52 protein-coding genes (2 of these 52 running past the window's edge) are annotated in these 56791 nt (G+C 65.9%); 10 read left to right on the top strand and 42 right to left on the bottom strand.

The features are described from left to right. Positions 1-27, bottom strand: partial view of a thermonuclease family protein gene (locus tag AB4118_RS07810; protein ID WP_441489194.1) — the 5' portion only. The gene continues 525 nt to the left of window position 1, outside the view; 27 of the gene's 552 nt are visible here — the first part of the coding sequence; it begins with the start codon at positions 25-27; the stop codon falls past the left edge of the window. An 85-nt stretch (positions 28-112) separates the two neighbouring features. Between AB4118_RS07810 and AB4118_RS07805 the strand changes: the two genes are divergently transcribed. Together AB4118_RS07805 and AB4118_RS07800 are read left to right on the top strand one after the other, a co-directional pair. Next, the gene (locus tag AB4118_RS07805) at positions 113-1630 is read left to right on the top strand and encodes a sensor histidine kinase (protein WP_441489193.1); all 1518 of its coding nucleotides are present in this window, start codon (positions 113-115) and stop codon (positions 1628-1630) included. Positions 1631-2159: 529 nt separating this feature from the next. Then, the gene (locus tag AB4118_RS07800; protein ID WP_441489192.1) at positions 2160-3488 is read left to right on the top strand and encodes an MFS transporter; all 1329 of its coding nucleotides are present in this window, start codon (positions 2160-2162) and stop codon (positions 3486-3488) included. A 105-nt stretch (positions 3489-3593) separates the two neighbouring features. Here AB4118_RS07800 and cobT read toward each other — a convergent pair whose 3' ends face one another. Then, positions 3594-4613, bottom strand: a complete 1020-nt coding sequence (gene cobT, locus AB4118_RS07795; RefSeq protein ID WP_441489191.1) for a nicotinate-nucleotide--dimethylbenzimidazole phosphoribosyltransferase — start codon at positions 4611-4613, stop codon at positions 3594-3596. A gap of 111 nt (positions 4614-4724) precedes the next feature. Between cobT and AB4118_RS07790 the strand changes: the two genes are divergently transcribed. Both AB4118_RS07790 and AB4118_RS07785 read left to right on the top strand, forming a co-directional pair. Next, positions 4725-5579, top strand: a complete 855-nt coding sequence (locus tag AB4118_RS07790; RefSeq protein WP_441489190.1) for an adenosylcobinamide-GDP ribazoletransferase — start codon at positions 4725-4727, stop codon at positions 5577-5579. Then, the gene (locus tag AB4118_RS07785; protein WP_441489189.1) at positions 5576-5770 is read left to right on the top strand and encodes a DUF1289 domain-containing protein; all 195 of its coding nucleotides are present in this window, start codon (positions 5576-5578) and stop codon (positions 5768-5770) included. The genes AB4118_RS07790 and AB4118_RS07785 overlap by 4 nt, the downstream gene beginning before the upstream one ends. On the opposite strand, the gene AB4118_RS07780 is transcribed toward AB4118_RS07785, so the two are convergent. Next, on the bottom strand, positions 5767-6243 hold the full coding sequence (locus tag AB4118_RS07780; RefSeq protein WP_441489188.1) for a GNAT family N-acetyltransferase: 477 nt from the start codon (positions 6241-6243) through the stop codon (positions 5767-5769). The genes AB4118_RS07785 and AB4118_RS07780 overlap by 4 nt on opposite strands. Positions 6244-6279: 36 nt before the next feature. Next, positions 6280-7113, bottom strand: a complete 834-nt coding sequence (locus AB4118_RS07775; RefSeq protein WP_441489187.1) for a sulfite exporter TauE/SafE family protein — start codon at positions 7111-7113, stop codon at positions 6280-6282. 313 nt (positions 7114-7426) lie between these two features. Between AB4118_RS07775 and AB4118_RS07770 the strand changes: the two genes are divergently transcribed. After that, positions 7427-8653: an SMP-30/gluconolactonase/LRE family protein gene (locus AB4118_RS07770; protein WP_441489186.1), complete on the top strand. Its 1227-nt coding sequence runs from the start codon at positions 7427-7429 to the stop codon at positions 8651-8653. Between the two features lie 140 nt (positions 8654-8793). Here AB4118_RS07770 and AB4118_RS07765 read toward each other — a convergent pair whose 3' ends face one another. From AB4118_RS07765 to AB4118_RS07710, 12 genes are all read right to left on the bottom strand, one after another. After that, on the bottom strand, positions 8794-10359 hold the full coding sequence (locus AB4118_RS07765; RefSeq protein WP_441489185.1) for an MFS transporter: 1566 nt from the start codon (positions 10357-10359) through the stop codon (positions 8794-8796). A gap of 62 nt (positions 10360-10421) precedes the next feature. Next, positions 10422-10862: an SRPBCC family protein gene (locus AB4118_RS07760; protein WP_441489184.1), complete on the bottom strand. Its 441-nt coding sequence runs from the start codon at positions 10860-10862 to the stop codon at positions 10422-10424. Positions 10863-10883: 21 nt separating this feature from the next. Continuing rightward, the gene (locus tag AB4118_RS07755; protein WP_441489183.1) at positions 10884-11306 is read right to left on the bottom strand and encodes an ArsR/SmtB family transcription factor; all 423 of its coding nucleotides are present in this window, start codon (positions 11304-11306) and stop codon (positions 10884-10886) included. A gap of 70 nt (positions 11307-11376) precedes the next feature. Continuing rightward, a complete protein-coding gene (locus AB4118_RS07750; RefSeq protein ID WP_441489182.1) occupies positions 11377-11760 on the bottom strand; it encodes a cupin domain-containing protein in 384 nt (127 codons plus the stop codon). A 33-nt stretch (positions 11761-11793) separates the two neighbouring features. After that, positions 11794-12255 (bottom strand): PaaI family thioesterase, encoded by a 462-nt coding sequence (locus AB4118_RS07745; protein ID WP_441489181.1) that lies wholly within the window; start codon positions 12253-12255, stop codon positions 11794-11796. A gap of 9 nt (positions 12256-12264) precedes the next feature. Beyond that, positions 12265-13263: a tRNA dihydrouridine(20/20a) synthase DusA gene (dusA, locus tag AB4118_RS07740; RefSeq protein WP_441489180.1), complete on the bottom strand. Its 999-nt coding sequence runs from the start codon at positions 13261-13263 to the stop codon at positions 12265-12267. A 110-nt stretch (positions 13264-13373) separates the two neighbouring features. Next, entirely contained in the window at positions 13374-14264 is an 891-nt protein-coding gene (locus tag AB4118_RS07735) for a class I SAM-dependent methyltransferase (protein WP_441489179.1), read from the bottom strand. Positions 14265-14339: 75 nt separating this feature from the next. Continuing rightward, complete coding sequence (locus AB4118_RS07730) at positions 14340-15062, bottom strand: GntR family transcriptional regulator (protein ID WP_441489178.1); 723 nt, start codon at positions 15060-15062, stop codon at positions 14340-14342. Between the two features lie 125 nt (positions 15063-15187). Continuing rightward, the gene (locus AB4118_RS07725) at positions 15188-16018 is read right to left on the bottom strand and encodes an ABC transporter permease (RefSeq protein WP_069882107.1); all 831 of its coding nucleotides are present in this window, start codon (positions 16016-16018) and stop codon (positions 15188-15190) included. Positions 16019-16022: 4 nt separating this feature from the next. Continuing rightward, positions 16023-16910, bottom strand: coding sequence for an ABC transporter permease (locus tag AB4118_RS07720; RefSeq protein WP_069877233.1), 888 nt, complete (start codon positions 16908-16910; stop codon positions 16023-16025). Continuing rightward, entirely contained in the window at positions 16907-17980 is a 1074-nt protein-coding gene (locus AB4118_RS07715; protein ID WP_441489177.1) for an ABC transporter ATP-binding protein, read from the bottom strand. Before AB4118_RS07715 ends, AB4118_RS07720 begins: the two co-directional genes overlap by 4 nt. Positions 17981-18080: 100 nt before the next feature. After that, positions 18081-19274 carry an ABC transporter substrate-binding protein gene (locus tag AB4118_RS07710; RefSeq protein WP_441489176.1) on the bottom strand — a complete coding sequence of 398 codons (1194 nt, stop codon included), beginning with the start codon at positions 19272-19274 and terminating at the stop codon, positions 18081-18083. A gap of 77 nt (positions 19275-19351) precedes the next feature. On the opposite strand from AB4118_RS07710, the gene AB4118_RS07705 reads away from it, so the two are divergent. Then, complete coding sequence (locus AB4118_RS07705) at positions 19352-20101, top strand: GntR family transcriptional regulator (RefSeq protein WP_441489175.1); 750 nt, start codon at positions 19352-19354, stop codon at positions 20099-20101. Between the two features lie 53 nt (positions 20102-20154). After that, a complete protein-coding gene (uxuA, locus tag AB4118_RS07700; protein ID WP_441489174.1) occupies positions 20155-21351 on the top strand; it encodes a mannonate dehydratase in 1197 nt (398 codons plus the stop codon). An 18-nt stretch (positions 21352-21369) separates the two neighbouring features. Here the strand turns inward: uxuA and AB4118_RS07695 are convergent, their stop codons facing one another. The 24 genes from AB4118_RS07695 to AB4118_RS07580 all read right to left on the bottom strand — a co-directional run bounded on the left by AB4118_RS07695 (position 21370) and on the right by AB4118_RS07580 (position 46430). Continuing rightward, complete coding sequence (locus tag AB4118_RS07695; protein WP_441489173.1) at positions 21370-22512, bottom strand: alpha-D-ribose 1-methylphosphonate 5-triphosphate diphosphatase; 1143 nt, start codon at positions 22510-22512, stop codon at positions 21370-21372. Positions 22513-22598: 86 nt separating this feature from the next. Beyond that, a complete protein-coding gene (locus AB4118_RS07690; protein WP_441489172.1) occupies positions 22599-24191 on the bottom strand; it encodes a sulfite reductase subunit alpha in 1593 nt (530 codons plus the stop codon). Beyond that, entirely contained in the window at positions 24188-25984 is a 1797-nt protein-coding gene (locus tag AB4118_RS07685; RefSeq protein WP_441489171.1) for a NirA family protein, read from the bottom strand. Before AB4118_RS07685 ends, AB4118_RS07690 begins: the two co-directional genes overlap by 4 nt. A gap of 13 nt (positions 25985-25997) precedes the next feature. Continuing rightward, positions 25998-26795 (bottom strand): ABC transporter ATP-binding protein, encoded by a 798-nt coding sequence (locus AB4118_RS07680; protein ID WP_441489170.1) that lies wholly within the window; start codon positions 26793-26795, stop codon positions 25998-26000. A 13-nt stretch (positions 26796-26808) separates the two neighbouring features. Next, on the bottom strand, positions 26809-27756 hold the full coding sequence (gene ntrB / locus AB4118_RS07675; RefSeq protein ID WP_441489169.1) for a nitrate ABC transporter permease: 948 nt from the start codon (positions 27754-27756) through the stop codon (positions 26809-26811). After that, positions 27753-30449 carry a molybdopterin-dependent oxidoreductase gene (locus AB4118_RS07670; RefSeq protein ID WP_441489168.1) on the bottom strand — a complete coding sequence of 899 codons (2697 nt, stop codon included), beginning with the start codon at positions 30447-30449 and terminating at the stop codon, positions 27753-27755. The genes ntrB and AB4118_RS07670 overlap by 4 nt, the downstream gene beginning before the upstream one ends. A 2-nt stretch (positions 30450-30451) precedes the next feature. After that, positions 30452-31666 carry an NAD(P)/FAD-dependent oxidoreductase gene (locus AB4118_RS07665; RefSeq protein ID WP_441489167.1) on the bottom strand — a complete coding sequence of 405 codons (1215 nt, stop codon included), beginning with the start codon at positions 31664-31666 and terminating at the stop codon, positions 30452-30454. 4 nt (positions 31667-31670) lie between these two features. Continuing rightward, the gene (locus tag AB4118_RS07660; protein ID WP_441489166.1) at positions 31671-32990 is read right to left on the bottom strand and encodes a CmpA/NrtA family ABC transporter substrate-binding protein; all 1320 of its coding nucleotides are present in this window, start codon (positions 32988-32990) and stop codon (positions 31671-31673) included. A gap of 306 nt (positions 32991-33296) precedes the next feature. Next, positions 33297-34343: a CmpA/NrtA family ABC transporter substrate-binding protein gene (locus AB4118_RS07655; protein WP_441489165.1), complete on the bottom strand. Its 1047-nt coding sequence runs from the start codon at positions 34341-34343 to the stop codon at positions 33297-33299. Further along, positions 34340-34924: an ANTAR domain-containing response regulator gene (locus AB4118_RS07650; protein ID WP_441489164.1), complete on the bottom strand. Its 585-nt coding sequence runs from the start codon at positions 34922-34924 to the stop codon at positions 34340-34342. Before AB4118_RS07650 ends, AB4118_RS07655 begins: the two co-directional genes overlap by 4 nt. A 39-nt stretch (positions 34925-34963) precedes the next feature. After that, entirely contained in the window at positions 34964-35542 is a 579-nt protein-coding gene (locus tag AB4118_RS07645) for a HupE/UreJ family protein (protein WP_441489163.1), read from the bottom strand. A 12-nt stretch (positions 35543-35554) separates the two neighbouring features. After that, on the bottom strand, positions 35555-36187 hold the full coding sequence (gene ureG, locus AB4118_RS07640) for an urease accessory protein UreG (protein ID WP_441489162.1): 633 nt from the start codon (positions 36185-36187) through the stop codon (positions 35555-35557). Continuing rightward, positions 36184-36861, bottom strand: a complete 678-nt coding sequence (locus AB4118_RS07635) for an urease accessory protein UreF (RefSeq protein ID WP_441489161.1) — start codon at positions 36859-36861, stop codon at positions 36184-36186. The genes ureG and AB4118_RS07635 overlap by 4 nt, the downstream gene beginning before the upstream one ends. A 6-nt stretch (positions 36862-36867) precedes the next feature. Further along, positions 36868-37647, bottom strand: a complete 780-nt coding sequence (gene ureE, locus AB4118_RS07630; protein WP_441489160.1) for an urease accessory protein UreE — start codon at positions 37645-37647, stop codon at positions 36868-36870. Between the two features lie 26 nt (positions 37648-37673). Next, positions 37674-37982: a putative quinol monooxygenase gene (locus tag AB4118_RS07625; RefSeq protein ID WP_113514657.1), complete on the bottom strand. Its 309-nt coding sequence runs from the start codon at positions 37980-37982 to the stop codon at positions 37674-37676. 164 nt (positions 37983-38146) lie between these two features. After that, entirely contained in the window at positions 38147-39187 is a 1041-nt protein-coding gene (locus tag AB4118_RS07620; protein WP_441489159.1) for an ABC transporter substrate-binding protein, read from the bottom strand. 133 nt (positions 39188-39320) lie between these two features. After that, positions 39321-41057 (bottom strand): urease subunit alpha, encoded by a 1737-nt coding sequence (gene ureC, locus AB4118_RS07615; RefSeq protein WP_441489158.1) that lies wholly within the window; start codon positions 41055-41057, stop codon positions 39321-39323. 41 nt (positions 41058-41098) lie between these two features. After that, positions 41099-41926: a DUF1003 domain-containing protein gene (locus tag AB4118_RS07610; RefSeq protein ID WP_441489157.1), complete on the bottom strand. Its 828-nt coding sequence runs from the start codon at positions 41924-41926 to the stop codon at positions 41099-41101. 33 nt (positions 41927-41959) lie between these two features. Beyond that, a complete protein-coding gene (locus tag AB4118_RS07605; RefSeq protein ID WP_113514651.1) occupies positions 41960-42580 on the bottom strand; it encodes an urease subunit gamma in 621 nt (206 codons plus the stop codon). Beyond that, positions 42577-42900 carry a hypothetical protein gene (locus AB4118_RS07600; protein ID WP_441489156.1) on the bottom strand — a complete coding sequence of 108 codons (324 nt, stop codon included), beginning with the start codon at positions 42898-42900 and terminating at the stop codon, positions 42577-42579. Before AB4118_RS07600 ends, AB4118_RS07605 begins: the two co-directional genes overlap by 4 nt. 10 nt (positions 42901-42910) lie before the next feature. Continuing rightward, positions 42911-43768 carry an urease accessory protein UreD gene (locus AB4118_RS07595; protein ID WP_441489155.1) on the bottom strand — a complete coding sequence of 286 codons (858 nt, stop codon included), beginning with the start codon at positions 43766-43768 and terminating at the stop codon, positions 42911-42913. Between the two features lie 122 nt (positions 43769-43890). Continuing rightward, positions 43891-44790: a PfkB family carbohydrate kinase gene (locus tag AB4118_RS07590; RefSeq protein ID WP_441489154.1), complete on the bottom strand. Its 900-nt coding sequence runs from the start codon at positions 44788-44790 to the stop codon at positions 43891-43893. A 5-nt stretch (positions 44791-44795) separates the two neighbouring features. Beyond that, entirely contained in the window at positions 44796-45845 is a 1050-nt protein-coding gene (locus AB4118_RS07585; protein WP_441489153.1) for an aldose epimerase family protein, read from the bottom strand. A gap of 132 nt (positions 45846-45977) precedes the next feature. Further along, entirely contained in the window at positions 45978-46430 is a 453-nt protein-coding gene (locus AB4118_RS07580) for a VOC family protein (protein ID WP_441489152.1), read from the bottom strand. A 91-nt stretch (positions 46431-46521) separates the two neighbouring features. On the opposite strand from AB4118_RS07580, the gene AB4118_RS07575 reads away from it, so the two are divergent. The 3 genes from AB4118_RS07575 (at position 46522) to AB4118_RS07565 (ending at position 53195) form a co-directional block, all read left to right on the top strand. Further along, positions 46522-47958: a cation-efflux pump gene (locus tag AB4118_RS07575; RefSeq protein ID WP_069877258.1), complete on the top strand. Its 1437-nt coding sequence runs from the start codon at positions 46522-46524 to the stop codon at positions 47956-47958. Positions 47959-48036: 78 nt separating this feature from the next. Next, on the top strand, positions 48037-50682 hold the full coding sequence (gene pepN / locus AB4118_RS07570) for an aminopeptidase N (protein WP_441489151.1): 2646 nt from the start codon (positions 48037-48039) through the stop codon (positions 50680-50682). A gap of 218 nt (positions 50683-50900) precedes the next feature. Continuing rightward, a complete protein-coding gene (locus AB4118_RS07565; RefSeq protein WP_441489150.1) occupies positions 50901-53195 on the top strand; it encodes a PAS domain-containing sensor histidine kinase in 2295 nt (764 codons plus the stop codon). Between the two features lie 7 nt (positions 53196-53202). On the opposite strand, the gene AB4118_RS07560 is transcribed toward AB4118_RS07565, so the two are convergent. Together AB4118_RS07560 and AB4118_RS07555 are read right to left on the bottom strand one after the other, a co-directional pair. Beyond that, positions 53203-56160 carry a bifunctional [glutamine synthetase] adenylyltransferase/[glutamine synthetase]-adenylyl-L-tyrosine phosphorylase gene (locus AB4118_RS07560; RefSeq protein WP_441489149.1) on the bottom strand — a complete coding sequence of 986 codons (2958 nt, stop codon included), beginning with the start codon at positions 56158-56160 and terminating at the stop codon, positions 53203-53205. 16 nt (positions 56161-56176) lie between these two features. Then, positions 56177-56791: the 3' portion of a HAMP domain-containing sensor histidine kinase gene (locus AB4118_RS07555; RefSeq protein ID WP_441489235.1), read on the bottom strand. The gene runs 843 nt beyond the window's last position; only the last 615 of its 1458 coding nucleotides appear in the window; the start codon falls outside the window, past its right edge; it ends in the stop codon at positions 56177-56179.

Here is a 56791-nt window from a genome sequence, read left to right as displayed (position 1 = left end):
AGATCGTCCGAATCCGAAGCGCGCCATCAGTAAGAGCTTAACGATTTCGAGACCATAATGGCGAGCCGGGCGTGCAGGGTCTGCCGCCGGAAGAGGTAGATGCGTTCCGATTATGGCGGAAGTGACGGCCGAACAGATCCAGCGAGGGCGCGGTCCCGACCCTACGGCGTTGGCGCGGCGCAAGCTCGTCACGCGCGAGGTCAAGTCCGTGCGCGAGCGGCTGACCTCGACGACCGGCCTCGAACGCGCCTTCGACTACGAATTGCTGCGGGTCTTCGCCCAGTATCGGATGCACGGCTCGGTCGGCGCGCTGGTCCTGGCGTTGTGCATCGCGACCGCCGCTTGCCTCTGGGTCCCGGCTTACCAGGTCACCACCTGGCTCGGCATCGTCATCCTGGCCTCGGCCGTCATGGTCCTGCTTTGCCGCCGCTTCCTGGCACAGCCGGCCGGCGAGGTGAATATTCGGCGCTGGCGCCGCCTGCTGCCGGCGGCGGAAGCCTTTCACGGCCTGTCCTGGACGTTGATCCTCGTCCTGTTCGCGCAGGTCGACGGGCCGGGCGCCAAGGTCTTCGTGATGACGACGCTGCTGGTCGTCAGCGCGCTGACCGTAATGCTGGCGGCGACGATCCCGCTTGCGGTCTATTCCGGACTGGGGCCGGTCACCATCGGCATCACGCTGTTCTTCTGGGGCCGCTCCGACATCGACAGCGTCACCATGGCGCTGATGGCGGCATCGGCCCAACTCTTCTTCATCTTCCTCGCCCACCGGCTCTATTCGAGTTCGGTCGCAACCATCGAGTTCCGCGCCGAGAAGGACGCGCTGATCGCCGAGCTCGAGACCGCGACCGCGAATTCCGACGAGGCGCGCCGCAAGGCCGAAGAGGCCAACCTCGCCAAATCCCGCTTCCTCGCCACGATGAGCCATGAGCTGCGGACGCCGCTCAATGCCATTCTCGGCTTCTCCGAGGTGATGAAGAACGAAATCTTCGGCGTTCACGCCAACCCGGCCTACAAGGAATATTCGGGCGACATCCACGGCTCCGGCCAGCATCTGCTCAACCTGATCAACGAGATTCTCGATCTCTCGCGGATCGAGGCCGGCAAATACGCGCTGAACGAGGAGGCCCTCAGCCTGGCAGGCGTGGTCGACGAATGCCGGCACATGCTGAAGCTGCGCGCCAAGGCCAAGGGGCAAACGATCCGCGAGGCGGCCGAGCCCGATCTGCCGAAGGTCTGGGCGGACGAGCGCGCGATCCGGCAGGCGGTACTCAACATCCTGTCCAACGCGATCAAATTCACGCCGCAGGGCGGCGACATCACCATCAAGGTCGGCTGGACGGCGAATGGCGGACAATACGTCTCGGTAACGGACACCGGGCCGGGCATTCCCGAGGATGAAATCCCGATCGTGCTGCAGACCTTCGGGCGCGGTTCACTCGCCATCAAGACCGCCGAACAGGGCTCCGGCCTGGGGCTGCCGATCGTGAAGGGGCTGCTTGATCTCCATAATGGCGGCTTCCATCTGAAGTCCAGGCCGCGCGCCGGCACGGAAGTGACGATTACCCTGCCGCCCGAGCGCGTGATGGACACGCTGGCGGCGCTGCCCGAGCCGGCACGGTCGGCGGCTTAGGCGCGCTGTACGCACGGGATGCGCTCGCCAGAGCGGAGTTCCGATCGGATGGAACGAGGCCGCCGAGACTGCCCGGTTCCATCACGCAGATCGCCTGAACGGCCGCCCCGCTCGCGAAGGGAGAGAGAATGAGCGCTGCCATGGCGCGCGATCCGGCACGCTGCTGGGGCAGGTGGTGGGGCATATCTGAGGGGCTGCCGCGCCAACCGTGACAGCATCCGAAGCGATCACTTTGACGCTCCCGGCAAGTCCGGCAGTCACCACTCACCCAGCTGGCTTCAAATAGAAAATCGATACCGCAACCGCCCATTAAGGATTAAAATGCCGGCTACGCCCTTGTTTCACGGCGGGTAGGAGGGAATGACGGCTCGCAGCGCCCATGGCCGTTGGAGCTCCCCTCGAGCGATACAGAGCTTCATACGGCAAGCGCAGCGGACGGCACCCCACAGCTGTCACGCGTGGATTTCGCGGTGCGAGCCATCAAGCGTGAAACACCGGAGAAAGTGCCTTGAAGTAAAGGGAGGGCGTCATGCCCATCCAGATCCCGAGTGATTTCCGCCGCGTGATCGTCGCTGCATCGGTGGGGAACGTTATCGAATGGTATGACTTCTACATATTCGGCAGCTTGGCCGCCATTCTGTCGGTCAAGTTCTTCGAGCAGAGTCATCCGGTCGCGGCATTACTGAGCACGATCGCGCTGTTTACCGCCGGTTTCCTGATCCGTCCGCTGGGAGCATTCCTCTTCGGATGGATGGGCGATCGGGTCGGCCGCAAATACACCTTCCTCGTTACGCTCAGCGGAATGGGACTGGGCACCGGGGCGATCGGGTTGATCCCGACCTACGACTCCATCGGTCTGACTGCCGCATTCATTCTCTTCGGTTTGCGGATCATCCAGGGCCTGTGCCTGGGTGGCGAATATGGCGGCGCCATCACCTATGTCGCCGAGCATGTTCCGGACGAGCGCCGCGGCTACTACACGGGCTGGCTGCAAACCTCCCCGACGCTCGGGATCGTGGTATCGCTCATCGTGATCATCGCGACCCGCACCTATTTCGGCGAGGCGACGTTCAACGCATGGGCTTGGCGCGTTCCATTCTTGATATCCTTCCTTCTGGTCGCCGTCGCAATCTACATCCGGCTCCAGCTCCAGGAGACGCCGATCTTCGAGGCGATCAAGGCCAGGGGACAGATGACCAGGAACCCCTGGAAGGAAGCCTTTCTCAGCTCCAACATCAAATATGTCGGGATCGCCACCCTCGTGCTGATCGGACAGGGAGTGGTCTGGTACAGCGGCCAGTTCTGGGCGTTGTATTTCCTGCAGCAGGTTTCAAAGCTGGACCCGCTGACCTCGTCCTATATCGTGGGAGCAGCGCTGCTCCTCGCAACCCCGAGCTTGATCTTCTTCGGCTGGCTATCCGACATCATCGGCCGCAAGCCAGTGATCCTGGGCGGCATGCTGCTCGCCGCGATCACGTACTATCCGCTGTATCTGTGGCTGGGAACGGTCACGCGACCCGGCAATGTCCACTTTCCGACCGCGATCTTCATCATCTTCATCCTCGTTTGCTATGTCGGGATGGTGTATGGGCCGGTCGGGGCCTTCCTCGCCGAATACTTCCCCGCCAGGATCCGGTACACGTCGGTATCGGTTCCCTATCACATCGGAAATGGCTGGGGTGGTGGATTGGTGCCATTCATCACGTCGGCGGCCTTCGCGGCGACCGGGAGCGTCGGCTACGCGTTGATCTACCCGATCGCCGTCCCGGCCGTGTGCTTCGTGCTCTGCCTCTTCCTGATGCCGGAAACGCGCCAGATCAGTATCTGGGAACCCTTCGAGACGAAGGCCGCAACCTGACGAGGTCGCGCATTTGCGGGGCTGCCCGGGCCCCGTCACGGCGCGCTCAGGGCCTGAGTTCGAGACGAGCCTTGGGAGCAACGCTGCCGTCAGGCTCCCGCAGTTTCAGTCCTTCTTCGAGACCTGCGCCTGATCGAAGGTCGCCATGCCGGAATGGATGGCGGCGGCGGCCTTGACGAGGCTTGCCGCAAGCGCCGCCCCCGTGCCCTCGCCGAGCCGCATCTCGAGCGCCAGCAGCGGCTGCTTGCCGAGCCGGAGCAGCGCTTCGCGATGGGCGCCCTCGGCAGAGAGATGGCCGGCAAGGCAATGGTCGATCGAGGACGGTTCGATGGCATGCAGGACGGCAGCGGCGGCAGTGACGACATAGCCGTCGAGGATCACCGGGATGCGCTGCAGCCGGGCGGCGATGATCGCGCCGCAAATGGCCGCGATCTCGCGACCGCCGAGGCGGCGCAGCACTTCCAGCGGGTCGCCCAGATGCGCGGCGTGGAAAGCGAGGCCCGCTTCTACAGCGGCAATCTTGCGATTCAGACCGTCATCGTCGACGCCGGTGCCGCGCCCGCACCACATCGCAGCGCCGCCGCCATAGAGCGCCGCGTAGATCGCAGCCGCTGACGTGGTGTTGCCGATGCCCATCTCGCCGAGGCAGAGCAGATCGGCCCCTCCGGCGAGAGCCTCCATGCCGAAGGCCATGGTCGCGACGCAGGCCTTCTCGTCGAGCGCATCACCTTGCGTGAAATCGCCGGTCGGCAGGTCGAGGGCCAGGTCAAAGACCTTGAAGCCGAGATCGAAGGCCGCGCAGATCTGGTTGATCGCAGCGCCGCCGGCGGCAAAATTCTCCAGCATCTGGCGCGTTACCGCCTGCGGATAGGCCGAGACGCCCTGCGCCACGACACCGTGATTCCCGGCGAAGACGCAAACCAGCGGTCGGTCGACGCGCGGGGGCGCCTTGCCTTGCCAGGCTGCGAGCCATTCGGCGATCTCCTCCATGCGGCCGAGGCTGCCGGCGGGCTTGGTAAGATCCTTGTCCCGGGCCCGCACAGCATTGGCGGCACCCATATCGGGGCCCGGCATGTTGGCGATGAGATTGCGGATGTCGTCGAAGGGAAGGCCGGAAGCGGGCATCGCTGGATGTCTCGCGAAAGATGGAATCGGGCGGGATGCGGCGTGGCCGCCGGGTTGCCGCTGCTGCTATAGGCTTGGACGGCGGAAGACAATCGAGGATACCGAGACCGCATGGCCGACGCCCCTCCCGACATCTCGGAGTTCCCGGCCGGCCGGCCGCATTGGCCGGGCTGGCTGATCGCGACTGCGATCTGCATCCGTTTCTATTCGCGTCTCCCGGTGCCGCGCCTGCCCGGCGAGGATTCGGCCCATGGCCTGCCGGATTTCAGGCTGGTGCCGCGCGCCGTACCGCTGGCTGCGCTCGTCATCGCTTTGCCCGCAACGCTTGTCCTCCTGGCTGCTGGCGCGGCCGGCATCAGCCCGCCGCTGGCAGCAGCGCTTGCCGTCACGGTCGCGGCACTGACGACGGGTGCTTTCCACGAGGACGGCCTTGCCGACACCGCCGACGGGTTGTTCGGAGGGCATACGCCGGAACGGCGGCTGGAGATCATGAAAGACAGCCGCGTCGGCACCTTCGGGGCGATGGCGCTGGGGCTCTCCCTGCTGCTGCGGGTGACGGCACTTGCGGCCATTCTCCAGGCGCTCGGATCTCTGGCTGCAGCCGCCGCGTTGCTGATCGCGGCGCCATGGTCGCGCGCCACTGCGCTCTATCTGCTCGCCACCGAGCCCCCTGCCCGGAGCTCCGGCGCCTCGGCTGCGGTTGGCCAGCCCACCGCAGCAACGGCCTGGACAGCGCTGGCGCTTTCGGTCGCGTTCGCCGTCGCAGGGACACTGGCCGCCGGGCTGCCGGGTTCGGGCCTTGCGCTTGGCCTGGCGCTATCCGTGCTCGTCCTGGCGGGGCTCGCCCGGCTCGGCCGCCGCCTGATCGGCGGCCAGACCGGCGATATTCTGGGTGCAGCACAGCAACTCGCCGAGATCGCGCTCACCTGCGGCCTCGCCTTCGCGCTGGGCTCTGCCTGGCAATGAGCGGCGCCTCCAGCCCCTGCGTGCAGATCTGCGTGATCGACCCCGTATCGCGGCTCTGTGAAGGCTGCCTGCGAACGCTTCAGGAGATCGCCGACTGGTCCCGGCTGAGCGAAGCCGAGCGCCTTGCCATCATGACCGAGCTGCCTCTCCGCAAGATCGCCCCGAATGAGCCGAGCCAGGCGGCGGGCTAAACCCCGGTTTCGCGCCCCAGGCGCTGCAAGGCGTCGCCGGTCAGTCGATAGAAGATCTTCTCGGGATGCGGCGCCGCCCCGAGCGCCTCATAGAAACGTCTGAGACCAAGATCGTCGCGCGCTGCCGTCCAATCGATGCGCTTGAAGCCGCGTTCGAGCGCCAGCCGCGCCAGCCCCCGCATCAGCGCCTTCCCCGAACCGCTGCCGCGCGCGGACGCCGCGACATAAAGCTCCTTGAGGAAGAAGCCAGGCTGGAGGCCTGGCCCGGGATAGATCGCAGCGACGGCGGCAAAGCCGGTGATCGTGGCGTGCTCCACCGCCAGCAGGATCTCGGTGCCGGCGGGGCGATCGCGAAGCCCTGCCAGAATCGCCTCGGGCGTCGGACAAGGCACCGCGTAGTGGCCCTGCATCTCCACGAGCACGGCCATCAGCCCGGGATGGTCAGCCGGTGTCGCCAGTCGGGTTGTGACCATGCGCGTCCTCGCCCCGCATGCAGCTCGCCGGATCGATCAGAACAGCAGCGACCAGATGAAGCGGCTCGCGACGAAGAGCAGGAAGATGCCGAAGACGACCTCCAGCTTGCGCTTGGAGAGCCGATGCGCCAGCCGCGCGCCGATCGGGGCCGTCCAGATGCTGGTCGGAATGAAGAGCAGGAAGCCGATGAAGGAGACGTAGCCGAGTGAGAGCGGCGGCAAAACGTCCATCTTCGGCCAGCCGGCATAGATATAGCCCAACGCGCCCGGGATCGAGATCAGCACGCCGAGGCCCGAGGAGGTGGCCACGGCCTGATGGATCGGCCGGCCATAGAAGGTCATGAACAGGCTGGAGAGCTGACCGCCGCCAATGCCCATCAGCGCCGAGAGCACGCCGATGATGCCACCATAGACCGTCATCAGCCCCTTGCCCGGCATGTCATCGCCGAGCTTCCAGCGGTCCGAGGCGAAGAGCAGGCGGATTGCGCTCACCACGGCGACCGCGACGAAGATGATCTTGAACAGGTCGGGCGGCGCGTAGCGCGCGATATAGCTGCCGCCCATGACGCCGAGCACGACCGGGACCGCCCAGACCTTGAGAATGTCGAGATCGACGAGGCCCTTGGCCCGGTGGGCATTGAAGGAGCGGATCGAGGTCGGGATGATGATCGCGAGCGAGGTGCCGACGCAAAGCGGCATGCGCACCTCCTCCGGCACGCCGATGACGCGGAAGACCTCGTAGAGGATCGGCACGATGACCGCGCCGCCGCCGACGCCGAAGAGCCCGGCGAGAACACCGGTGACCGCACCGGCCAGAACCAGCGACACGGCAAGAAAGGCGAGATCGCCCAAGGGGATTCCAGCAATCATCGAAACGTTCCGTTGGCGGCGGGCGGCCACCTCTGGGCGATTTTGCGCGCCGGGGCAAGGCTTGCGCGGCAAGGCCGCTATGTCTGCGGCAGTTTCGGTGATTGTATGGCCCCAGGGCGCGCAGGGGACTGCCTGTCCATGCCGTTGCTGCAATCCCGCTCGCAAACGGCAGAGGCTCGACCGGTTGCTGCAGCGTTGCAGTGCTGAGTGCGGCCTTAAGTCGAGCCTGACAGGAAAGGACAATATTCGCACGGGGACGAAGGCCACAGGGTCGGGGGGATATCTCATCAAAAGCCACTCAGGGAGGTTAAAGATGACAGATCAACTGACTGACACGCAGCAACGCCCGGAGCTCTCACGGAGACATCTCATCGCTGCGATGGGAACCGGCGCGCTCGCCATGGCGACGAACCCAGCCCTCGCCCAGGCCCCGCCCGGCCCGCTCGGACCGCCCAGCACGATCACCAGCCCGCCCCGGGATTTCAGCCGCAACGGCGCTCCGACAACCTATTTCACCGATCCCGACATCCTCGCGGTCGACCCGGTGTTCAACAATTATGCCCAGCCCAACAGCGCGATCCAGCGGCTCTGGACCGGCGCGCTCTGGGCCGAAGGACCGGCCTGGAACGCGCAGGGTCGCTATCTGGTCTGGAGCGACATCCCCAACAATCGGCAATTGCGCTGGCTGGAAGATGACGGACGGGTCAGCATCTTCCGCACACCGTCAGGCAACAGCAATGGCAACAGCTTCGACTTCCAGGGCCGCCAGCTCTCCTGCGAGCACCTGAACCGCCGCGTCGTGCGCTATGAGCTCGACGGGTCGGCGACCGTGCTCGCCGACAGTTTCGAGGGCAAGAAACTGAACTCGCCCAATGATATCGTTGCCCATCCCGACGGCAGCTACTGGTTCACCGATCCGCCCTATGGCGGCCAACTCTACGAGGGCGCGCCGGACGCCGCCGGAGGTCCGAGCAACCCGAGCGGGCGGCTCAATCCGCGGCTCGGCCAGCTCGCCGGCATCGGCACGGCCAAGCGCGAACTGCCGACGAACTGCTATCGCATCGACCCGTCCGGCCGCATCGACCGCGTCGTCACCGAGGAACAGGTGCCGGACCCGAACGGGCTCTGCTTCTCGCCTGATTTCAAGAAGCTGTACGTTGTCTCGACAGGAAAGGGGCCGGGCGATACCGGCCCCGGCGGCAAGGGCGACATTCATGCCTTCGATGTCGGTGCCGACAACAAGCTTGGCAATCAGAAGCTGTTCTCCGATTGCATGCTCGACGGCGTGAAATGCGGGCCCGACGGGATACGCAGCGATGTCGACGGCAATCTCTGGGTCTCGAGCAATGCCGGCCGCGCCGTGGGCTATAATGGCGTGCAGGTGTTCAATCCGGCGGGCAAACTGATCGGGCGCATCCGCCTGCCGGAGGTCTGCGGCAATATCTGTTTCGGCGGACCGAAGCGAAACCGCCTGTTCATGGCAGCCAGCCAGTCGATCTACGCGGTCTATGTCAACACGCAGGGCGCCGGGCCGGGCTGACCTCTTACCGTCTCGCGCTATTGCATCGGCCCGAAAAATGGATTGCGGTTCTCGGGAAAGCCGATGCAAACACAAAGGGTTAGATCATCGGACCGGATACGATTTCCGGTCCGATGATCTAGCCGTCGCAGCGGCGGCGGCTAGCGCGCAACCGGAGCCGGTGCGCCGGCCTCGTGGTGCTGGTCCGGGCCGCCACCAACGCCACGCAGCATCACGACCGCAAAGAGGCCGGCAAGGACCGCAATCGCCGAACAGAGCCCGGCCGTGATGGCGAAGGAGCGTGTGAAGGCCGCACGCGCCGTCGCAAGCAGGTCTGCCCCGGCGGTCCCCGCGACCTCCTTTGCAATGGTCAATGCGCCACCGAGCGTATCGCGCGCAGCAGCGGCCGCCTCCGGCGACACGCCCGACGGCACGGCCAGGCCCATCTGATAGCGATACAGCGCAGTCAGGACGCTTCCGAGGATGGCGATGCCGAGAGCGCCGCCGAACTCGGCGCTCGTTTCGGACAGGCCCGACGCCGTGCCGGCGCGCTCGGGCGGAACGCTGCCGACCACGAGATCGGTCGTCAGCGTGACGATCGGCGCGAGCCCCAGCGAGAGCAAAACCGTCCCGGCGACGATGATCATGGGGCCTTCGACATGGCTGATCCCGGCCAGCGTCGCAAAGCCCAACGCGGTCAACGTGAAGCCGCCCGCCATGACATGCGCAGGGCTTGCGCTGCCGACGATACGGGGCGCAAACATCGATCCCAGGATGAAACCAAGCGCAGAGGGCAGCGACCAGAGCCCGGCCTCCAGCGGCTTCATTCCCAGCACGAGCTGCAGATACTGACCGGTGAAGAGGAAGCTGCTGAAGGCGATGAAGAAGCCGAGGATGTTGACCGTCAGTGAAGCGCTGAAGGCCCTGGAGCGAAACAACGCCAGATCGACCAACGGTTCGGCCAGGCGCACCTGGCGGCGCAGGAAGAGGCCGGCAAGCGCCATCCCAGCCAGGATCGCCATGATGGGCAGCCAGCCCAGGCCATCCTCGGCAATCCGCTTCAACCCGTAGATCACGGCCAGCACGGAAACGAGCGACATGGCGGCGCTTGCAAGATCGAGCCTGCCGGCATTCGGGTCGCGGAATTCCGGCAGCAGCACGGGGCCGAGCAGGAGCAGCAGCACCATCACCGGCACATTGATCAGGAAGACCGAGCCCCACCAGAAATGCTCGAGCATGATGCCGCCGACCAGCGGGCCGATCGCGCCGCCCGCCGAGAAGCTGGCGATCCAGATGCCGATGGCCGCGGTCCGCTGGCGCGGATCGAGGAACATGTTGCGGATCAGGGAGAGCGTCGAGGGCGCGAGCGTCGCCCCCGCCACACCCAATACGGCGCGCGCCGCGATCAGCGTGCCGGCGCTATTGGCGAAAGCGGCCAGGATCGATGCGAGGCCGAACGCCGCCGCACCGATCAGCAGCAGCCGGCGCCGGCCGATCCGGTCGCCCAGCGTGCCCATGGTGATCAGGCAGCCGGCGATCATGAAGCCGTAGATATCGACGATCCAGAGCAGTTGCGAGGCACTGGGCCTGAGTTCCGCGCTGAGCTGCGGCACAGCGAGATTCAGGACCGTCAGATCCATCGAATAGAGCAGGCAGGGCAGCGCGATGACGGCAAGGCCGATCCATTCGCGCCGACCGGCCTGAGGGGCTTGATCGTGCATCGTCATTGAAGGCTCCGGAGGCGTTGCCGCCCCTTGGTGATGATGTCCCTTGAGCTCGCCCGGCTCTGTCAGGAGAAGAGCTGCTCCAGCTTGACCAGCGAACCTGTCCAGCCATGCACATGGCGGCCGGCCGCGGCCTCGTCGTAGAACTGCTCGTGAAGCAGCGTCAGGATGGTGACATCACCGTCCGGCTTGAGGGTCACCGTCACGCGTGAGACGCGCTCGGGCGTCGAGATCCAGGCCCAGCTGAAGACGAGGCGCTCATTTTCGACGACCTCGTGATACTCGCCGGACACGTGATGCAATTCACCATCACTGCCGCGCATCGAGATGCGATAATGGCCGCCGACGCGCGCATCGATCTCAGCCTTCTCGGCCCGGACATTCTCCGGCCCGAACCAGCGCGCGAGCAGTTCCGGTTGCGTCCAGGCGCGGTAGACCTCCGCCGGCGTCGCATTGAGCCGCCGCTTCATCGTCAGGCTGGGCGCGGTCTCGACCTTCTTGTCCATGATTATCCTCCGGTCGATCGATCAGGTCTTGTCGCTGGTCTTGCGTGGTGGAGCGCCGCGATCAGGTTCCCGATCCTTGCGCGGGCGGTTGAAATAGGCCTCGAGCGCATCGAGTTTCTCGCGCCAGAAGCGCTCGTAGCGGCGCAGCCACCCCATAGCTTCCTCCATCGGTGCGGCGTTCAGGCGGCACGATACCGTGCGGCCTGTCTTTTCCCGCGTGATCAGCCCGGCATCCGACAGCACGTCGAGATGTTTCATGATGGCCGGCAGCGTGACCGGAAAGGGTCGCGCCAGGTCGCTGACCGAGACGGAATCCACCTCTTCGAGCCGCGCCAGAAGCGCCCGCCGCGTCGGGTCGGCCAAAGCGGCAAAGGTGCGGTCGAGCGACGGCTCTTGATACTTAACCATTGAGTTAAGTTTAGGCATCGATTCAGGCAGCGTCAAGCGCTCGTGACCAAGGGGCAGGAGACGCTGCTACGAGGCGCCTACTCCATCCAGCGCCACGCCGGCACGCTCAATCCGGCACATAGCGCCGGGACAGTTCGTTGCGATCGTCATAGGACGCTTCAAAGATGGATGCGGCCAGGGTGGCGCGTACGTGCAGGATTCCGGCGCCGACATTCCTGAAGCCATGGCGGGCGCCTGCCGGAATCAGCACCGACTGATTGGCCGTCACGGTCCGGGTCTCGTCGCGCAGGGTGATCTCGGCCGTGCCCTCGATCACTTCGAGCACCTCCTCGACGGCGTGGAGATGCATCGGCGCGCCCAGGCCGGGCTCGCAATATTGCTCGAAGATGCAGAGCTGCCGGCTCTCGACCCGTGCCGAAACGCGCATCAGCGTCCTCACCCCGTCGCGCCAGTGTTCCTGCGGCTGAGTGGCGTGATCGAGGATATCCATGGCGCTGCTTTCTTCCCCAATCGGAGCCGGCATTCAGTCGGATACGCCGTCGCGACCGGCAATGGTCATACAGGTCGCCGTCATCATCGCGCAGAGCCTGGCCGCGCCGTCCTTCAGCGCGAAGACTTCGGCGGTCGCGAGCGTCAGGGTGCGGCCGGCCTTGACCACCCTGCCCTTCGCCACCAGCCGTTCGCCGGCAGCAGGCGCAAGAAGATTGATCTTGAACTCGGCAGTGAGGATGCCGGTGCCCGGCGGCATCATCGTCAGCGCCGCATAGCCTGCGGCGGAATCGGCGATGGTGGCGACCGCTCCGGCATGGACGAAGCCGTGCTGCTGGGTGAGATGGGCCGAGACCGGCAGCTCGATCTCGACCTCGCCAGGAGCGACACGAGCAAGCCGGGCGCCGAGCGTCGTCATGAAGGCCTGTTTGCCGAAACTCGCCTCGATGCGCCTGACCACGTCCGCATCTGAAAGCGACTGGTCGGGCACGGTCATGGCAGACTCCTATGCAGCGGCGGCCGCCTCTTCGTAGCGCGAGACATGGGCGACAGCCGCACGCAAATCCGCCAGCCCCGCTTCGCTTCCGACGCAATGCTCGGCGAGATGGCGGCGGAACTGGCGCGCCCCCCGGCGGCCCGGGAACAGCCCGACGAGATGGCGGGTGAAGGCATGCAGCCGGCCGCCCTTCTCGAGATGCGTCGCGATATGCGGTTCGAGCGCCTCCAGCATGGCGAAGGCATCGTCAACCGGAGCCGCCTCGCCAAAGAGCAGCGGATCGACCTGCAGCAAGACCTCTGGATTCTGATAGGCCTCGCGGCCGATCATCACCCCGTCGAGATGCGCGAGATGGGCGGGCCATTCCGCAGGAGCGCTGATGCCGCCATTGATCGCCACGATCAGGTCCGGATTGGCCGCCTTCAGACGATAGGCGCGCTCATAGTCGAGCGGAGGGATCTCGCGGTTTTCCTTCGGCGACAATCCCTGCAGCCAAGCCTTTCGAGCATGCACGACGAGCGCATCGACGCCTGCGTCTTGCACGCTGGCGGTCAGGGCATCGAGCGCCGCTTCCGGATCCTGATCATCGACGCCGATGCGGCATTTGACGGTGACGGCGACGGAGACTGCCGCCTTCATCGCCGCGACGCAGTCACCGACCAGCGCGGGCTCGCGCATCAGGCAGGCACCAAAGGCCCCGCCCTGCACGCGGTCGGAGGGACAGCCGCAGTTCAGATTGATCTCGTCATAGCCGAAATCGGCGCCGATCTTCGCGGCCTCGGCCAGCAGGGCCGGATCATTGCCGCCGAGTTGCAAGGCAACGGGCTGCTCCATCGCGTCGAAGCCGATCAGGCGCTGCCGGTCGCCGCGGATCACCGCCTGCGCCGTCACCATCTCCGTATAGAGCCGCGCCCGGCGCGACATCAGGCGATGGATGACGCGGCAATGCCGGTCCGTCCAATCCATCATCGGTGCGACGGAGAATCGATATGACTGATAGTGCTGCATTTTATCCGGACATGGGCGGCGCGTGTTGAGCTTCACGCGCCCTTATACGCGAAACCAGGCGATTTTCGACCGGTTTTGCGCATGGGATTCAGCCCGGCGATCTGCCGCGCTCAAAACTGGTAGCGAAGCAGCCGGCCCATGCGCCCGAGAGGCGGAAAGGCGGAGAGGAAGAGGACCGTCAGGCGGGCGGGCCAGGACATCCTTGCTATCTGGGCCGGATCATAGCCGCGCGGATCATAGGCGGTCAGGTCGTTCCTGAGCTTCAGCCCGGGAATGCGGTCTTCAAGCTCGCGCGGCTCGTCGATGCTCCATAACAGCGTGGCGCCGGTCGCCCGCACCGCGCGGTGATGGCTGACAAGCCATAATCCGAACGGACTGAAGGCATCGAAAGCCAATTCGCCATGCCCGAAATGCGCAACCAGCCGTTTGATTAGCCGTGGCACGGCATCCGGCCGGAGATACATCAGCAGCCCTTCTGCAATGATCATTGTCGGCCGGCCCGAAGGCACGTCATCGAGCCAGCCCGACTCCGTCACCGGGGAACCGATCAGGGTGTAGCCCTGCCTTTCCGGATAGAGACGCCGCCGGAGCGCAACGACCTCCGGATAGTCCAGATCGAACCAGCGTACGCTCAGGGGCGGATCGATCCGGAAGACCCGGCTGTCGAGGCCGCAGCCGAGATGCAGCACCGTCGCATCGGGGTGCCGCATGATGAAATCACTGGTCCAGCCGTCGAAAATATGCGCCCGCATCGCCAGCGCGATCATGTCATCCCGGCTGACGCCCAGTTTCCGGAAGTCATAGTCGATCCGTCGGACCGCGCTCGCGGCAAAGCGATCATTCAGCAGGGAATCCCGCAGGCGGCTTTCCTCCCCCTTGGCGTAGAGGGTGATGAGGAGCGTTTCCCGCTCCCTGGTCAGGGTCACTCTCTCGGAAAGCGATGGCTCGGGATCAGCCTGCACTGGCCGCGCCATGTTTCGGGTGGTCTGGCTGCGCACCATTGGGCGATCCCGGATCATGTTGCTGGATCAATCGGCACGGGTCTCGGACGCTCCCTGAGCCCCTCAGCGCACCAATCAGGGCCTGTGCAGCACCTGCGTATGTGCCGGCATGACTTCGTCCTCGAACAGCTCGGGATAGTTCTGCGCAATCCGGGGCAAGGCGTTGAGGATCTCGCGCAAATGCCTGCGCATCTCGCATTCGGCTCCATCGGCGTCTCCGGCCTCGATGGCATCGAGGATCGCAGCGTGCTGCGCAACGAGCAGCGGAACCGGCGAGGCGCCGGGCAGCGACAGATAGCGGACGCGGTCAGTCTGGGCGCGAGCACCTTCGACGATGCGGGCGGCGTAGTCGCAATCGACGATCTCGGCGAGGGTCTGGTGGAAATTCTCGTCGAGTACGGCAAAGGCAGCGCGATCGGCGAGGGCAGACACCTCGCGCTGACGCTCGATCAGCCAGCGCAGCCGCATCACGTCGTCCTTGGTGATCAATGCGCTGGCCGCGCGCGCAATGGCACATTCCACCGCCTCGCGCACGAAGCGGGCATTGGCGATCGCCCGCATCGAAACCTTCATCACATAGGTGCCGCGGCTCGGCAGGACCTGCACGAGACCGGCTTCGGAGAGTTTGATGAAGGCCTCACGGACCGGCTGACGGCTGACGCCGAAGCGGCCGGCGATATCTTTTTCGGAGAGCGCCTCGCCGGGCCTGAGCTGCGTGGCGATAATCGCCTGCCGCAAGGACGAAACCAGTTGCGGAGCGATCGGATCCTTAAGGCGGAGGCTGGGTTCCATCGTCATGGGCAGAGCGTCCCGCTCATCCCCCATCCGTTGGTCTATCTAGCATACCGGTATGGTGGATGTCGCCATGCCCATACGTCGCAGGGGCCCGGCCGCCCAAAGGCGGCCGGGTTCACTTCGGCATTCTATTTCTTGGCGCGGGCGACGATCTGCGTCGGGTTGACGAAGCGCAGCGCGATCACCAGCCAGATCAGCGTCGTGATCATGTAGATCACCGCCATGGCATCGATCGACTGCACGGCGCGGACGCCTGCGGCGAAGACCGCATAATAGAGGGCGACGACGAGTGTCTGGCTGGTCGGGCCTGCGGTCAGGAAGGTCAGCTCGAACATCGCGATCGTCCTGACCAGAACCAGCAGCAATGCAGCCAGAATGCCCGGCATCAGCAGGGGCAGCAGGACGTGAATGAAGAGCTTGAAGGTGTTCGCCCCGAAGACGCGGGCGGCCGCCTCGATCTTGGTGTCGATCTGCTCGATGAACGGGATCATCACCAGGATGACGAAGGGAACCGTCGGCACCAGATTGGCGAGCACGACACCCGACATGCCGCCGGCAAGACCGAGCTTGTAAAGCACCGTCGCGAGCGGGATGCCGAAGGTGATCGGCGGCACCAGCAGCGGCAGCAGGAACAGCAGCATGACGAGCTTCTTGCCCGGGAAATCCCGCCGCGCCAGCGCATAGGCGGCTGGAACGCCGAGCAGCCCCGAGAGGAACACGACCAGGAAGACGATCTGGAAGGTCACGCTCAGCACGTCGGAGAGCTGGAACTCGCTCCAGGCGGCCGAATACCAGCGCGTGGTCCAGCCGGCCGGCAGCCATGTGCCAAGCCAGCGGGTCGCGAAGGAACTGGTCACCACCGTCGCGATCATCGCGCCGAGATTGAGGATGAAGAAGCCGATGAGCGTCCAGTTGGCGGCAGCCCAGAGCTTGCTGGAGAGGCGGGTATCCTTGACCATGATCTCAGCCCTTCCCGCCACCGGCGGGGCCACGGTAGAGCATGCCGCGCGCGGCCAGCACGACGACGACAATGCTGAGCTGCACCACGCCCATGATCATCGCGACGGCAGACGCCATCGAATAATCATACTCCTCGAAGGCAGCCTGATAGGCCGCGATCGAGATGACGCGCGTCGGCCCGGCCGGCGCCCCCAGCAAGACCGCCGAGGGAAAGACCGAAAAGGCCTGCACGAAGCTGAGGCAGAAGGTGATCGCCAGACCCGGCAGCAGGAGCGGCAGCAGGATGTGCTTGAACCGTTCCCAGGGCCCGGCGCCCAGCGTCGCACCCGCCTGCTCGAGCGCCGGATCGACACCGGAGAGGTAGGACAGGGTCAGCAGGAAGGTGAAGGGGAAGCCGGTGATGACGAGTGAAATGCAGACGCCCCAGTAATTGTGCAGGAGCTTCACCGGCGTCGAGATCAGCCCGAGCGTCAGCAGGGTACGGTTGAACCAGCCCTGGGGGCCAAGATAATTCAACAGGCCCTGCGCGACGAGAACCGTGCCGAGCGTGATCGGGATCACGAGGATCGTGGTCAGCAGGCGCTGATGCTTCATCATCCGCACGCGGAAGGCGATCGGGATCGCCAGCAGAAGCGTCACGATCGTGACCGGCAGTGCCAGCCAGAGCGTCGTCGCGATCGTCCCGTACAGGAAGGAATCCGAGAAGAAGCGCGTGTAGTTCGCCAGCATCGGCCCGGCCTTGGGCGTGAAGGAGAGCACGAGCCCATAGAGGAACGGGTAGATGAACAGCGCCAGGAGGAAGAACACCGCTGGCAGAACCAGCAATGTCAGAGAATCGATGCCGCGTGCGGCGAGCCGCTGGCTGAGGGGGATGGATGTCGTCGCGCTCACGCCGCCCCCCCGAAAACCAGGACGCGATCGGGATCTGCCGCCAGAGTGACCTCGCCGCCCGGCGCGATGCGGTCATGCGCCAGGAAGGAGAGATCGGTTCCATCCGCCATGCGGGAGAAGCCGACGAATTCGCGACCGCGGAACTCGGTCGAGACGACGGACGCCTTGAGCCCGGCGCCGCCGGCAGTTGCGGGGTGAAGATCCTCCGGCCGGATCGCGAGCCAGGCCTGAGCACCGGGCGCCACCGCGCCACGCACCCGCCCGACGATCTTGGCGTCACCGACGGTGACGGTCGCACGCTCGCCCTCGACAGAAGCGACGCGACCGGCGACCTTGTTGCGGAAGCCCATGAACTCGGCGACATCGAGATGGTCGGGGCGGGAGAACAGGTCTTCCGGCCCGCCGACCTGACGGACCTCGCCGTCACGCATCACGACGATGCGGTCGGCCAGCGACAACGCTTCTTCCTGGTCATGCGTGACGTAGATCGTGGTTGCGCCGAGCGTATTGTGGATGCGGCGGATCTCGGCGCGCATCTCGAGACGCAGCTTGGCATCGAGGTTGGAGAGCGGCTCGTCCATCAGCACGAGCGGCGGCTCGACGACGATAGCCCGGGCGATGGCGACACGCTGCTGCTGTCCGCCGGAGAGCTGGCCGGGCAGTTTTTCGGTCTGGCCCTGCAACCGGACCAGGGCTGCGGCCTCGCCGACGCGCCGCTCGATCTCGGATTTCTGGACGCCGCGCATCTTCAGACCGAAGCCGATATTCCGCTTCACGCTCATATGCGGGAAGAGGGCGTAATTCTGGAACACCATGCCGAAGCCGCGCTCCTCGGGCCGTAGCGGGTCGATGCGCCGATCATCGAGCCAGATGCCGCCCCCCGTCGCTGGCAGAAGGCCCGCGATCAGGTTCAGCGTCGTCGACTTGCCGCAGCCCGACGGACCGAGAAGCGCGATGAACTCGCCCTTCTTGATCGTCAGCGACACGTCCTTGACGGCGTTGTGAGTGCCGAAGTCGCGGCTCAGATTGTCGAGCCGCAGCTCGCGGAAGTTCGCAGCGTGAATCGTCATTTAGGTCACGTCTTTGGAAAGCGGCTGATGGGTTCTGTCAGGAAGTGTGACGGCGAAGCGCGCCGGCCTGAACCGGCTCGCTGTCGTTAGCGGGTTTCGTTCACTTGCGCTTGGCGCCGCCGACTTCCTCGTCCCAGCGGCGGAAAGCGAGCACCATCTGGTCGGGGTCGAGCGGCGTCTCGAGCGGCGCCTCGGCGATGAGCTTCTCGTATTCGGGGCGGCCGTATTCCTTGATCGCCGCCTGGCTGTCGGCGGGCGCCATGTCGAGCGTCACGCCCTTCACCGCCGGGCCCGGATAGAAATAGCCCTCGTCATAGGTGTAGGCCTGCTGCTCCTTGGTGAGCAGGAAGTTCATCAGGTCGAGCAGCACCGCGAGCTTCTCGTCCGAGACGCCCTTCGGGATGCACATGTAGTGCGCGTCGGTGACCCAATGGAATCCCTTGAGCGCGCCGACCTTGGCTTCCTTGGGCACGACGCCGAGCACGCGCGGGTTGATGTCCCAGCCCGTGGTCGTGACGGTCATGTCGCGGGAGCCTTCGCCGAGCTCCTTCATCACCGCACCCGTGCCGGCCGGGTAGTACTCGACGTTCTCGCCCAGCGCCTTGAGATAGGCCCAGGTCTTGTCCCAGCCCTTGACCGGGTCCTTCGGGTTCGAATCCCCGAGGATATAGGGCAGGCCCATGATCCAGGTCCGGCCGGGGCCCGAATTGGCGGGGCGCGCGTAGAAGAAGCGGTTCTTGTTCTCGCGGGTATAGGCGAGCAGCTCCTCCGCCGTCGTCGGCACCTTCTTGACCTTGTCGGGCATGTATTCGAGCAGCGGCCCGGACGGATAATAGGTCACCACGACGCCCTGCCCGCTCGCGAGGCCCTGCATCTTGGCGGCACCTTCGAGATAGATCTCGTCGAGCTTCGGCAGCGAGCCTGCAAGCTGCGGCAGCAGCGGCGTCCAGAGCTTCTGGTCAACACCGGCGGAGAGCGCATCGGTCCCGGTCAGCACCATGTCGATATCGACGCGGTTCGCTTCCTGCTGCGCCTTCAGCTTGCCCGGAAGCTCCGGCGCAGGCGCCTTGGTGAAGGTGATGCGCGAGACCAGATTCGGCTTGGCCTTGCGGTAATTCTCAATGGCCTTCTGCGTCAGCGCCAGATTGCCGGCGACATCGACGACGGAAAGCGCGACCGGCGAGGTCGGCAGTTTGAGCTGCTGCGCGAAGGCGCCCGGCGCATAGGCCGCGGCACCGGCGAGACCTGCGACGCCGCCGAGAAATGTGCGCCGATTGATGCTGTCCTGGACCATGACTTCTCCCTTCGGTACGGATTTACCGCTTTTGGATTCTTAGACACCTTTCGGCATCAGCCTCGGCGAAGTTCACATTGACGCCGCCTCGGATTGCCCGGTATCCTAGTATACTAGTGGACCAGAGCTTGGCAATGGGCAGCGCAGCGGCACGACAAAGCACAGACCAGATTCACCGCGCCTTGCGGGACGACGTCCTCAACGCGGTGCTCCTGCCGGGCGAGGCGATGTCGGAAGCGCGGATGGCCGTCCAGTTCGGGGTCAGCCGCACGCCCGTGCGCGAGGCCTTCAAGCGACTGGTCGACGAAGGTTTCCTGGTGGTCGTGCCGCAGGTCGGCACCTTCGTCGCGCCGATCGATCTGGCGGCAGTCTATGACAGCCAGTTCGTGCGCGAAACCTTGGAATGCCGCACTGTCACGCTGGCTGCGCAGCGGATCGACGATGCCGGGCGCGCCGCACTGGAACGGCTGATCACCCAGCAGGAACAAGCGCTCGCAGTGGGCGATCGCGTCAATTTCTTCCGTGCTGACGAGGCCTTCCATGCCGAGCTCTCGCGGCTATCGGGACACCCCTCGGTCTGGGGCCTGATCGAAGGCGTCAAGGCGCAGCTTGACCGCGTGCGCTGCCTGTCGCTCGAGGCCGCGTCCTGGCCCGGCATGATCATGGACCAGCATCGCGAGATCGCCGCGAAGGTCAGCGCCGGCGACGTGCTCGGCGCCGAGACGGCAATGCGGGCGCATCTGCGCACGGTGTTCGACGCCATCGAGGCGATCGCGCGCAATCATGTTGACGCCTTCGTCGCCAACACCCCGATCCGCAAGGCCTGAGCCGGCCGCATTCTCTGCATCACGACAAGAAACGACAAGGAAGGAACGCGACGATGGAACAAACTTGGCGCTGGTTCGGGCCGGACGATGTGGTGACGCTCGCCCAGGCACGGCAGGCGGGCGCGCAAGGCATCGTCAACGCGCTGCATCAGATTCCCTATGGCGTCGTCTGGAGCGTCGAGGAGATCGAGGCGCGCAAGGCGATCATCGAAAAGGACAAGAGCCTCGGCCTGCGCTGGTCTGTGGTCGAGAGCCTGCCGATCCATGAAAGCGTCAAGATCGGCGAAGGCGATCTCGAGCCGATCTTCGTCAACTACCGCCAGTCGCTGCGCAATCTCGCCGCCTGCGGCATCGAGGTGGTCTGCTACAATTTCATGCCGGTTCTCGACTGGACCCGGACCGAACTCGCCTGCCCCCTGCCCGGCGGCGGCACGGCGCTGCGCTTCAACCTGCATGAATATGTCGCCTTCGACCATTTCATGCTGGAGCGACCTGGCGCCGCCGACGGCCACTCTGCCGAGGTGATGGACCGGGCCAAGGCCTGGTTCGAGCGCTCGACCGAGGCCGATCGCGCCCGTCTGCTCGCCAATATCATGGCCGGGCTGCCCGGCGCCTATGATCGCTATGACGTGCCCGGCCTGAAGCGCATGCTCGCGCGCTATCATGAGATGAGCCATGACGGGTTGCGCGCCAATCTGAAGCGGTTCCTCGAGGCGGTGATCCCGACTGCGGAAGAGGTCGGGATCCGCATGTGCATTCACCCCGACGATCCGCCGCGCCCACTCTTCGGCCTGCCGCGCATCTGCTCGGACGAGAGCGACATCGCCTTCATTCTCAGTGCGGTCGATAGCCCGTCCAATGGCCTGACGCTGTGCTCGGGCTCGCTGGGGGCCAACCCAGGGAACGACGTGCCCGGAATCGCCCGGCGCTTCGCCGACCGGATCTGGTTCGCGCATCTGCGCAATGTCGCCAAGGATCCGGACGGCTCCTTCATGGAGGCAGAGCATCTCGGCGGCGACACCGACATGGTGGCGCTGGTCGATGTGCTGATGGCCGAGGAGCAGCGCCGCAAGGCCGCCGGCTGGCGCCATTGGCGCATCCCGATGCGGCCCGATCACGGCCATGAACTGCTCGACGATATCGGCAAGGGCAGTTTCCCGGGCTATCCCGCCGTCGGCCGCCTGCGCGGCCTCGCGGAGCTGCGCGGCGTGATGACCGCCCTGACCAGCCTGCGCGGCTACGACGCCTGATCAGGCCAGGGACGCTACTCAGGCCAGAAGACGCTGATCGGCGAGCTGCACCAGCTTGCCGCCAGCGATCGTCGCAACGACGCGCGGCTGCGGCGCATCCTCGACGATGATCAGATCCGCCCGCCTGCCCGGCGCAATGACTCCGCGATCTGCCAGGCCAAGGGCTTCCGCAGGGGCCTGGGAAACCAGCCTCCAGGCCTCGGGAAAGCTCGCCGTGCCGTTGCGCGCCAGCATGAAGGGCGCCAGCAGCAGCGCCGGATAATAGTAATCCGACGCCAGAACGGTGCAGAGCCGCTTGCCGACCATGTCCTCGGCGGCCGGGCAGCCGGTATGCGAACCGCCGCGCACGACATTGGGCGCGCCGAACACCGTCGCCTCGTCATGCGCGACAGCCTCGCGCGCCGTCGCCTCATCCATCGGGAATTCCGCTACGGTCACGCCGAGCGAGCGATACCAGCGCCGCATGTCCGGGCTCATGTCGTCATGCGAGAGCGTCGGAATGCCGGCAGCAAGCGAGATTTTCGCCAGCCGCGCAACCGATTCCGGCACGTCGTCGCCGCGGTCATGGGCGTTCTGCGCCAGTGCCATGAAGTCGGCATGTGAGAGGCCGGTGCGCTCGACCATCTTGGCGATCTTGTCCGGCCGGGTCGTCTCCTTGAGGATGCCGCCGGTATGGTCGTTGAAGGCCAGCACTCCGACGCGCCCCGCCTGCAGCCACTCGATGATCTCAGCCTCGGCATCGAGATTGAAGGTCTCGTGGCGCAAATGGAAGCGCGTATCGGCTCCGAGCTCCGGCGCGAGCCGCGCAATCGCGTCGATCAGGCGCCGCGCATTCCCGGCTCCGCGCAGGCCGGGTTCCCAGGACCAGGTGACGCCGTGGAAGGCCGTGGTGATACCGCAGCTCAGCATGGCGCGATCGGCATCGCGCAGAGCGAGATCGATATCGAACGACACCCGCGGTCGCGGCATGATGTGCCGCTCGAAGGCGTCCCCATGACAATCGACCATGCCCGGCAGGACGAGCAGGCCGGTGGCATCAAGGTGCAAGGCGCCGGCAGGAGGAGGCGCATCGAGCGCAGCGATGGACGATCCATTGGTGACGAGATCGGCACGGGTGAGCGCGGCGGTCAGAACTGTTCCGCCCGTGATATGAAGTGACACGCCCGCCTCCGCCGCAGCCCCTGGGAGGGCGCGCTTGACGGGTCAGCATGACGGCAGAATGACAGGTGGGCCTCGGTCAGGCGAGCCTAGTAGACGTCCGCCTGATAGCGCCCGCCCTTCTTCAGGGCGCCGACATAGGCGACCGCATCGTCGGCCGAGCGCCGGCCGTGTTCTGCCACGACATCGACCAGCGCACGCTCGACATCCTTGGCCATGCGCTTGGCGTCGCCGCAGATATAGAAATGCGCGCCCTGATCCAGCCAGGCAAAGAGCTCGGCCCCGCGCTCGCGCATGCGGTCCTGCACATAGATCTTTTCCCTACCGTCGCGCGACCAGGCGAGCGTCAGGCCGTGCAGGATGCCGTCCTGCTTCAACTCGTTCAGTTCCTCCTCGTAGAAGAAATCGCTGGCCCGGCGCTGATGGCCGAAGAAGAGCCAGTTCCTGCCCGGAGCCTTCGTCGCCCTGCGGTCACGCAGGAATGCACGGAAGGGAGCAATGCCGGTGCCGGGGCCAACCATGATCACCGGTATCTGCGGATCGGCTGGCAGGCTGAAGCCATGGGCGCGCTGGACATAGACCGGCACCCTGTCGCCGGGGCTGACGCGCTCGGCGAGATAGGTCGAGGCGACGCCCCAGCGCGGCCGGTTGCCGATCGCATAGCGCACCGTGTCGACCGTCAGCGAAATGCGTCCCGGCGTGTCGTTGCAGGAAGACGAGATCGAATAGAGCCGCGGCTGCAGGCCATCGAGAGCCTCGACGAAGGCTTCCGGCGAAAGCCGGGCCCTGGCGAATTTGTGCAGGGTGCCGAGCACGTCGAGCCGATCGAGATCGCCATCTGGATCCTCGCCCGCAGCCAGGCGCTTTGCCGTCTGGCGTGTCTCGCCGCCGGTGACGTAGGAAATCAGCTGGAACAGCGCATCCGGCGCGGGCCCGAGCGCGACATCGGCGATCAGCGCCTCGCGCAGGGGCTTGCCGCCGATATCGGCGTCCGGCCGTGCGCCCAGGAGCCCGATCACGGCATCGACAAGACGCGGGTCATTGCCGGGGATGATGCCGAAGGCGTCGCCGACCACGTAGTCGAGCCCGCTTTCGGTCAGGTCGAACTCGACATGATAGGTCTCCTTCTCCGAACCCTCGCCGTTGAGCTTGCGGCGCGAGAGGAAGGTGGCGAAGGCCGGGGTCTCGCGCGAGCGGCCAACGGGGCCGGTCGGCGCCGCAGGGGCCGAGATTTCTGCCGGCATGCCGCCGGGCTCGCCGCCGGCCTTTTCCGTCAGTGTCTTGAGCATGCGCAAGGTGTCCTTGCCACCCGGCGCACACAGGTTGAGCCGCGGCTCCTTGCCTTCCGCGATCGCAGCCGAATAGGTCTCGCAGACATAGCCGCACTGGCCGCAATCCTGCTGGGCCATCGCCGCGAAGAGCTTGCGCGGCAGCGGCTTGCCCTCGGCCAGCTTCATGCGTTCGATGATCTCCATGGCCGGGTCATGCCATGGGGCGCCGTCATCCTCCGCTCCACCGCCCATCATGGCGGCATTCTCGGCACTGGAGAGCGCCGTCACCCCGGCATTGTCGAGCGAGAGCAGACCGGCGAAGAAGCCGTTCAGCCAGGAGCGCTGCTCCTCGCTGAAAGGCGCGGTCTCCGGCAGGACCTGAACGAGCGGATTGCGCGCCTGCACGGTCATGCGGCGTCTCCCGTGGCGGCGACCAGTTCCCTGAGCATTGCGACCTCGTGGCGGCGGGCGAAGGCGACGAAGCTCTCGTCCGGCGAGGCTCGGTGCGTCTGCCAGGTCCTCAGGATCCGTTCGACCAGCGCAGGCACATCCTCGGCACGCACATTCGTCTGGAAATCGCGCGCCATGCCGCCCTCGACGCCATAACCGCCGCCGACGAGAAGGTTGTATCCGGGCACGGTGTCGCCCTCTTCGTTGATGGGCACCTTGGCGCCGATCAGGCCGAGATCGCCGATATAGTGCTGGGCACAGGAATGGTGGCAGCCCGTCAGGTGGATATTGACCGGAGTCTCCAGCGTCAGGCGCTGGTCGCAATGGTCGGCGATGGCGAGCGCGTCCTCCTTGGTGTGGGCAGCGGCGAACTTGCAGCCGGTCGCACCGGTGCAGGCAATCAGCCCGGCGCGGAGCACGGAGGTCTCGGCCGAGAGGCCGATCGCCTGAAGGTTGGCGAGGACGTCATCGACCCCGCCATCCGGCACGCCGGAAATCAGCAGGTTCTGCCAGACCGTCAGGCGGATATCGCCATCGCCGCATTGCTGCGAGATGGCGGCAAGGACACGCATCTGAGCGGTCGTGAGCCTGCCGACCGGCAATGCCACGCCGATCCAGTTCAGGCCGGGCTGGGCCTGGGCATGCACGCCGATATGAGCAAGGCGGTCATAGACCGGGCGTGGCTTCACGAAGCCAGTCTCGACGCGGATCAAGGTGCGGCCGAGCTTTTCCTCAACGGAGGCAAGGAACCTGTCGAAGCCCCAGGCATCGAGCACATATTTCAACCTGGCCTTGGCGCGGTTGGTGCGGTCGCCATTGGCGATGAAGACGCGCACGATCGCGTCGGCCACTGCAACGGCATCGGACGGCGCGACAATGATCCCGGTGTCACGGGCGAGATCGTGGTGGCCGGTGATGCCGCCGAGCGCAAGCCTGTACCAGATGCCGGGCTCGACCGGCCGGCCCGCGCAGGACGCGCCCTCCCCGACCTCGATGGCCTGGAAGCCGATATCGTTGGTGTCCTCCAGCGTCGCGACCGAGCCGGCACCGTCGAAGGCGACGTTGAACTTGCGCGGCAGGCCGTAGAGCGAGCGGTCGTTGAGAATGTGATGGTGCCAGGCGCGGGCATGGGGCCGGGTGTCGAGCAGTTCGCGCGGATCGATGCCAGCCGTCGCCGAGCCGGTGACGTTGCGGATATTGTCGGCGCCGGAGCCCTTGGCGGTGAGGCCGAGCTCGGCGAGGCCTTCGAGCAGGAGCGGGGCGTTCTCGGCCGAAATCTCGCGAATCTGGAGATTGGCGCGGGTGGTGACATGGCTGTAGCCACCGCCATGGCGCTCGGCCAGATCGGCGACGCCCCCGAGCTGCCAGGCCTTGAGGATGCCGTTTGGGATCCGCAGACGGCACATATAGCTGTTCTGTGCGGGCGCCACGTAGAACAGACCGTGATAGCGCCAGCGGAAATTATCCTCCGGCCTGGGATAGCTGCCCGAGGACGCCTGTTCCTTGAAGCGGGCATAGGCATCGAAGGGGTGCTCCGCCTGTTTCCACTTCTCCTGATCGACCAGCTTGCCTCCGCCGGCGACCGTCCGCGCCTGGGCTTCCGCATGCTCCCTGTCAGGCCCGGATGGTGTTGCAGCACCGCCTTCCCCCGGGCCTCCGAGCGGACCGAGCCCACGCGCCACGCGCGCCGACTGCATGCCGCTCATGAAGCCTTCGAGATAGCGCTTCTGGTCCGGGGTGAAATCGTTGCTCATCGCCGCGCCCGAATCACGCCGCCTCGACGAAGCGATGGCGCTCGTAGAGGAATTTCAGGACCGCTTCGCGCGCCGCGATATAGGTGCGGTCAGAAACCAACTCGAGGCGCTTGCGCGGGCGCTCCAGCCTGACATTCAATACCTCGCCGATGCGGGCCGAGGGACCATTGGTCATCATCACGATGCGGTCGGAGAGCAGCACGGCCTCGTCGACGTCATGGGTGATCATGATCATGGTGTTGCCGAGCGCGGCATGGATCTGCATCACCGAATCCTGGAGATGCGCGCGCGTCAGCGCATCGAGCGCGCCAAAGGGCTCGTCGAGCAGCAGGATCTTAGGCTCCATGGCGAGGCCGCGAGCGATGCCGACGCGCTGCTTCATGCCCCCGGAGATCTCGGCCGGACGCTTGTCCCTGGCATGCCCCATCTGGACGAGGTCGAGGTTATGCATGATCCAGTCATGGCGCTCGGCCCGCGATTTCGCGCGCCGGAAGACCTTGTTCACGGCCAGCGCGACATTGTCGTAGACCGTGAGCCAGGGCAGCAGCGAGTGGTTCTGAAACACCACCGCCCGCTCCGGACCCGGATCATTGACCTCCTTGTTCTCAAGCAGCACAGCACCCGCGCTGACCGGCGTCAGACCGGCGATGATGTTGAGCAGGGTCGACTTGCCGCAGCCGGAATGACCGATGATCGAGACGAACTCGCCCTTGTCGATGACGAGATTGATGTCCTTCAACACCTCGGTCGTTGCCGCACCGCGGCGAAAGCTTTTGTCGACATGGTCGATCTTCAGGTAGGGCGTGCTCATGGCGCGTTGCTCCTCAGTTCACCGCTGTGCCGCGGGTGACGATCGCGCCGATGGAGGCGACCAGCCGGTCGAGGATGAAGCCGACCACGCCGATATAGACGAGCGCCACGATGATGTCGGAGAGGCGCGAGGAGTTCCACGCGTCCCAGATGAAGAAGCCGATGCCGACGCCGCCGGTCAGCATTTCGGCGGCGACGATGGCGAGCCATGACAGGCCGACGCCGATGCGAAGCCCGGTGAAGATGTAAGGCGCGGCAGAGGGCACCATGATCTTGAAGAAGAACTCGATCTGGTTCAGCCGCAGCACCTGCGCGACGTTGCGGTAATCCTGCGGGATGTTGCGGATGCCGACCGCGGTATTGATGATCACCGGCCAGATCGCGGTGATGAAGATCACGAAGATCGCGGAAGGCTGGCTGTCGCGGAAAGCCGCGAGCGAGAGCGGCAGCCAGGCCAGAGGCGGCACGGTGCGCAGGACCTGGAAGACGGGATCGAGCCCCCGCATCGCCCAGACCGACTGGCCGATCAGTGCCCCGACCAGGACGCCCACGACGGCCGCCAGGCCGAAGCCGATTGCGACACGCTGGAGCGAAACCAGGATGCGCCAACCGAGACCGATATCCTGGGTGCCGGCCCAGTAGAACGGTTCGGTGATCAGGTCTTTCGCCTCCTCCCAGATCTTGGTCGGTGGCGGCAGCGAGGATTGCGGCCCCGACGCGGCGATCTGCCAGAACAACAGGATCAGTGCGACCGTGACGAGTGGGGGCACGAGATTCTGCAGGATCGGCCTGAGCCAGGGTATGACGCGCTGCGCCACAGGCTTTGCCAGCACCGGCGGCAGGCTCACGACCTCCGCCTTTGCTGCCGGCAGGGCGACGACCTTCGCGTCAGTCGCATTCTTCAAGATAGCCTGCCCCATCCCGCTGCTCCTCTCCATGGCTTCCACAATCGTGACGCTCATGCCGCCGCCTCACGCTTCCTGTTGCCGGCGATGCGCCGGATCTCCGGCAGGCATGACCCGCAATTCGTGCCGGCCCGGAGCTCGCGGCCGATATCCTCGGCTGTGACGGCCGCGCCGCTCTCGAAGGCGGCGCGAATGGCGTTGAGCCCAACGCCGAAACAGGCACAGACGATCGGCCCGGCATCCGCTGCTCCGTCGAGCCTGCGCCCGGACAACAGGGCGAGCCGGCTTTGGGGCACGTAATCGGGATCGGCGAATACGAGCTTCACCGTGTCCCAGAGCGGAGCGCGATCGGCTGGGCCGGTGAACAGGGCCGCGACGAGCCTGCCATCGCGGGTCGCGGCGCAGCGATAGATGCCAGCCTTGCGGTCGAGCATCTCGACGAGTCCATCCTCCCCGAAAGCGGCGCGACAATGGGCCATCAGGTCCTCAGGCGTGGCATCGGTCGAAAACAGCCTGCCCTGCCCGCCCTCGATGGCCACCGCGGCCCACCAGCTCCCAGCCGGCAGCGCGACTGGATCGCGCGAGAGCATGAAGCCGCGCGCAGCGTAGCTGACGGGGGCAATCCGGCAGGGTGTCGCCTTCATTTCGGGCTGGCCGGAATAGGGGTCGCAGAGCGGCTGAACGGCCGCCCCGATGCGGGCATGGGATGCCGTCTCGGCCGACCAGTGGATCGGCGCGAAAAGCGAGCCTTCCCCGACGCCGGAATCGAGCGTGACCTTGAGGGTAATAGCGCTGTAGCTGGTCTCGATGCAGGCGAAGCCACCCTCGGCTAGGCCGTGGCGAACAGCGTCGGCCGGGTTCACGCAGACCGCGGGCTCGGCGATATGGGCGCTGAGCCTGGGGCTGAGCCCCGTGCGGGTCATCGTGTGCCAATGATCGCGGACACGGCCGGTATTGAGCAGGAACGGATAATCTTCGCTGACAGCCGAAGCCAGAGCAGGCGTGGCCAAAGGCTTCAGGCTGGCGCGACGATCCCTCGCGAAGAAGCCGCCCTCGGTGAACAGGCGTGCCGTGCCGCCCGGAGACCCCGCCGGAACCGGCCATTGCACGGGCAGAAGCGCGTCATAGGCGCGGCGATCGAGCGTGGCATGCGCGCCGATGTCGAAATCGCGGCTGCCTTCGTTCTCGAATGCCGAGAGCGCGGCATGCTCGGCATAGATCTCCGATGGGCCGGAATAGGCGAAAGCCTGCGCGAAGCCGAGTCGCCTGGCAATCTCGCAGATGATCCACCAATCGGGCCTGACGTCTCCCGGCAGCGGCAGGAAAGCCCGCTGGCGCGAAATGCGGCGCTCGGAATTGGTGACGGTGCCGTCCTTCTCACCCCAGGCGGCGGCAGGGAGAATGAAGCCGGGCTCGGCGCGCAGCGTGTCGTTCGAGAGCACGTTCTCGGAGATGATGAGGAGGTCGAGCGCCTTCATCGCCGAGAGCACCTGATCGGCCCGCGGCAGCGACACGGCAGGATTGGTCGCCATGACCCAGAGCGCCCTGATCCGCTTTTCCGCGACCGCATCGAGCATCGCGACCGCCTTCAGCCCTTCGTGGCGAGCCATGTGGGGCGCCTGCCAGAAGCGGCGGATGCGGTCGATCTCGGTCGGGGAGTAGCCCATATGGGCAGCCAGCATATTGGCGAGACCGCCGACCTCGCGCCCGCCCATGGCGTTGGGCTGCCCGGTCAGCGAGAACGGTCCGCAGCCCGGCTGGCCGATGCGGGCCGTTGCGAGATGGCAATGCAGGATCGCCGCGACCTTGTCGGTGCCCTGCGCCGACTGGTTGACGCCCTGGCTCCAGGCCGTGACCACGGCAGGCGTGCTCGCCCAGAGTTCGTAGAAGGCGGCGATGTCCGCGGGGGCAAGGCCGGTGCGGGCAGCAACCACCGCGAGATCGGGCGCAATCTCGCGTGCGTTCGCCAGGGTCTCGGCGAAGCCTGTCGTATGGCGGGCGAGATAGGGTGCGTCGGTGAGGCCATGATCGGCGAGGTGGACGAGCAGCCCGGCAAAGAGCGCGCTGTCCGAGCCCGGCCTCAGGGCCAGGACGAGATCGGAATCTTCGGCGGTTGCGGTGACGCGGGGGTCGATGACCACGACCTTCGCGCCGCGCTCAGCCCGGTTCCGCTGAATGCGACGGAACAGGACCGGATGACACCAGGCCGTGTTCGAGCCCACCAGCACGATCAGGTCGGCGCAGTCCAGGTCCTCATAGGAACCCGGCACCGTATCCGAGCCGAAGACGCGCCGCTGGCCAGCGACCGTCGAGGACATGCAGAGCCGCGAATTGGTGTCGACATGCGGCGAACCGATGAAGCCCTTCATCAGCTTGTTGGCGACGTAATAATCCTCGGTGAGGAGCTGGCCGGACAGGTAGAAGGCAATCGCATCGGGGCCGTGCTCGGCGACGATGCCCTTCAGGCCGGCCGCGACCGCATCAAGGGCGACCTCCCAGGAAACCCGGTCATAACCGCCTGCTGCGTTGCGCTTCAACGGGTGCAATATACGGCTGCCCAGCCCCAGAGTCTCGCCAAGGGCAGAGCCCTTCGAGCAGAGTCTGCCGCGGTTCGCCGGATGGTCCGGATCTCCGGCGATCGCCGCGCCGCCGCTGCCGTCCGGAGTCGCCAGGACGCCGCAACCGACCCCGCAATAGGGGCAGGTGGTGCGGATCGGGCCGGAAACGGCGAGCGGGGCGTCCTGGCGCATGGTCAGGCGGCCTCCCTGACGCAATAGGCTTCGCCAAAAGGCAGATCGGCGCGAATGGCGGAGATGTCCTGGCCGGAGCGGATCAGGCCGAGATAGAACAGCGCCCCGCTCGTCTCCCCGACGAGGATGCAGCCCGCGAGCCGGCCTTCGCGCAGCACGAATTTGCGATAGATCCCGGCGGCCCGGTCACGCAGCACGACGATCTCGTCATCCGCACCAGCCTCAAAATCGCCGGCGGAGAACACACCGACACCGCTGACCTTGAGATTGGTCGCTAGCAGCGAGCCGGCATAGCTCGCCTCCTTGCCGCTGAGATGCGCCGCCAGCACGCGGGCCTGCTCATAGGCGGGCTCGACCAGCCCATAGACCTGTCCGCGATGCTCGGCGCATTCGCCGATGGCGAAGATCGAGGTATCGGCGCTCGCCAGGCGATCATCAACGAGGATACCGCGATTGACCGTCAGGCCGGCAGCCTTGGCCAGCCCCGCATTCGGGCGCACGCCAATGGCGATGACCACGAGATCGGCTGGAACGATGGAACCGTCCGCAAGCTCGACGCCCTCCGCCTTGTCTTTGCCGACAAATCCCTTGGTCACGGCATTGAGGCGAACAGTGATGCCGCGCTTGCCCATGGCATCGGCGAGCAGCGCCGCGCCCTCCGCATCAAGCTGGCGCTCCATCAGACGGTCGACGAGATGCAGCAATGTCACCTTGCCGCCGGCCCGGGACAAGCCATAGGCCGCCTCCAGTCCGAGCAGCCCGCCGCCGATGACGACGATCGTTGCCCCGCGCCCGGCCTGGGCGCGCAAGGCCTCGACATCGGCCGTATCGCGGAACGTCGCAATACCCGGCAAGCCAATGCCGGGGAATGACGGCTTCAGCGGGCTCGAACCCGTGGCGAGCACGAGCCTGGCATAGGGCAGCCGAAGGCCGCCCTCGAGCGTCACCGACTTCGCGGCCCGGTCAATGCTGATGACCGCACGGCCGTAGAAGGTCGAGACGCCGCGCGCGCGCCACCAGTCCGCGGGCTTGAGCTCGATCTCGGGTGCGCCGATCTCGCCCGCCAGCAGCGGCGAAAGCAGCACGCGATTATAGGCGAGCCGCGGCTCGGCACCGATCACGGCGATGGAATAGCGGCCGAGTGCCCGCTGGCTGAGCTCGTCGACCAGCCGCGTCGCCGCCATTCCCTTGCCGACGATGACAAGCGGTTCGGCCATCGCCTCAGGCCACGCGCTTGATCTTGAGCGCCTTGAGGTAGTCGAGCGGCGCGGCCGGGTCGAATTTCGTGCCGTCGAAGAAGGTCTCGACGCCGCGGCTGTCGGCGGTCGGAGCACCTGGGACGCCGAGCGTCTTTGCCGCCTCGCGCCAGAGATCGGCGCGGTTGGTCTTGTCGACCAGGGCCTTGATATCGATCTTCGGGTCGAACTTGCCCCAACGGATATTCTCGGTGACGAACCAGGTGTCGAGGCTCTTCCAGGGATAGGATGTCGCGCCGCCCTCGCCCCAGAACTTCATGTAGAGATTGGTGCCCTTCACCTCGCGGCCATTGCCGTAATTGATGTCACCTTGCAGGCGCTTGTTGAGGTCGGCGACCGGGACGTTGAACCACTGCCGGCGGCCGACGATCTCGGAGAGTTCCTGGCGGTTCTCCATCTTCTCGCACCACATCTGGGCTTCCATGACGGCCATCAGGATGGCCTGGGTCGCCTTCGGATTGGCGTCGACCCAGTCGGCCCGCATGCCCAGGATCTTCTCGGGGTGCCTGAACCAGAGCTCGCCAGTGGTGAGCGCGCTGTAGCCGATGTTCTGGTTGACGAGTTGCTCGTTCCACGGCTCGCCGACGCAGAAGCAATCCATGGTGCCGACCTTCATGTTCGCGACCATCTGCGGCGGCGGGACGACAATGACCTTGATGTCGGTGTCGGGATCGATGCCGCCGGCGGCCAGCCAGTAGCGGATCCAGAGGTCGTGGGTGCCGCCGGGAAAGGTCATGGCGGCGGTAAGCTCCTTGCCGGCTGCCTTCTTCCGCTCGAAGGCCTGTTTCAGCGGCGAGGAATCCTTCTGGACGTTCAGGTCCCTGTATTCGTTGGAGACGGAGATCGCCTGCCCGTCCTCGTTGAGGTTGAGCAGCGTGTACATCGGCAGGGGCTGGCTGTTCTGCATCACCTTGCCGGTGGTATAGAGATGCGTCTTGGGGCGCAGGATATGGCCGCCATCGATGCCGTTCGCCTTGGCGCCGAGTGCCATGTTGTCGCGCGTCGCGCCCCAGGACGCCTGTTTGGCGATCTCCATATCGGGCACGCCGTGCTTGGCGTAGAAGCCCTTTTCCTTGGCGATGATCAGGGGCGCGGAGTCGGTCAGGGCGATATAGCCAAGCCGCGTGCCCTTGACCTCCGGTCCCGTCCCCTGCGCCATCGCGCCGGAGGGAAAGGCGAGCTTGATGGCGCTGGCAAGCGCTGCGGCGCCGGTGAGGTTCAGCATCTCGCGGCGGCTGGCGCCGGGTGCAAGCGACAAGGCCCTGCTCTGAACGGTCTTTGTCATCGATCGCCTCTCGCGTGAACGTGGTGGGTTCGCTGCCGCCGAAAACGAAAACGCCGCGCGAAAGCGCCCTTGCGGGCCTCCTTCGACAGCGGCGTTGCTGTGCGTTCCGGTTCGAACTTGTCGCGGGCAGCATTGGCCGCGTCACAACATCCAATACAAATGCCGTGCCAGCCGGCCGATCAGACCCAAGCCCTTGAATTATTTTAGTTTGATAGAGATCGGGACGTTGCTCCGGCCGCTTGCGTCTGCCGTTGTGCGGCGCACAAATCGAGCGCAACCGCACAAATATTGGGCGAGCCTAAAATTTCAGCGCGTCGACAGATCAAGGGAGGCAGGCCTGAAGACCGCCCGCGCCCTCTCGCTCATGCCGGGTTCCAAAACAAGCTGCCCAGCCCGAGCCATGGCGGCGAGCAGCCAGTCGGCATGGGCCGGTTGGGGACGCAGCGCCGTCTCGTCGAAGCGGATATAGGAGGCGACCCGCCGCACCGGACGCCCACCGCCCTGGGCGATCTCGCCGCGCAGGGTGGCCTCGATCAGATCGGCAGGCATGCCCAATCTCTCGGGTACGGCGAGAAGCTCCGCCAGGCGGGGCCAGTTCGCTGCCGCGCTGGCCCAGCGGCTCGCATCGACAAGCGCCGCATTCAGCCGCGACACCGCCTCGCCACGGCGTTCGACATCGTCTGCCCGCCAGGCCAGCGCCTTTTCCGGGCAATCGGCCTGCAGATCGACCCCACAATGCAGGATGGTGCCGACATCGGCAGCGACGGCCAGCGTATTCCAGGGTGCGCCGGCGCAAAAGCCGTCGACACGACCGCTGCGCAACGCCTCGACGGTTTGCACCGGAGGCACGATTTCGAAGCGAACATCCTGGCCGAGGCGGACGCCGCCTCGCGCCATCCAATCACACAGAAGATAGGTATGGCTGGAAAATCCGAAGACGGCAGCAAAGGTCAGAGGCGGCAGGCCTGAGGCCTTGCGCATCCCAATCAGCTTCGCGAGCGCGCGCGCCGAAACCGTGGGATCGGCCAGATCCCCCTCGGCGACCCGCGCCAGCTCCTCGAAGCGGCGCACCGAGACCGTTACCGCATTGCCATTCAGATTGAGCAGAAGCGGAGCCGCCATCGGCGCGGTGACACCACCGATGCCGAGCGTCGAGGCTATGGCCGCCGGCGCCAGCATATGGGCGGCATCGAGGAGGCGCACATGCAACCTGTCGCGCAGGTTGGACCAGGAGACGTCACGGACGAGTTCGAGGGCAAGTCCCCTGCCTTCCGCGAAGCCGGCATCAGCCGCCGCGACCAGCAGCGCGGCATCGACCAGAGGAAGAAAGCCGACGCGCAGGTGCAGGGTCATTTCAGCACCTCGGCTGCCGTGATGATGGAACGGGCAATTTCGACCAGCTTGCGCTTTTCGTTCATCGCTGTGCGGCGCATCAGGGCGTAGGCCTCCTCTTCGGGGAGTTCCTTGAGGCGCATGACGATGCCCTTGGCACGATCGATCAGCTTGCGGTCGTCGAGCTGCGATCGCACCTCGTCCAGTTCCTCGCGCAGCTTCCGGAAGGCGTTGAAGCGGCTGATGCAGGTCTGGAGAATGGGCTTGAGCCGCTCCTTCTTCAGCCCGTCGACGATATAGGCTGAGACGCCCGCCTCGACGGCAGCCTCGATCGAGGCCGCGTCCGACTGGTCGACGAACATGGTGATCGGCCGCTTCACGTGCTGGCTGACCAGGAACATGTCGGCCAGCGCATCACGGCTGGGATCCTCGAGATCGATCACGACCACATCGGGATCATGCGCCTCGATAGCAGCGACCAGCCCATGCGTCGCGTCCATTCGGACGAGGTCGGTGAAGCCCGCCTCGCGCAAGCCCTCGTCGATGATCGCAGCCCGGACCGGGCTGGCGTCGACGATCAGGATTTTCAACGCAGGTGTCATGGGCCACGACGCCTAACGCATTGAGGATAAGGCCCGCACTTAGCCCGACAGGATTGCGACACCTGCCAAAACGAGGCCGCTACCGGCGATGCGGGCAAACTGCGGCATCCGCGCGGCAAGCTGGCTCGCCACGCGCAAACCTACGCCATGCAGAGCAGATGTCGCGATCACAAAGCCGATCGCATAGCTCACACCGCTGGCATCCGCCGGTAGCTCGGCACCATGGGCAAAGCCGTGGAAGATCGCGAAGATCCCGCAGGCAAGGGCGCCGGCGGCGAGCGGCGGCGCGAGATTGAGTGCGATGGCAAGCCCGAGGATGACGACAGAAAAGGCGATACCGACCTCGGCGCCCGGAAGCTGTCCGCCGGACATCGTCCAGAGCCCGGCCAGCGCCATGGCCGAAACGAAGGCGACAGGGTAGGCGATGCGCGCCCTGCCACCGACGAGCCCGGCCCAGAGGCCGACCGCGATCATCGCCAGCACATGATCCAACCCGGTGAGCGGATGCTGCAGCCCGTGAACGAGACCATCGACGGAGCCCACTGCGGTATGGGCAAGGGCGGGTGCCGCCATCATCGTCACGAGCGACGCCAGGGCGCCCGTCAATCGCGTCAGCATGTTCTGCCTCCCCTATCCCGGGGCGATCGCCTTCAGGCCGCCCACGGTCTCGATGAAATCCACCACCGCATCGACGCCCTCGCCCTCCCGCGTATTGGTGAAGACGAAGGGTCGCTTGCCCCGCATGGTTCTTGAGTCCCGGTCCATCACAGCAAGATCCGCGCCAACATGCGGAGCGAGATCGGTCTTGTTGATGACGAGCAGGTCCGAGCGGGTGATGCCCGGGCCGCCCTTGCGCGGGATCTTCTCGCCGGCTGCGACATCGATCACGTAGATCGTCAGATCGGCGAGTTCGGGCGAGAAGGTCGCCGCCAGATTATCTCCGCCGGACTCGATCAGGATCAGGTCAAGCGCGGGAAATTTGCCGCGCATTTCCTCGACCGCGGCGAGGTTGATCGAACAATCCTCGCGGATGGCGGTATGCGGGCAGCCGCCGGTCTCGACGCCCATGATGCGCTCCTCGGGCAGAGCTCCTGCGACGGTCAGGAGACGCGCATCCTCCTTGGTGTAGATGTCATTGGTGATGGCGCAGAGATCGTAACGATCGCGCATGCGCTTGCAGAGCACCTCCATCAGGGCGGTCTTGCCGGAACCGACCGGGCCGCCGATGCCGACGCGCAAGGGGCCGTGGGGAGAGCGGATCATGAGCGGAACAGCCTCGAATACTGGGTTTCGTGGCGCAGGGACGCAAGGTCCGAGCGCAGCGCGCAGCCGCCGAGATCAGCGAGCGTCGCGGTTTCCGCGCGCGTGGCAGCCGCATGCAAGGACGGCACCAGCCCAGCCGTGATCCTCTGCCCGTCGGTCTGTCCGATGACGCCGAGCCTGACCGAGGCCGAAACCAGATTGGCGACGAAGGCGAGGCTGTAGGCCTCCAGAGCCGGGCGCAGCGGCACGTCATGGCCGCTGGCGGCGGACGCGACCGCAATGGGATAGGCGACGTCGCCCTCCCAGGCAGCGCGGAGCCGATCAAATGCCGCGCAGGGCCAGGCGGCGCGAACGGCCGCGACGAACGCATTGCCCTGCGTCACTGTTTCCAGCCGGCGCTCCGCGGAGTTCGCCAGCGCCAGGGCCAGCTCCGCCACCTCGCTCAGCGCCGCGCCGTCCTCAGCCCCGAGGGCGTTGTAGGCGCACGTGAACAGGACGAGGTCGTTATGGAGGGAGCCGTGGCCGACGAGCGCCTCGAGCCAATCGCGAAGCGTGTCGGCATTGGTGAGGTCGCCGGCCTCGAAGGCCCATTCCAGCCCATGCGAATAGGCAAAAGCGCCGACCGGGAAGGACGGCGAAAGCCAGACCATCAACGGCAGATGGGCGTGCGACATCAGCCCTCAATGGTCGTGCTTGTGACCCTTGTGCGCGTGTTCGGCGCCATGATGGTGGCCGTGGTCATGCTTATGATCATGATCGCCATGGCCGTGGTCGTGGCCACAGCCGCAATCCGCGCCAGGGGCGTGGGCGTGGGAATGTGTATGGGCGTGGTTCGCGTGATCATCACGCTTGTTCTCATGGTGATCATGGCCATGGTGGTCGTCGCCATGGTGATCGTGAGCATGATCATGGCCGGCGTGAGCGTGCCCCTTTTCGTGATGAGCGTGGCCGTGATCGTGCCCGCAGCCGCAGGATGCATCATGCGCGTGATCGTGATCATGACCGTGTTCATGGTCGTGGGCGTGACCGTGATCATAGGCGCCGCGCTCAGGCTGGAACGGACGTTCGACCACGCTCATGGCGCAGCCCTGGCCACGGACCATCTCGGCGAGGACATGGTCGTTCTCGATATAGATCGCGTCCGCCGTGATCTCCGCGGGCGTGTGCCGGTTGCCGATATGCCAGGCGACGCGCATCAGCCGCAGCGGGTTCTCGGCCCGCACTTCGAGCAGGCTCTGCGCAGCGGCTCTGACCAGGACCAGGCCGCCGTCTTCGAGCTTCACGGCATCGCCATCGTTCAGAACCGTCGGCTTGTCGAGATCGAGCAGGATCTCGCGCCCGCCATCGCCTTTCAGCGCGATGCGGCGGCGATTGCGATCCTCATGGTCGAGCGTCAGGGTCTCGACGACCTTGTCCTGCTTGACCGCGGCCTTGCGGACGACGGAGGTGGCGCGCAGCATGATGGTACCCGTGACAACGAAATGGATCAGAGGCGATCGACCGATCGCGGCTCGACCACTTCGATCACCGGAGGCGTCGTGACGCAAGCCCCCGCGATCTCGAGGAACGCCTGAAGATGCGGCTGCTGCAAGTGGCGGTCGATATGCTCGCGCTGCTCCCAGCTCTCCACCGACACGAAATACCCGGGCTCCGTAATGCTCTCATGCATGTCATAGGCGAGACAGCCATGTTCGCGACGTGTCGCGGCGATACAGTCTTGCGCCGCAGCGACAAAGGCTGCGCGGGTTTCCGGGCGGATGCGCGCCCGCGCAATGACGATAACCGGATCCGACATACCGCGTTCTCCTCTCGTGCCTGAGGGCGCTTCACCCGCCCAGAGAGAATACGCACGTTTCGGCGGGCTGGATGCAGCCGCCGCGCCCTCTGCAGCAGAATGGCGCAGAGGGTCCGGATGCGTGGGATGCGCTTGCGAAGGCGAGGAGCCGGATTTCGCCGCCCTTACCGTGGCCGCGCCTTCACCTCGGTGTCGAACTTCTTCAGCAGGCGCGAGCGTTCGGCCGGACTGCCCCAGCGCGGCGTATCATAGTCGATCAGTTTGATCTCCGAGAACTTTGGCGCGTCGGGAGAGAGTTCGGCGTTCCTGTTCGACGGGATCGAGTTGATCTTGAGCTTGGCGTTGATGTTCTGCGCCTCGGGCGAGAGCGTGAAATCGATGAAACGGCGCGCCGCCTCGGCATTCCTGCCGCCCTTGATGATCGAAACCGAGCCGGTCTCGTAGCCCGTGCCTTCGCAGGGCGCGACGGTCTGGATCGGCGCCCCCTGCAGCTTCTGCGTCAGCATGTCGTGAATGAAGGCGATGCCGATCGCCGTCTCGCCCAGCGCCGTCGCCTTGACCGGCGCGATGCCGGACTTGGTATACTGGTTGATGTTCTTGTGCAGGGCCTTGAGATAGTCGAAGCCCTTCTCCTCGCCGAGGCGCTGCACGGTGGTCGCGAGGAAGACGTAAGCCGTGCCCGACGAGCTCGGGTCGGCAATCTGGACCTCGTCGCGATAGGCCGGGTCGAGCAGGTCCGCCCAGCATTTCGGCTCGGGCAGGCCCTTCTTCTTCAGCATCTCGGTGTTGTAGCCGACGCCAAGCGCGCCGAGATAAATGCCGGAGGTGCGGAATTTCGACTGCTCGGCATGGCGCTGCGCCCAGTCATGCAGCTCGGCGAGCTTGGGCGAACGATACTCGTCGAGCAGCCCCTCCTCCGCGGCCTGCAGATGCGGCTCACCGGGGCCGCCCCACCAGACATCGCCACGCGGATTGGAGGCTTCCGCCTTGACCTGCGCATAGACCTCGCCCGTGCTCTTGCGCACCATCGAGACCTTGATGCCGGTGGCGCGCTCGAACATCGTCGCGCCCTCACGACACTGTTCTTCGAGAATCGAGCAATAGACCGTGACCTGCTCCTGCGCCGCGGCGGGCTGATAGGAGGCCAGAAGTGCAGCACTGGCGAGCCAGAACGACGCCTGACGAGCGAAACGGAAACCGGACACGAGCTCTCTCCCTGGCGAACTTGTCTGCCTGACAAATTCATTTGCCGACGAAGAAAGAATGCGCGAGCGGGCTAGTCAATACGGAAGCGGCGCGCGCCCATCCGGTCCACAGCCCAGGGCGCCACTCAATCGCTCAGAACAGGAAATAGCGCTGCGCCAGCGGCAGCTCGCTGGCAGGTTCGCAAACCAGCAACTCGCCATCCGCCACCACCGCATAGGTTTCCGGATCGATCCGGATGTCGGGCGTCGCGTCGTTGTGGATCATGCTCTTCTTGGAGATGCCGCCACGCGTGTTCTCGACCGCGACCATCTCCTTGTCGGTGCCGAGGCGGGACTTGAGGCCATTCGCCAGCGCGGCCTGCGAGACGAAGACCAGCGATGTCGTGGTCACGGCCTTGCCGAAGGCGCCGAACATCGGGCGGTAATGCACCGGCTGCGGCGTCGGAATCGAGGCGTTGGGATCGCCCATGGGCGCCGCCGCGATCATGCCACCCTTGAGGACGAGATCGGGCTTGGCGCCGAAGAAGGCCGGCGACCAGAGCACGAGATCGGCTAGCTTGCCGATCTCGATCGAGCCGATATGGCGCGAGATGCCATGCGCGATCGCCGGATTGATCGTGTATTTCGCGACATAGCGCTTGGCGCGGAAATTATCGGCGCCGGTGCCGGCGTCCTGTGGCAGCGGACCGCGCTGCACCTTCATCTTGTGCGCGGTCTGCCAGGTCCGGGTCACGACCTCGCCGATGCGCCCCATGGCCTGGCTATCCGAGGACATCATCGAGAGCGCGCCGAGATCGTGCAGGATGTCCTCGGCCGCGATCGTCTCCTTGCGGATGCGGCTTTCGGCGAAGGCGAGATCCTCAGGGATAGAGGGCGAGAGGTGATGGCAGACCATGAGCATGTCGAGATGCTCGTCGAGCGTGTTGACCGTGAAGGGCCGCGTCGGGTTGGTCGAGGACGGCAACACATTGGGGAGGCCCGCCACCTTCATGATGTCGGGCGCGTGGCCGCCGCCGGCCCCCTCGGTGTGGAAGGCGTGGATGGTGCGGCCTTTGAAGGCTGCGATCGTGTCCTCGACGAACCCGCTCTCGTTCAGCGTGTCGGTGTGGATCATCACCTGGATGTCGTAGTCGTCGGCGACGGAGAGGCAGTTGTCGATCGCGGCCGGTGTCGTACCCCAGTCTTCATGCAGTTTCAGCGCGCAGGCGCCGGCCTCGATCATCTCGGTCAACGCGCCCGGCAGCGCGGCATTGCCCTTGCCTGCAAAGGCGAGGTTCATCGGGAAGGCGTCGGCTGCCCTGATCATCTGGCCGAGATGCCAGGGGCCGGGCGTGCAGGTCGTCGCGAGCGTGCCATGGGCCGGGCCGGTGCCGCCGCCCAGCATCGTGGTGAGGCCGCTCATCAGCGCGTCCTCGATCTGCTGCGGACAGATATAGTGGATATGACTGTCGAAGCCGCCGGCGGTGATGATCTTGCCTTCGCCGGCGATGACCTCGGTTCCGGGGCCGACGATGATGGTCTCGGACGGGTTGAAGTTTCCGAACCCGTTCTGGATATCTGGATTGCCGGCCTTGCCGATGGCGCAGATGCGCCCGGCACGGATACCGATATCGGCCTTGACGATGCCCCAATGATCGAGGATCAGCGCGTTGGTGACGACGGTGTCGACCGCACCAGCGGCATTGCTGACCTGGCTCTGGCCCATGCCGTCGCGGATGACCTTACCGCCGCCGAACTTCACCTCCTCGCCATAGGTGGTGAAATCCTTCTCGACCTTGATGACGAGTTCGGTATCGCCGAGGCGCACCGTATCGCCGGTCGTGGGGCCGAACATGGCGGCATAGGCATTACGCGGAAAGGGAAAGGGCATCTCGAAGTCCCTGGTCGGTTCTTGCGACGTGTTAGCAATTCTCAGGCCGACGCATCCGGCTCCGATTTGGGCTGCCGGTCCTCAGCGCGCCGCTTCGTCTTGGCCTTCGCACCCGCGGGCTTGCGACGGCGGGTAGCGCGCAGGCTCTCCTCCTGCAGCATCTCGAGCTGGACCTGCTGGATCTCGGCCAGTCGCTGCCATTGCCGGGTGATCAGATGGTCGATCTTCTCGTGCAGATGGCGAATCTCGAGTTCGGCCTTGAGGTTGACCTGATAGTCGTTGAACGAGCGCAGACGGTCCTTCTGCTCCTGCCGCTTCTGGCTCATCATGATGATCGGAGCCTGGATCGCCGCGATGCAGGAGAGGACGAGGTTGAGCAGGATGAAGGGATAGGGGTCGAAGGCCTTGTCCATCCCTTCCACGACATTGATCATCATCCAGATCGCCAGCACGACCCCAAAGCTGATCAGGAAGGCCCAGGAGCCGCCGAAGCCGGCGAGACCGTCGGAGAGGCGCTGCCCTACCGTGCGATGCTCCTCGAAATCGTCCTCGACATTCGCCGCGATGGTGTCCTGCTTGGCGATGCTTTCGACGACTTCACGGTCCAGCTCCGTGTACTCGCCATGCTCCTCACGCAGGATTTCCTCGACATAGCGCGTGCGGTAGCGCGCGAGCTCCGTCTTGCTGATCAGGCTCTGCTCGGTGAGCTGCGGAAAGTCGGACTGGATGCGCTCGGCCAGGGAAGGACGCAGCGTGGCAAGCGGGACGAGGTTCTTGCGGCTGGTCTCGACGCCCGAAATGGCGCAGGTCCCGCGCTTCTTTCCGTTCGCGGCCAGTTGTTGTGACGATTTCTCTGCGATCGCGGTCATCGGCACTCTCACCCCGCACCGGCATCGGTCTCGCTAGAGCTTACCCATGATCTCCTGCCGGAAGCCATAGACCTCACGCTTGCCGCCGAGCGCCACGAGCCTGACCTCGCGGGTCTGGCCGGGCTCGAAGCGCACAGCCGTTCCCGCCGGAATATCGAGCCGAAAGCCCCTCGCCTTCTCGCGTTCGAAGGAGAGCGCGGGATTCGCCTCGAAGAAATGATAGTGGGAGCCGATCTGGATCGGCCGGTCACCGGTATTGGCAACCGCGAGCATCAGGCTCTCGCGACCTTCATTGAGAATGAGGTCGCCGGGCAGCGTCGTCACTTCGCCGGGCTTCAGGCGCCCGGCCGAGCCGCGGATCGGCTCATGCACGGTGACGAGCTTGGTCCCGTCTGGAAAGGTCGCCTCGACCTGCACGTCATGGATCAGCTCGGCGATGCCGTCCATGACCTGGTCGGCCGAGATCACATGCGCGCCGGCCTCCATCAGCTCGGCGACAGAACGACCGTCGCGCGCACCCTCGACCACGAAATCGGTGATGAGCGCAACGGCCTCCGGATAGTTGAGCTTGACGCCGCGCTCCAGCCTTCGCCGCGCCACCATGGCAGCCATGGCGACGAGCAGCTTGTCCTTTTCGCGCGGCGTCAGGTTCATGCCTTTTCCTTCTCGTCTTCCTCGTCCTCTTCGGACTCGTCTTCCGAGGTCTCGACCTCTTCGTCGTCCTCGTCTTCCGCCTCGTCCTCATCGAGGTCGAGATCGGCGTATTCATAGGCGAAGACGATCTCGCTGGTGGCGGGATCGAAGCTGCTCGTGGTGGATTCCTCGAAGGCCTCGATCAGCATCTCGGCATCATCGGGCCCGTCGACGTCGAAGCGACGCGTGACGGTTTCCCCCTCGCCGGCCAGGGCGAGCTCGACCGCCCAGCCCCGCGAGCCGGTGTCATAAATGCATTTCAGGCCTTGGATCGCCAGCATGGTGCTCTCCTCACGTGGACCATGTGCGCGGCAGCGCACGCCCCGTGACATGCCGAAGCAGCATGACGAGGGCGCGACGGAGCGCCTGGGCATCGCGGGAGAGAAGGCGAATGACGAGAAGGCCGGAGACAAGCCCGGCCCCGGCCTCGACGCCGACACAGGCGGGATCCTCGGCAAGCAGCGCACGAAGCTCATCGAGCCTGGCAGGATGTTCCGGGCCGGCGGCGATCACGGTTGCAACGGCCCGCGCCCCGGCGGCAATGGCAGGCCGCTCCAGCGTGGCGGCGACCGCACCGTCAAGGCGAAACTCGTCGGCGAAAATCAGGCGGCCGTCGCGGCGGATGCGCCAGCGGTCGCGAATGGCACCGCGCTGCATCGTCTCGCCCATGGCGATGCGGCCGAAGACGATCGATTCACAGGCGACGAGGCGCGCGTCTGAGGCGAGGTCGATCGTCAGATTCCTGGCGAGGCGAGCGCCCGAGAACAGGATGCTCTCCTGCGGCAGCCAGGCGAGGCTCGCCCCGGCAGCAACCGAGAGATGGGTCTCGATCCGCGTGTCAGCGCCCTGGCTGCGGTAGATCTTCTCGGCCGCCTGCGTGGTGATGACCGCCTCGGCCTGCGCCTCGATGACGGCATCGACCCGCATCGCGTCGCCTCCGGCCATGCCGCCGCCGGTGTTGATCAGCACGGCCTCGCAGGTTGAGGCGAAGGTGTCGGGGAAGCGGGCGCGGTAGCCGCCGGACTCGGCGAGCTCGAGCCGGCGCGTCACTTCGCCGACCCTGGCGAAACGCAGGCGCACGCCGCCATTGGCCCGAACATAGGCCGGCAACAGCGGATCGGCAGAAGCCGGAAGCGGCGGCGCGAACATCGAAGGCCCTGGCGCGAATGAACCTTCAGCCATTCTCAGCCTACGGCCTCGACGGGCAAGAGGCGGCGCCGTCAGCGCCGCCCAAATTTCAGGCAGGCGCTGCCCGTTCCACGGGCGCCGCTTCAGCCGGGGCCGGTCTCGATCAGGAAGCGCATCACCTCGCCGCGCGTCGGCGCGCCGGCGCGACCGCCAAAGCGCGTGCATTTGATCGCAGCGGCCGCCGAGGCGAAGCGGATGGCGCTGCGCTCGTCCTGTTCCTCGGCCAGCGCCAGCGCAAAAGCCCCATGCCAGACATCCCCTGCGCCAAGCGTGTCGACGGTCTCGACCGCGAAGGCCGGCAGATGCGCGACTTCGCCATTTTCGATGAAGAGCACCCCTTCCTTGCCGAGCGTGACGGCAAGCCAGGTCGCTGCACCCTGCCCGACCCGGGCGAGGCCAAGGCGCGGATCCTCCTCCCCCGAAACCTCACGCAAGGCCTGGGCGCTGAAGGCGACATGGCTTGCGGTCGCCACGAGATCGGGATGAGGCGGCCTACGGTCGCCATCGAGCAGGCCCGGAACACCGGCCTGGCGCGCAAGCCTCAGCGCCGCGAGCGCTCCTTCGCCCCAGCGCGTATCGGCGAGCACCGCCTTCGCCCCGTCCGGCAGGGTTTTCGGGAGCCACTCGGCGCTCTCCGGCATCGCCGGATCGGAATAGGAGACGACCATGCGTTCGCCAGCGGCATCGACAAGAATGGCTGAAACTGGTGAGCGCAACCCCACGGCGCGCAAGGCAAAGCGGGTATCGACGCCCTCGTCTGCGAGCTCAGCCACGATCTCGTCGCCGACACGATCGTCCGCGAGCCGGGTCGCCAGCCAGGATTGACCGCCAAGCCGCGCGATGGCGACCGCAGCATTGCCGGCGCAGCCGCCACCGACCACCGCCAGATCGCGTGAGCGATATTTCTCGCCACGCGTCGGCATGGTCTCGACGCTGTAGACATAGTCGAGGGTTGCGATGCCGAGACTGAAGACGCCTGCCATGGATTTCAACCGCTGAAGCGATATTCGCTGACCTGCCGGTAGACCTCGCCGGGGCGCAGCACGGTCGTGGGGAAATGCGGCAGATTGGGTGAGTCCGGCACGTGCTGGGGTTCCAGCGCGATGCCGGCATTTGGACCATAGGGCTGGCCGTCGAGCCCCACCACGGAGGTGTTGAGCTTGAAGCCGTCATAGACCTGGAGCGCCGGCTCCGTCGTCCAGAGTTGCATCGCGAGCCCACTGCGCAGCGAGCGCAAGGTCGCGGCATGGGCGAGCGTCAGCCCGGCGAGCGCGCTCGGCTCACACTGGTCGCGGATCAGGACATAGTCGTGATCGAACCAGAAGCGCGTGCCGTCGGGGTTTGCGAAGCGGACCGCGCGCGGCTTGCGAAAATCGAAGGGCATGCCGGCAACCGGGACGAGCGATCCGTCCGGGATCAGGTCGGCATCGACCGGCGTCATCAGATTGGCGCGGACCTCGAGCTCGTGGTCGAGAATGTCGGGACCATCATCGAGCTTGAAATAGGAGTGATGCGCGAGATTGACGATCGTCGGCGCATCGGTGGTGGCGGTGAGTTCGATGCGCAGCGTTGCTGCCCCGACAAGGCTGTAGCGGCACCAGAGATTCAGCGCACCGGGATAGCCGGCATCACCGTCAGGCGAGACCAGGGCCAGCGTCACGCTTGCCGCGTCATGATGCAGGATGGTCCAGGGCCGCTTGCCGAAGCCCTGCCCGCCACCATGCAGCGAATGCCGGCCGTTCTCGTTCAGAGGCAAATGATAGGTCTTGCCGTCGAGCGTGAAGCGCCCGCCGCCAATGCGGTTGGCGAAACGTCCGGCGATCGCGCCCATATGCGAGGCGTGCTGGGGATAATCGGCGGGATCGGCCAGCCCGAGTACGACACGCTGCGGCTGGCCGCTCGGCAGCGGCACGCGCAGATCGCGCAGCGTCGCACCCCAGTCCATGACACGCGCCTCGGCCCCACCGGGCGAGCGAAGCACGATGTCGTGGATCGGCGTGCCGTCCGAAAGGGTCGCGGCGAGAGCAGGCTTGGTCATGGGCATCACACCACCGGCAAGGAAACGCGGCCGAAGCCGCGCCCTCTCGTGCCCGATTTCATCGCCGTGCTCAACGGTCACACGCATGGGTCTGGCGCTTGGGTCCGGCGTTTGAGCCCGGCGCCTCGGCCCTCACCAAACCCCGGTATTCGGCATGCTCGCCCACGGCTCGGCCGGCGCCTTGGCGGGCCCCTTCTGCAGGATCTCGATCGAGATGTTGTCGGGAGAGCGGACGAAAGCCATGTTTCCGTCGCGCGGAGGGCGGTTGATCGTGACGCCCGCCTTCATCAGCTTGTCGCAGGTCGCGTAGATATCGTCGACCTCATAGGCGAGGTGACCGAAATTGCGGCCGCCGGTATAGACTTCCGGATCCCAGTTATAGGTCAGCTCCAGCGTGGGGCGGCCGCGGCTTCCTTCGGCGCCCTTGGCGTCGGCGGCGTCATCCGGCGCAGCCAGGAAGACCAGCGTGAAGCGTCCCTTCTCATTTTCGATGCGGCGGGTTTCGACAAGGCCGAACGTGTTCACGTAGAAATCGAGTGATGCGTCGAGATCGGTGACACGCACCATGGTGTGGAGATATCGCATGCTTGGGGCTCCCCTTGTTCGGCCGGGTTGATCTCGCTCCTAAATCGGGCCAGACGCTCTGCTTTCCAAGAGGCGGCGCGCGAGGCGGGCCATGACGAGAACGCAAGACGTGGACACGAAACGCCCCGACGCCGCGACGATTTCCAGCATCAAGCAGCGTGCTGCCTTGCTGTCGGTGATGGCGACGCTCCTGCTGACCGGAGCCAAGGGCATCGCTGCGATCCTCTCCGGCTCGCTCGCCCTGCTGACCGATGCCTTGCAGGGGCTGATCGATATCGGCTCGACTCTGTTCACCTGGTTCGCGGTGCGGGCGGCCGACAAGCCGGCCGACGCGGAGCACCATTACGGCCATGGCAAGGTCGAGGCGTTGGCGGCGCTGGTCGAGACCGCGATCCTCTTTACGCTGGCCGGAGCTATCCTCTGGGAGGCGATCAGCCGGCTGTGGAGCGGTACGGTCGACGCCGTTACCGTCACGCCCATCGTGCTTGGCGTCATCCTCTTTTCCATGATCGTCGACGCGATCCGCTGGCACTCGCTGCGCAAGGTCGCGGCGGAAACGGGCAGCGAGGCACTGGCAGCCGAGGCGACGCATTTTTCAGCGGATTTCGTCGGCTCGGCCCTGGTTCTCGTCGGCCTCATCGCCGCCTGGTTCGGCTTTGGGCGGGCCGACACGATCGCCGCCTTCGCGATCGCAGCCTTCATGGCCTATTCCGCCTTCAAGCTCGGGCGCCGCACGATCAATACATTGCTCGACGCTGCCCCCGCCGGGCTGAGCGAGCGCCTGACCGCCGCAGCCGGGGCTGTGCCCGGCGTCGTCGCCGTGGAATGGCTGAAGGTTCGGCCTTCGGGCGGCCAGACCCATGGCGAGATCGGAATTCGCGTCTCGCGGACGCTCCCGCTCGACCGTGTCGTCGCCATCAAGGACGCGCTCGTGCTGGCGTTGCGCGAGGTCGAGCCAGGGGCCGAGATCACCGTCACCGCCAACCCGATCCAGGTCGATGATGAGACCGCGCTCGAGCGGGTTCTGCTGATCGCGCTCAAGCTCAAGATCCCGGTGCACCACGTCACCGTGCACAGCATCGGCGACCGACTCTCGGTCAGCCTCGATATGGAGGTCGATTCCCGGCTGCCGCTCGGCGAGGCGCATGAGATCGCGACCCGGCTCGAGACCGCGATCCGCGCCGAGTTCGGCGGCGAGACAGAGGTCGAGACCCATATCGAGCCCATGGAAACCGGCACGCCGCCGGGCCACAATGCCGCATGGGACGCGGTGGAGGATATCGGCAAGGCGCTTGCCAAGGAGGCCGCGGGACTCGACGGCCCGATCCACGACATCCACAGCGTCCGCGTGCGCCAGACCCCGAACGGTCTCGTGGTGAATTATCACTGCCGTGTCGATCCGGCGCTCGACGTCGCGGCGGTCCATGCCGCGGTCGACGCGATCGAGCGCGCCGTCCGGATCGCGCGCCCGCAGGTCTGCCGGCTGGTCAGCCATGCCGAGCCTGCGCATCTGCGCCAGCCTGCCTGATCAGCGCGCACGGACTTTCAGCGGAAGGGGGCTCGGGCTACAGACAAGGCTCAGATGTCGTTTTCGCCAGGGTTGTCCATGCGCGCCGAAGATACCCCCCTGATCCGTCTCGAGGATTATCGTCCCTCCGACTGGCTGATCGATACGGTCGATCTCGACTTCGTTCTCGATGCGCATGAAACGAAGGTGCGGGCCCAGCTTGGCCTCAGGCCGAATCCGGCCGGGCAGCTGGGATCGCCGCTGGTCCTCGACGGGGACGAGCTGACGCTGGTCTCGCTCAAGCTCGATGGAACCACGCTGGATGCTGCGGCCTACAGCGCCACGCCGCAGGGACTGACCGTGCTCGCGCCACCGCAGCGCGGCTTCACCCTCACCATCGAGACGGTGCTGAACCCCTCGGCCAATACCAAGCTGATGGGGCTCTATCGCTCGTCCAACGTCTACTGCACCCAGTGCGAGGCGGATGGCTTCCGCCGGATCACCTATTTCCTCGACCGCCCCGACGTGATGTCGGTCTACACCGTGCGCCTGGAGGCGAAGAAGGCCGAGGCTCCGGTCCTGCTCTCGAACGGCAACCGGGTCGCGACCGGGGATGTCGCCGGCACCGACCGGCATTTCGCGGTCTGGCACGACCCCCATCCCAAGCCCGCCTATCTGTTTGCCCTGGTCGGCGGCACGCTCGACCATGTCCGCGAGGACTATGTCACCGCCGATGGCCGCAAGGTCGAGCTCGCCGTCTATGTCGAGCCCGGCAAGAGCAGCCGCGCCGGCTGGGCGCTGGACTCGCTGGTGCGCTGCATGCGCTGGGACGAACGCGTCTTCGGCCGGAACTATGATCTCGATGTGTTCAACGTCGTCGCCGTGTCGGATTTCAACATGGGCGCGATGGAGAACAAGGGCCTCAACATCTTCAACGACAAATATGTGCTGGCCGATCCGCAGACCGCCAGCGATGGCGACTATGCCAGCATCGAGGCGATCATCGCGCACGAGTATTTTCACAACTGGACCGGCAACCGGATCACCTGCCGCGACTGGTTTCAGCTGTGCCTGAAGGAAGGGCTCACGGTCTTCCGCGACCAGGAATTCTCCTCCGACGAGCGCTCCCGCCCGGTGAAGCGCATCGCCGATGTGCGGACCCTGCGCGCAACCCAGTTCTCCGAGGATGCAGGGCCCCTCGCCCACCCTGTCAGGCCGCGCGCCTACAAGGAAATCAACAACTTCTACACGCCGACCGTCTATGAGAAGGGCGCGGAGGTGATCCGCATGCTCAAGGCCCTGATCGGCGACGAGGCCTTCAAGCGCGGCATGGATCTCTATTTCGAGCGCTGCGATGGCACCGCTGCGACGATCGAGGAATTCCTGGCCTGTTTCGCCGAGAGCTCGGGTCAGGATCTCAGCCATTTCGCGCGCTGGTACGAACAGGCGGGCACCCCAACGATCGTCGCCTCCGGCCGCTACGATGCTGCCGCAAGGAGCTATACGCTCGATCTCGCCCAGAGCACGCCGCCGACCCCCGGCCAGCCCCAGAAAGCGCCGGTGGCGCTGCCGATCGCGCTCGGCCTCGTCGGCAAGGCCGGCGACCTGCCGCTCCACAGCAACTCGAATGCCTATGCGGGCGACGGGCTCATCGTGCTCGACCAACCGTCGCTGTCAGTGACCTTCACGGGCCTGGACGAGGCGCCGATCCCGTCCTTGCTGCGCGGCTTTTCGGCCCCGGCGCGGCTGGAGCTCGATCTTGCCGATGCCGATCTGCTGCGCCTGTTCTCTGCAGACAGCGATTCCTTCAATCGCTGGCAAGCGCTCCAAACGGTCGCGACGCGCGCGTTGACCAGCGCCGGGCGCGGAGCCCTCAGCGCCGCCGGGCTTGCCGACAAGGCCACGGAACTCGCCGGAGCGCTCGACGCCTTCCTGCGCGATCATGCGCTTGCCGACCCTGCCTTTGCCGCCCAGGTGCTGCGCCTGCCCGCCGCCGCCGATATCGCCCGCGAGATCGGTCGGGATGTCGATCCCGACCGGATCCATGCGGCCCACCGCGCGCTCTCGGCACAGATCGGCAAGACACTGGCCGACAGGCTTTCGAGCCTGCGCGACGCGCTTGACGATAAGAGCCTCTATTCGCCGGATGCCACGGCAGCCGGGCGAAGGGCGCTGCGCAACGAAGCGCTGGGACTGCTCGCCATCGGCGCCCCCGAGACCAGCGCGCGCCTCGCAGACACCCAGTTCGGCGCCGCCGACAACCTGACCGACCGGCTTGCGGCACTCGCCGCCATGACGCTGATCCCGGGGGAGGCTCGCGAAGCCCTGATCCGGCGCTTCGCAGAGCGCTATGCGGCTGAGCCGCTCGTGCTCGACAAATGGCTGATGGCGCAGGCTCTGATCGCCGAGCCCGGCACGCTCGGCCGCGTCAAGGACCTGATGCGGCACCCGACCTTCTCGCTCGGCAACCCGAACCGCGTCCGCTCGCTCATCGGCGGGTTTGCCGCCAACCTGACGCAGTTCAACCGACCCGATGGCGCCGGCTATGATTTCGTGGCGGATATCGTGATCGCGCTCGATCGGACCAATCCCCAGATCGCCTCGCGCCTGCTCGGTTCCTTCAAGACCTGGCGCACGCTGGAGCCGGGCCGTCGCGGCCTCGCTCAGGCGGCCCTCACCATGGTGTCGCGCACCCCCAATCTGTCGCGGGACGTCGCCGATATCGCAGAGCGCGCACTCGCCTGAGAGGCGGGCGCGCACCGCCTGTCCAGTTCGTTAACGATTTATTACCCGCACAAGATTCATTCTATGAATTACTACAACCATAGGGCGAATTCTGAGCCCCTGATTCAACTCAAAGCTAGACAAACCGATTCGGTCGGATTCAACTGGCGGTGATTCGAGGGGATGCGGCACGTCTCCCGATCTTACTGACGGTACTGTTATCCGAAGGGGGAACGGGCATGGCGCGTGCGAACGCGACCTGCGCGGCAACGCGCGCAGGCACGATTCTGGGTGTCGCAAGATCGCTGACTCATCCGCTCTACCAGCGGTTTGAGAAGGCTGAGCCGACCTTTCGCAAAGTCATTCCTGCCCTCGTCCTCGGCTTTTTTGTCCTGTTCGGTGCCGGCGCCTATATCCAGACCTCCGCGATGCGTGACGATGCATTGTCGGATGCGATATCTGATCTCGACCTCGTTGCGTCACTGATCGCGCGAGAACTCGACATCGCGACAAAGATCGATGCGGCACCTGCAACTGTTCTTGCCGCACTTGCGACCAAGCACCTGTCCTCACATGGCCGCCTCGTCCATGTCAGCGATGCCAGCGGTCAGGTCATCGCCAGCGAGCCGGTGATTGGACAGGCCCGGCGCACGCTGGTCGATTTCCTTGGCCAGACCCAGCCGCTGACCGTGTTCGGCGACCGGGCCGGCGTCATGAAGATCGTCCTCCCAGGCGGCCTTGAGACCTTCGCGACCGTCCGCAACCTCGCCGCCCCGCTCGGCCAGGTTGCGGTCTTGCAACCCGCGTCGCGGGTGCTGTCGCTCTGGAATGAGCGCAGTCGCGCGCTCACCATCCTGTTCGGCTCGGCCGCGCTGGTCCTTTCTGCCCTTACCGTCGCCTTCCTGATGCAGTCGAAGCGCGCCCGCGCCGCCGACGAGGACTGCGACTGCGTGCGCGAACGTATCGATACCGCGCTCAACCGCGGCCATTGCGGCCTCTGGGACTGGGACCTCGCGCGCGGCCGCATCTACTGGTCGGACTCGATGTATGCGATGCTCGGCTATGACCGCGCCGGCGACTTCATGTCCTTTGGCGAAGTCAATGCCTTCATCCATCCGGCCGATGTCGATCTCTACGCGCTCGCCGACGCGATCAGCCGCGGCGAGGCCGACCATCTCGACCAGGAATTCCGGGTTCGCGACGTCAATGGCGGCTGGGTCTGGCTCAAGGCCCGCGCCGAGCTGGTCACCGACCGGCGCACCCATTCGCAGCACCTCGTCGGCATCGCAGTCGACATCTCCGAGCAACGCCGCATGGCCGAGCAGACCGCGACAGCCGATGCCCGCCTGCGCGATGCCGTCGAGGCCATCTCGGAAGCCTTCGTGCTCTGGGACGCGGATAATCGTCTCGTGCTCTGCAACGCCAAATACCAGCAGTTGCACCAGCTTTCCGCCGAAGCCGTCCACCGGGGCGTCAGCCACGAAGAGGTGATGAGCCTCAGCGCCCAGCCCAATATCGACCGCGAGCCGACCCGCCACTCCCGCGAGAACGGCACCTCCTACGAGGCGCGCCTCTCCGATGGCCGCTGGCTCCAGATCAACGGACGCCGCACGAAGGATGGCGGCTCGGTTTCGGTCGGCACCGACATCACCACGCTGAAGCAGCAGGAAGAGCGGCTCACCCAGTCCGAGCATGAACTCCTGATGCATGTCACCAATCTCAAGGCCTCACGCCAGAAGCTCGAGGCGCAGGCTCAGCAACTCGCCGATCTCGCCGAGCGCTATCTAGAGCAGAAGGCTGCCGCCGAAACCGCCAACCGCGCCAAGTCGGAATTCCTGGCGAATATGAGCCACGAGCTGCGCACGCCGCTCAACGCCATCATCGGCTTCTCCGAGATCATGGAGAACGGGATGTTCGGTGCCCTCGGCAGCGAACGCTATGTCGAGTATGTCCGCGACATCCGCACCAGCGGCGGCTATCTGCTCAGCGTGATCAACGACATCCTCGACATGTCGCGGCTGGAATCCGGCAAGCGCCGGCTGGAAGCCTCCGATGTCGCGGTCGACCTCGTCGTGGCCGAGGCAGTGCATGAGGCCCAGGACCAGATCGCGCGCAAGGACCTCACCCTGACCGTCGAGGGGGCCAAGAACCTGCACCTCGTCGCCGATCCGCATGCGCTCTACCAGATTCTCCAGAACCTGCTCGACAACGCGATCAAGTTCACCCCCACCGGCGGGCGCGTCGCCATCCGCACGCGGCAGGTGCCGGACGCGCTCAACATCTATGTCGAGGATACCGGCATCGGCATCCCGAAGGAGAAGATCGACCGTATCGGCCGGCCCTTCGAGCAGGTCGAGGGCGAGCTCATCCGCAGCCATGGCGGCTCCGGCCTCGGTCTCGCCATCGCCCGGTCCCTGACGGAGCTCCATGGCGGCTCGCTGCGCCTGCGCTCGACCAGCGGCGCCGGCACGATCGTGATGGTGCATCTGCCCCTGAACGGGGGCGCCGGGCGGATCAACGCCCAGGCTGCGTAAGGCTCCCTCAGCCCTGACGGGCTGCGCCCAGCACCCGCTTGAAGATTCCGCGCACGGCGCTCCGCGTTTCGTCCAGTTCTGCGCGCAGCACCTTGGCATCCGGCCGGCCAACGGCCGTCGCGATCCGGCGCAGCACACGCTCCGGCACCGCCTTCGGATCGAAGGCCTCCTCAACGGTGAAGCGCTGCCAGAGCTGCACGTCGCCAATCAGACGGTGCGCCTCCACGAGAACCGAGGCATGCGGTTGCGCCAGCAGCCCGGCTTCGCGCGCAGCGACGAAGACCGACGCGGTATCGCGTGCCAGAAGCCCGGGATGAGCGCTGGCGTGAGCCAGGATCAGGAACTGCGCCAGGAAATCCAGATCCGTCAGCCCACCCGCAGCAAGCTTGAGATCCCATGGATCGCTTTCACCCTTCTCCCTGGCGATCAGCGCCCGCATATCGGCAACCGCCGCAGCGACTTTGGCCGGCTCGCGCCTGCGGCCCAGGATGGCCGCGATCGCCGCTTCAGTGCGGCGCGCAAGCCCAGCATCGCCGGTGATGACGCGGGCACGCGTCAGCGCCATCTCCTCCCAGATCTCGGCTTCGCCGCCGTGATAGGCCTCGAAGCCGGCGAACTGGGTTGCGGCCGGGCTCTTGTTGCCGGAGGGCCGCAGCCGCATGTCGACCTGGTAGAGCGTGCCACGCCGCGTCGGCACCGTCAGGGCCGCAACGAGGCGCTGCGTGAACCGGATATGCCAGGTCACCGGATCGAGCGATTTGCGCCCGGTGCTGGCCTCAGATGCAGCCGGCCGGTCATAGAGCAGGATCAGGTCGAGATCGGAGGACGGCGTCAGCTCGCCCGCCCCGAGCCGGCCGAGCCCGAGGACCACCGTCTCCGCCCCCTCGACCACGCCATGGTCTTCTGCGAAAGCCGTCTTGGTGTCGTCGAAGGCGACGCACAGGCAGGCATCGGCCACCGCGCAATAGGCCTGACCGGCCTGTTGGGCGGCATAGACGCCCGAAAGCAGCCGCGCCCCGACGAGGAAGTTCTCCTGCCGGGCCGCGTCGCGCAGTCGATCGAGCCCGTCCTCCACGCTGGGCGGCGGCGTCCCGACAGCGGCGCGAATGCGCCGCGCGACCGCCTCGCCATCGAGCACGGATGAGGTGAAGGCCGGGTCGATGACTCCGTCGAGCACATGCGGGTGCAGGGCGGCGACCTTGGCCAGGCGGGGGGCGCTGCCAAGAATCTCGGCGAAGATCGTCAAGAGCGAGCCGTGCGAACGCAGCAGGGTCAGCAGTTCGACAGCCGCCGGCATCCGAACGAAGGCGTTGTCGAGATGGGCGAGTGCACCATCGGGATCGGCCGTGCGGCCCAGCGCCACGAGCAGCGCCGGCGTCAGCTCGGTCAACACCTCACGGGCGCGCGCACTGGTGACGGCAGCACGGCGGCCGAAATGCCAACCGCGCACGGTCTCCGCCACGGTTTTTGGGGCGCGAAAGCCGAGCTTGCCCAGCGTTTCCAACGTATCGGGATCAAGCTCGGTGCCGGTGAAGCTCAATGTGCCTGCCTCGCTCGCCAGGCTCGGACCTTCTTCGAACAGCAGCCCATAATGGCCTTCGACGCGCTTGGCATGAGCCGTCAGCGCCTTGCCGAAAGCGGCCGTCGAGGGATAGCCGCAGAAACGGGCAAAGGCCTCGAGATCGGCCTTCTGCGTCGGCAGCGTCTGCGTCTGCTCGTCATTGCGCATCTGCAGCCGGTGCTCGATCGTGCGCAGGAAGCGATAGGATTCGCCGAGCTCGTCGCGCGCCTGGGGCGTGATCCAGCCTTCGCGGGTCAGTTCGGCCAGCATGTCGAGGGTCCGCGCACCGCGCAAAGCCGGACGCCTGCCGCCGAAGACGAGCTGCTGTGTCTGCACGAAGAACTCGATCTCGCGGATGCCGCCGCGCCCGAGCTTCACGTTATGGCCGGCGACCGCAACGGTCTCGTGGCCCTTCACCGTCTGAATCTGGCGCTTCATCGCATGGATGTCGGCGATCGCGGCGAAGTCGAAATATTTGCGCCAGATGAAGGGGGCGAGATCGCGGATGAAGCGGTGGCCGAGTTCGAGGTCGCCCGCCACGGGGCGCGCCTTGATCATCGCCGCCCGTTCCCAGTTCTGACCGACGGTCTCATAGTAGGAATAGGCGGTCGGCAGCGCGACGGCGACATGCGTCGAGCCGGGATCGGGCCGCAGCCTGAGATCGACGCGGAAGACGTAACCGTCCGGGGTCCGCTCCTGGATGATCCGGGCGACCTGTTGCGTCAGCTTGACGAAGAAGCTCGACGGCTCGGCGACGCCCGCGGCCTCGGCCGCTTCGGGATCGAAGAAGACGACGATATCGATGTCGGAGGAGTAATTCAGCTCGCCGGCGCCGTGCTTGCCCAGCGCGAGCACGACGAGGCCTGAGCCCGGGCCTGGATTGGCTGGATCGGCCAGGGTAATCCGCCCGAGGTCGGCCGCCTGCCGCAATGCATGCGCAACCGCCAGCCGCACCGCCATGTCGGCGGTCGCGGTCAAGGCGGCCGTCACCGTCTCGACATCCCAGAGGCCGCCGATATCGGCGAGCGCCACGAGCAGCGCCATGGCCTGGCGAAAGCGCCGCAAGCCCCGCATCAGTTCGCCGGTCTCGCATTCGGCGGCGGCACCCAGAGCTTGGATATCACCGAGCAGGGCGTCCCGCCGCGCTTCCGGCTGCAAGGTCAGGGAGGCGAGCAGCCCTTCGGGATCAAGCCGCATGACCTGCGCGAGAAAAGGCGAATGCGCCAGCAGACCAGCGACGAGTTCGGTCGAACGCGGATAGTCCGCGAAATGGGCGGCGAGAGCCTGGGCGGCCTTCTCGTCCCGCAGGCGATCGATCAGGTCATGCGCGATGAGCGCATCGGCCTTGGCCCGCGCCGGCAGGACGGGCGCGCTCGAAACTCTCTCGCAAAGCTGCCCGTCCATTGCATAACCCCGCCGATCAAGCCGACTGGAGGCCAGCAGGGTTCGCCTGCGCTGTCGAGGCGGGAAGCGCTCCTTCCCCGGCTGTTTCCACAGGCTTGGGCGGAGCTTCCGGCAACAGCATGACAACGCGCAGGCCCGGCGCATTGTCCTCGAGCCTGATCTGGCCGCCATGGAGCCGGACGACGCCGGCCGCGAGCGAGAGGCCGAGCCCGAAGCCGGGCTTGCTGCGGCTCTGATCCAGCCTGACGAAGCGCTCGAGAACGCGACCGCGGTCGGCCTCGGGAATACCTGGCCCATTATCGGTCACGGAGAGCTCGATCTGTTGCCCGACCACCCCGGCGGCAACGCGCACGATGGGGGCGGCCTCCCCGGTCGGCTTGCCATATTTCAGGGCATTGTCGATCAGGTTGGCGAGCGCCTGTCCGATCAGCTCGCGATTGCCCAATACGCGCAGGTCAGGCGTAACCTCGGTGACGATCTCAAGACCCGCCTCTTCCGCCAAGGGTTCGTAGAGCTCGGCGAGCCCCGAAACGACCTCCGAGAGATCCAATTCGGCCATGCTGTCATTGATCCGCCCCGTTTCCAGCCGCGCGATCATCAGCAGCGCATTGAAGACGCGGATCAGATTGTC

It is taken from the genome of Allobosea sp. 2RAB26 (assembly GCF_052115465.1).
In the GTDB taxonomy this organism is placed as follows: Bacteria; Pseudomonadota; Alphaproteobacteria; order Rhizobiales; family Beijerinckiaceae; genus Allobosea.
The sequence above is the reverse complement of the archived record's forward strand: the minus strand, read 5'-3'. Positions and strand labels throughout refer to the sequence as shown.

Excerpts from the sequence above, each read along its gene's own strand:
- AB4118_RS07805 (WP_441489193.1), top strand. The coding sequence starts at position 113 with ATGGCGGAAGTGACGGCCGAACAGATCCAGCGAGGGCGCGGTCCCGAC.
- AB4118_RS07800 (WP_441489192.1), top strand. The coding sequence starts at position 2,160 with ATGCCCATCCAGATCCCGAGTGATTTCCGCCGCGTGATCGTCGCTGCA.
- cobT (WP_441489191.1), bottom strand. The coding sequence starts at position 4,613 with ATGCCCGCTTCCGGCCTTCCCTTCGACGACATCCGCAATCTCATCGCC.
- AB4118_RS07790 (WP_441489190.1), top strand. The coding sequence starts at position 4,725 with ATGGCCGACGCCCCTCCCGACATCTCGGAGTTCCCGGCCGGCCGGCCG.
- AB4118_RS07785 (WP_441489189.1), top strand. The coding sequence starts at position 5,576 with ATGAGCGGCGCCTCCAGCCCCTGCGTGCAGATCTGCGTGATCGACCCC.
- AB4118_RS07780 (WP_441489188.1), bottom strand. The coding sequence starts at position 6,243 with ATGGTCACAACCCGACTGGCGACACCGGCTGACCATCCCGGGCTGATG.
- AB4118_RS07775 (WP_441489187.1), bottom strand. The coding sequence starts at position 7,113 with ATGATTGCTGGAATCCCCTTGGGCGATCTCGCCTTTCTTGCCGTGTCG.
- AB4118_RS07770 (WP_441489186.1), top strand. The coding sequence starts at position 7,427 with ATGACAGATCAACTGACTGACACGCAGCAACGCCCGGAGCTCTCACGG.
- AB4118_RS07765 (WP_441489185.1), bottom strand. The coding sequence starts at position 10,359 with ATGACGATGCACGATCAAGCCCCTCAGGCCGGTCGGCGCGAATGGATC.
- AB4118_RS07760 (WP_441489184.1), bottom strand. The coding sequence starts at position 10,862 with ATGGACAAGAAGGTCGAGACCGCGCCCAGCCTGACGATGAAGCGGCGG.
- AB4118_RS07750 (WP_441489182.1), bottom strand. The coding sequence starts at position 11,760 with ATGGATATCCTCGATCACGCCACTCAGCCGCAGGAACACTGGCGCGAC.
- AB4118_RS07745 (WP_441489181.1), bottom strand. The coding sequence starts at position 12,255 with ATGACCGTGCCCGACCAGTCGCTTTCAGATGCGGACGTGGTCAGGCGC.
- dusA (WP_441489180.1), bottom strand. The coding sequence starts at position 13,263 with ATGCAGCACTATCAGTCATATCGATTCTCCGTCGCACCGATGATGGAT.
- AB4118_RS07735 (WP_441489179.1), bottom strand. The coding sequence starts at position 14,264 with ATGGTGCGCAGCCAGACCACCCGAAACATGGCGCGGCCAGTGCAGGCT.
- AB4118_RS07730 (WP_441489178.1), bottom strand. The coding sequence starts at position 15,062 with ATGACGATGGAACCCAGCCTCCGCCTTAAGGATCCGATCGCTCCGCAA.
- AB4118_RS07725 (WP_069882107.1), bottom strand. The coding sequence starts at position 16,018 with ATGGTCAAGGATACCCGCCTCTCCAGCAAGCTCTGGGCTGCCGCCAAC.
- AB4118_RS07715 (WP_441489177.1), bottom strand. The coding sequence starts at position 17,980 with ATGACGATTCACGCTGCGAACTTCCGCGAGCTGCGGCTCGACAATCTG.
- AB4118_RS07710 (WP_441489176.1), bottom strand. The coding sequence starts at position 19,274 with ATGGTCCAGGACAGCATCAATCGGCGCACATTTCTCGGCGGCGTCGCA.
- uxuA (WP_441489174.1), top strand. The coding sequence starts at position 20,155 with ATGGAACAAACTTGGCGCTGGTTCGGGCCGGACGATGTGGTGACGCTC.
- AB4118_RS07690 (WP_441489172.1), bottom strand. The coding sequence starts at position 24,191 with ATGACCGTGCAGGCGCGCAATCCGCTCGTTCAGGTCCTGCCGGAGACC.
- AB4118_RS07685 (WP_441489171.1), bottom strand. The coding sequence starts at position 25,984 with ATGAGCAACGATTTCACCCCGGACCAGAAGCGCTATCTCGAAGGCTTC.
- AB4118_RS07680 (WP_441489170.1), bottom strand. The coding sequence starts at position 26,795 with ATGAGCACGCCCTACCTGAAGATCGACCATGTCGACAAAAGCTTTCGC.
- ntrB (WP_441489169.1), bottom strand. The coding sequence starts at position 27,756 with ATGAGCGTCACGATTGTGGAAGCCATGGAGAGGAGCAGCGGGATGGGG.
- AB4118_RS07670 (WP_441489168.1), bottom strand. The coding sequence starts at position 30,449 with ATGCGCCAGGACGCCCCGCTCGCCGTTTCCGGCCCGATCCGCACCACC.
- AB4118_RS07665 (WP_441489167.1), bottom strand. The coding sequence starts at position 31,666 with ATGGCCGAACCGCTTGTCATCGTCGGCAAGGGAATGGCGGCGACGCGG.
- AB4118_RS07660 (WP_441489166.1), bottom strand. The coding sequence starts at position 32,990 with ATGACAAAGACCGTTCAGAGCAGGGCCTTGTCGCTTGCACCCGGCGCC.
- AB4118_RS07655 (WP_441489165.1), bottom strand. The coding sequence starts at position 34,343 with ATGACCCTGCACCTGCGCGTCGGCTTTCTTCCTCTGGTCGATGCCGCG.
- AB4118_RS07650 (WP_441489164.1), bottom strand. The coding sequence starts at position 34,924 with ATGACACCTGCGTTGAAAATCCTGATCGTCGACGCCAGCCCGGTCCGG.
- AB4118_RS07645 (WP_441489163.1), bottom strand. The coding sequence starts at position 35,542 with ATGCTGACGCGATTGACGGGCGCCCTGGCGTCGCTCGTGACGATGATG.
- ureG (WP_441489162.1), bottom strand. The coding sequence starts at position 36,187 with ATGATCCGCTCTCCCCACGGCCCCTTGCGCGTCGGCATCGGCGGCCCG.
- AB4118_RS07635 (WP_441489161.1), bottom strand. The coding sequence starts at position 36,861 with ATGTCGCACGCCCATCTGCCGTTGATGGTCTGGCTTTCGCCGTCCTTC.
- ureE (WP_441489160.1), bottom strand. The coding sequence starts at position 37,647 with ATGCTGCGCGCCACCTCCGTCGTCCGCAAGGCCGCGGTCAAGCAGGAC.
- AB4118_RS07625 (WP_113514657.1), bottom strand. The coding sequence starts at position 37,982 with ATGTCGGATCCGGTTATCGTCATTGCGCGGGCGCGCATCCGCCCGGAA.
- ureC (WP_441489158.1), bottom strand. The coding sequence starts at position 41,057 with ATGCCCTTTCCCTTTCCGCGTAATGCCTATGCCGCCATGTTCGGCCCC.
- AB4118_RS07610 (WP_441489157.1), bottom strand. The coding sequence starts at position 41,926 with ATGACCGCGATCGCAGAGAAATCGTCACAACAACTGGCCGCGAACGGA.
- AB4118_RS07605 (WP_113514651.1), bottom strand. The coding sequence starts at position 42,580 with ATGAACCTGACGCCGCGCGAAAAGGACAAGCTGCTCGTCGCCATGGCT.
- AB4118_RS07600 (WP_441489156.1), bottom strand. The coding sequence starts at position 42,900 with ATGCTGGCGATCCAAGGCCTGAAATGCATTTATGACACCGGCTCGCGG.
- AB4118_RS07595 (WP_441489155.1), bottom strand. The coding sequence starts at position 43,768 with ATGTTCGCGCCGCCGCTTCCGGCTTCTGCCGATCCGCTGTTGCCGGCC.
- AB4118_RS07590 (WP_441489154.1), bottom strand. The coding sequence starts at position 44,790 with ATGGCAGGCGTCTTCAGTCTCGGCATCGCAACCCTCGACTATGTCTAC.
- AB4118_RS07585 (WP_441489153.1), bottom strand. The coding sequence starts at position 45,845 with ATGACCAAGCCTGCTCTCGCCGCGACCCTTTCGGACGGCACGCCGATC.
- AB4118_RS07580 (WP_441489152.1), bottom strand. The coding sequence starts at position 46,430 with ATGCGATATCTCCACACCATGGTGCGTGTCACCGATCTCGACGCATCA.
- AB4118_RS07575 (WP_069877258.1), top strand. The coding sequence starts at position 46,522 with ATGACGAGAACGCAAGACGTGGACACGAAACGCCCCGACGCCGCGACG.
- pepN (WP_441489151.1), top strand. The coding sequence starts at position 48,037 with ATGCGCGCCGAAGATACCCCCCTGATCCGTCTCGAGGATTATCGTCCC.
- AB4118_RS07565 (WP_441489150.1), top strand. The coding sequence starts at position 50,901 with ATGGCGCGTGCGAACGCGACCTGCGCGGCAACGCGCGCAGGCACGATT.
- AB4118_RS07560 (WP_441489149.1), bottom strand. The coding sequence starts at position 56,160 with ATGGACGGGCAGCTTTGCGAGAGAGTTTCGAGCGCGCCCGTCCTGCCG.